Source organism: Vibrio sp. 10N.239.312.C11, assembly GCF_041466065.1.
Lineage (GTDB): Bacteria > Pseudomonadota > Gammaproteobacteria > Enterobacterales > Vibrionaceae > Vibrio > Vibrio tasmaniensis_A.
In genome coordinates this window covers 1-52,100 of sequence record NZ_JBFSRZ010000034.1, presented here as the reverse complement: position 1 = coordinate 52,100, position 52,100 = coordinate 1, and the positions used below count along the sequence as shown (strand labels likewise).

The window sequence follows — 52,100 nt, the reverse complement described above, 5'->3', positions numbered from 1 at the left end:
GGGGATTATCTGCTAACTGCAAGATCGTTCAAGTCTTCTTAAACGATCGGCATTAAACAGAAATGTTAGGGCTTTTTCGTGTCTAGTGTTTTGGTTTGCGACCAACGAGTCCCGGTGCCTGCAACCCCAGCCGTTCCGCCATTTATTAGAAAGCCTAGTCTTATGACTAGGCTTTCGTCGTTTCAGGGCTGTGAGTTTTTGTCTTCGACTACGATAATATCGCCACTGATTGAGAAGACTCGCTAGGAATAGTGAAGCTTTTTTCACTTAAATATCTAAAGTCAGTAGATAACTCTCAAGCTACCCCAAAAATATCACTCTCGACATACACCTACTCCCTAATGACGACTAGTATAAAAACAGTGATCGTTTATTTGGAATTGTTATGAGGTTATTTTGTACATTGGCTCTTATCTTTTGTTCGTTTGTTGTATCAGCAACCTCGTGGGAAAAAGAGAAAAGCCCAACAAGAAATTCAACCTCATCCATAGGTAGTTACGCTAATGGTTGTCTTGACGGGGCACAAGCCTTGCCAATTAATGGGCAAGGTTATCAGGTGATCCGCCCTCAGAGAGAGCGCTATTATGGCCATGCCGAGGCTATTCAGTTTATTGAAAGGTTAGGTGTCATTACAAGCGAACAACTCAACACTAACTTATTAGTTGGCGATATTTCGCTACCTAGAGGGGGACGCTTCTCATCTGGTCATTCAAGCCACCAGACTGGCTTGGATATTGATATATGGTTAAGGCTCACCGATGAGAGACTTTCCGAAAATGAACTCGCTGTTCCTAAGCCAATAAGCGTTGTCGATCTCACTAACTACAAATTGCGTGAATCGAATTGGACCGATGATCATTTTCAAGTGATTCGCTATGCAGCCAAAGATGAAAAAGTGGTGCGTATTTTTGTTCACCCAGTTATTAAGCACACCCTTTGTGAACAAGAAAACTCTGATGCCAATGGGAGAGCTTGGTTAGGTAAAATTAGGCCTTGGTGGGGACATCATTCTCATTTTCATGTTCGTTTAAAATGCCCTAAAGGCAGCTCAAACTGTATAGCTCAAGCAAGCCCTCCTAAAGGTGATGGTTGTGGAGATGAACTTGCAAGTTGGGCTCCAGAGACCATTCCCGTTCCTCCACCTAAAAAAGTCGTTAAAAGTAAGAAAAAAAAGAGAGTTAAAGTGATGCCAAGTCAATGTTTGGCCTTGATATCAAATAAGTAATCCTCTTCATCGAGGATTTTTGCAGTGGTAATGCCACTGGTTTTCTCGACTCTAAAACTGGAGAAATATCACACTTTTGTCTAGAGTTTATAAACATGAGATTAAGAACATCGTTTGATATCAATAAAATCAATAATGATATCAGCAAGGGCGACGATGACGAATTTGACAAGGTTTGGTCAGGGATTGAGTGTTTTTTGGGGTGAAAGATGCGGCTTATACGCAGTATGCGAAATCAGAGTCTGATGCCCGTCGATAGATAATTCAAGGATAAGACTATGACTATGATTTGCGCAAAGGAATTTTCCGAATGGTTAAGACATAGGTTCAACGCTGAAAGCTCGGGTATTTCTATTTCAAGAGCTGATATCAATCAGCTAACTGGCAGACAACGTTTAGACCCTAGCTTCGTAAATGATGTTCATTATGAATTAATGCAGTATGGAATGGCATTTGTGACTGATACCAGTAGAGAAAACTTCTATCTTGTTCCGATAGCTCAGTCAATAAACTGGCGAGAACGACTCGAATATCAATTTGAGAAAGAGATGTTCTGCAACATATATCCCATTGAAAAATCGGGTTAAAAAAAAGGTTCAACTTGATGATTAAGTTGAACCTTTTATCTTTTAGGTCAAGCCTTGAATGATGACAAACTTTTCTAATAATTCGTCGTCAGTTTCAATATGGTTCGGGTCAGTAATGATACATTTTGTGATCGGACATACTGACTGACATGTTGGCTTCTCATAGTGACCTTTACACTCAGTACATAAATCAGGATCAATTTCGAAGATACTGTCACCCATAGTGATTGCGCCATTTGGGCATTCTGGGTCACACATATCGCAGTTTATGCACTTGTCAGTTATTAGTAGAGCCATTTATCTTTCCAAAGTAACCGTTATTTACCTGAAGCGTTACGTGTATCTTGGCCTGCGCTCAAGTTACGCATTAACAAACCAAATTCTAGATCAAGATCAGCAGGTACAGGAATAAATACGAAGTGACCGTTACCTTTTGCGTCGTCTACCGCTTCAGATTTACGGTTTTCCATAACTTCTAGTTTGAAAACAATGTTACCTTTCGGTGTCATCATTTCTAGGCTGTCACCAACTAGGAATTTGTTTTTCACTTCTACTTCAGCTAGGTCGCCACGGCGTTTACCTGTGAATTCACCAACAAACTGTTGAGTATCAGAGATAGAATAACCGTATTCGTAGTTTTGGTATGAATCGTGAGTGTGACGACGTAGGAAGCCTTCAGTGTAGCCTCGGTGAGCTAGGCTCTCTAGCGTACCCATTAGACTCTCATCAAATGGCTTACCTGCAACAGCATCGTCGATAGCTTTACGGTAAACCTGTGCTGTACGTGCACAGTAGTAGAAAGACTTAGTACGACCTTCGATTTTCAGAGAGTGAACGCCCATCTTAGTTAAACGCTCAACGTGTTGGATTGCGCGAAGATCTTTTGAGTTCATGATGTAAGTACCATGCTCATCTTCAAACGCTGCCATTTTCTCTTCTGGCTTGTGTGACTCAGAAAGCAACACGACTTCGTCTGTTGGCTTGCCAAGGCCTAGAGTGTTGTCTGGGCGTTCGTCTTGAACTTCAATACCTTGAGTTTCTACTTCTTGAATAGCAACACCTGTTGGGTTTGCTTCAACGATCTGACCATTTTCGTCTTCTTTCGCAGCTTCGGTCTTGTATTCCCAACGACAAGCGTTAGTACAAGTACCTTGGTTTGGATCGCGTTTGTTCATGTAGCCAGAAAGTAGGCAACGACCAGAGTAAGCCATGCATAGAGCACCGTGAACAAAGATTTCTAGCTCTGTTTCTGGGCAGTGTTCGCGAATCTCTTCGATTTCTTCAAGAGATAGCTCACGAGATAGGATCACACGCTCAACGCCTTGAGTTGACCAGAACTTAACGGTCGCCCAGTTTACTGCGTTTGCTTGAACTGAAAGGTGGATCGGCATTTCAGGGAATGATTCACGTACCATCATGATAAGACCTGGATCTGACATGATAAGTGCGTCTGGGCCCATCTCAACAACTGGCTTAAGGTCGCGGATAAATGTTTTTAATTTAGAGTTGTGTGGCTGAATGTTACATACAACATATAACTTTTTGCCTTGAGCATGAGCTTCATCGATACCGATTTGTAGGTTTTCGTGATTGAACTCGTTGTTACGAACACGAAGGCTGTAACGTGGCTGGCCTGCGTATACTGCATCTGCGCCATAGGCGAATGCGTAACGCATGTTTTTAAGGCTTCCTGCCGGTGATAATAGTTCAGGTACAAATGGTTTTTGTGTAGTCATTGCTTCGTTCTCTAATCTGATCTCAAGTCAGGTTGATACCACCAAGTGATATCAAAGGGGCGCAAATTTTACGCTAAAATGAGTTTGGTTGATAGCCCTAAAGATAACAATGGTATTGCGAAGAGTGTTGTTAGGTGTTGATAAGCGGGGTGGAGAAGAAAACAAGCTCAGATATCGTCGACACCTGAGCTCTAAATCGGAACAATTAAGCGTTAGGTTGAGTTAACCCGCCTAATGATTCAAATAGGTTTGGAAGGAAAACACTGAACTCCCCACATAGCAGTGAGAAATCTGCATCAAAGCGCGCTGCTTGATCTTCACGAGGAATATCGTCGTTCTCATCTTTTAGTTCATCACTGAATTTCAGGCGCTTGATGCTGCCATCTTCAGCAAGAATGAACTCAATGCGATCTTGCCAGTTGATCAAAAGCTTAGTCACAACTTTGTTGGCTTCAATGTGGTTCTTAATCTCATCAGCTTCTAGTTCTTGTTTCTTAACTCGAACAATACCGCCGTCTTCTTGGATTGATTTAAGCTCAGCTTCATCAAGCATGGTGATGCCTTTAGGCGTATCACCTGACTTAACCCATTCCGTTAACGTTGTTTCAATCGCTTGCTCTGGAATAGCTGGCACTACTGGCAAGCTACCCATTGTTTTACGTAGTAATGCTAGTACGTCTTCTGCTTTTTTGTAGCTGCTAGCATCAACAACAATAAAGCCTTCTTTCGGCATGATCAGCGCGTAAGTGAAGTTACTGCGGCTGAAAGCACGAGGAAGAAGATCGATGATGATGTCTTCTTTTAGGCTGTCTTTCTCTTTCTTTTTCAGAGGAGTACCAGACTCTGCTTCAAGCGTTTCTACTTTTGCATTCAATGAATCTTTGATCACAGAAGCTGGAAGCATTTTCTCTTCTTTCTTTGCACAGATGAGAATGCGGTTTTCTGATACGTGCGTCATCATATCGCCGTGTCTACCCATCGCGTTTACCCAACCAAATTTCTGTTTGTCTTGGCTACCACAAGGGGTAAAACGGAACTCTTCAAGTTGTTTCTCTAGCTGATCTGCGTTGAAGTCTATATCACGATTAAAGCGATAGACGAGGCAATTCTTAAACCACATAAATATTTCTCATACCTTTATCTGAAGACGCTCATCATAGGAGATTTCGATCCATTTGTCTTATACCTGCAATAGAAATTAAAAGTGAAATGTTTGAGACAGTTATATGAAAATTTGTTTTCAAAGGTCACAAAAGTGTCATAATTAAACCAGATAATGCAATGCGTTGATTAAATACTAAGGCTATTCAATTATGTCGAGAAGGATTCTGGTCGTTGAAGATGAAGCACCTATTCGTGAGATGCTGTGTTTTGTACTTGAACAAAAAGGCTACCAAGCAGTAGAGGCTGAAGATTACGATACAGCGGTAAACAAGCTATGTGAACCTTTCCCAGATCTAGTATTACTAGATTGGATGCTACCTGGTGGTAGCGGGATAAACTTTATCAAGCACATGAAGCGTGAAGAGTTAACTCGCAACATCCCAGTGGTGATGCTGACGGCTCGTGGCGAAGAAGAAGATAAGGTGCGTGGTTTAGAAGTGGGCGCTGATGATTACATCACCAAGCCATTTTCACCAAAAGAGCTCGTTGCTCGCCTGAAAGCGGTTATCCGCCGTGTAACGCCTACTGCACTAGAAGATGTGATTGATGTACAAGGCCTTAAGCTAGACCCTGTATCTCACCGCGTTACCGCAAGTGAAGGTCCAGTTGATATGGGCCCAACCGAATTCAAAATGCTGCATTTTTTTATGACTCACCAAGAGCGAGTATACAGTCGAGAGCAACTGCTCAATAACGTTTGGGGTACCAACGTTTACGTTGAAGATCGTACGGTTGATGTTCATATTCGACGTTTACGCAAAGCACTTGAATCTGCTGGTCATGACAAATTAATTCAAACGGTTCGCGGCGCAGGCTACCGTTTTTCTACAAAGGCTTAACGTGGCTTCACTGCCCAGTTTATGGAGTCCTGAATGGTTGAGAAGTTAACCTGGAAAAAGCTGGCTTGGGAGCTGGCTTTTTTTTACGCACCTTGGATTATAGTCGGATGGATATTCGGTTATTTACCTTGGTTATTGCTGGCTGCAACAGTATTACAGTTAGCATGGCATCTACACTATCAAATGCGTTTGTCTGCTTGGTTGTGGGATGAAAAGCGGTTAACACCCCCTTCAGGTTCTGGAAACTGGGAGTCTCTGTTTAATGGTATCTATCGTATGCAGCAGAGACAGCGTCGTAAGCGCAAAGAATTGACCAACCTTATCCGCCGTTTCAGAAACGGTGCTGAATCCCTTCCCGATGCCGTTGTGGTGTTTCGCGGTGAAGGCAATATTGTTTGGTGCAACAAGCTTGCTCAGTATTTACTGGGTTTTCGCTGGCCAGACGATTCAGGCCAACCCATCTCTAACTTGATCCGCACGCCGGACTTCATCAAGTACCTTAATAAACAAGATTTCTCAGAGCCGTTAGAGATGCCTTCGCCACTTAATGTGGAGCGCATGCTTGAGCTTCGTATCGTACCGTATACCGAGGGCGAACACCTCATGGTAGTACGTGATGTTACTCAGCTAAAACAGCTAGAAGGCATGCGTCGTAACTTTTTCGCTAACGTTTCTCACGAGCTACGCACTCCAATGACCGTACTTCAGGGCTATCTTGAAATGACGGAAGATCCAGACATGGTCGTTGGACCTATGTGGCCTAAGGCTCATGGTGTGATGACTGAGCAGTTAAATCGTATGAACAGTTTGGTCAATCAGCTTCTTACTCTTTCTAAGATAGAAGCGGCGCCAATGCATGAATTGGATGAAGTGGTGAATGTTCCGGCGATGTTGGAAGTTCTTGAAAAAGAAGCCGCTAGTCTCAGTGGAGAGCGAGAACACAAGCTGAAATTTGATATCGATAAGAGTTTACGCGTATTAGCGGATGAAGATCAGCTGAGAAGTGCAATATCGAATCTGGTTTACAATGCAGTGAAATACACGCCGCCTGGTGCGACCGTAAAGGTTCGTTGGTACCAAACCAGTCAAGGCGCGTGTTTGGATGTGTCAGACACTGGAGACGGTATCGAACCACAACACTTGCATCGACTTACGGAGCGTTTCTATCGTGTTGATAAAGCACGCTCACGCGATACTGGGGGCAGTGGCTTAGGGTTAGCGATTGTTAAACATGCGCTTAGTCACCATGATTCACATTTAGAAATTCAAAGTGAAGTGGGTGTTGGTAGCCGATTCCATTTCACGCTGCCTAGCCGATTGACAGTGTCATGAGTTCTTTAATACGCAGGATGCGTTTCCCCATCAGTTCATTATTAGCATTAGCTTTGGTTACCCCTGTTCATGCCGAGCAAAGTGTCGATTCTCTTCCTGATTATTCTAAGGTTCCGGGTATTTCTGGCAGCTTGTTGTCTGTCGGTTCCGATACCTTAGCGGGAATGACAACGTTATGGGTTGAAGAGTTTAAGTCTTACTACCCGAACGTGAATGCTCAAGTTCAGGCTTCTGGTTCATCCACTGCACCTCCTGCATTAACGGAAGGTACTGCTCACCTTGGGCCTATGAGTCGTCCAATGCGCCTACGAGAAGTGGAAGCGTTCGAAAGGGAGAATGGCTATAAGCCGACGGCGCTTCGAGTTGCTATCGATGCGATTGGTCTTTTTGTGCATCGTGATAACTCTATCGAGGGACTTAATTTTCGCGAAATTGACAGCATATTTTCAGAGACATTGCGCTGTGGCGCGACTAAGCCGCTAAACAATTGGCAAGATTTAGGTATCAGCCAGCCGTGGGCAAAACATAGATTCCAACTGTTCGGTCGTAATTCCGTTTCGGGAACCTACGGCTACTTCAAACAAAACGCATTATGTAGTGGCGACTTCAAGAACCGAGTCAATGAACAGCCAGGATCTGCGTCGGTTGTACAGTCGGTCGCTTCATCAATCAGCGGGATAGGGTACTCAGGTATTGGTTATCGAGTGGCTGGTGTTAAGTTAATTCCTATTGCTGAGCATGGTTCTGATTACGTAGAGCCTACTCGAGCGAATATTTTAAGCGGAGATTACCCTCTATCGCGCTTTCTCTATGTATATGTGAATAAACACCCAGATAAACCGCTTTCTCCTGTAGAGAGAGAGTTCCTCACTTTTGTATTCTCGAAGCAAGGGCAAGAACTGGTAGAGAAAGATGGCTATTTAGCGATACCGCCTGAGTTCGCAGAGCAAGAGTTGGCAAAAGTCGGGCTCTGATTGAGGCTAACACAAACTTAGAAAACAAACGTATGAACAGCTTGCTAAGTCGCAGGCTGTTTTTATTTTGACTGTTCGTTATTCTATCTTTAACGACCATCCAGCATTTTGCCAACGTTGTTGTTCTTCTTTGAGTTCATATTCAAGCAGTTGGTTTTGGGCCAACCAATCGCTGTTAGATCCTTTCAATCCCCAGTTATCCTCTTGTTCAATCGTTAGAGTCGTGTCTGGGACTAGTGCTTGATTTCTCTGACGATTGAGTAAGATAGCGAGTCTTAATATGCGAATTAGTAGCGTTATTTGTTGTGGAGAAAATAGAGACAGTTCCGGCAAGTCTTGCCGCTTAATCGCTTTTCTTTGGTGGCGAACCAATGTCGAGATAAGACGTTGTTGCTCAGTATTGAAACCGGGCATTGTCGTGTGCTTAAGCAGATAAGCCGAATGGCGGTGATAGCCGTGGAATGCGATGCTTTGCCCTACCTCATGAAGTAGTGCAGCCCAACCAACTAGATCATACAGCTCATTAGTGACCATAGTCGTTACTTGAGGCTGCACTTGTTTCAGTAATGCAAGGGCGAGTTCTTTGACTCTCTGGCCATGAGCTACGTCAACATGGTATCGAGAGACGAGCGTTTCGGCAGTTCTTGTTCGAACATCAATATCTTTAAACCTATCCTCCATGTCATAAAGAACGCCTTCTCTCAGGGCGCCATCAGAAAAATGTAACTCCTTTATGTCTAGCGTATCCATGGCTGCTGAAAGAATGATGACGCCAGCAGCAAACACCGGCTTTCTCTCATCACTTAAACCTGAAAGGTCTAAGGTTTTGGATGATGAAAACTCACATAAGTGATTTTTCAAATAGGACAGACGTTGCGGCGTAATGAGACCATCGGTAAAGCCTAAACCAATGAGTACCTCTTTTATTGACTTAGTCGTCCCTGATGAGCCAAAGGCGATTTCCCAAGGCGCCTTTGTATATTCTTCAATCAATGGCATCAATAGACGAGTAGCCGCGGTATAAGCATCTGAGAAGTGTTGTGAGGTTAGCTCTCCGTCAGCAAAGAAGTGTTGAGTGAAGCTGACGCATCCCATAGGTAAACTGCGCATAATTAGGGGCGTAAAGCCTTGCCCTGCGACGAGTTCCGTACTCCCTCCACCGATATCAATAACCAATTTAGATTCAGAAGCGGTTTGAGTGTGTTCTACACCGTTATAGATTATTCGAGCTTCTTCTTGACCTGAAATGATCTCTATTGGAAAAGGAAACAGTGGTTTGGCTTGCTCTAAGAAGTCTTGAGCGTTTTTGGCTTTTCTTAGGGTATGAGTCGCAACAACTCTTACATCATCAAGTTCAAAATCCGCTAGTCGTTCTGCGAACACTTTGAGGCACTCCAAGCCTCGCTCGATAGCACTTTCGGATAAGAAGTTAAACTCATCCAACCCATCACCTAATCTCACTTTCTGTTTGTGTCTGCTGACTAATTGCAGGTGTTGTTCGAATACTCGGGCAACCACCATATGAAAACTGTTCGAACCCAAGTCGATAGCGGCAATACATCGAGAATGTTTGTTATCAATTAGCGGCATGATTTCTTCTCTTGTTTGTACTTCTTGCGAGCAAGTTTCTCCATACGTTTAATATAGTGGTAAGTGGAGAGTTGTGACGTCGGGTAATCGAGTGGGTTTGTTGGAGCTTGTATGTAAGGATTGCTCATCGATTGGTCTAGCACTCGAGCTTTGTTGCTGTCATCGAAATGAAACTCGGTGATATCGATAATGGTTTGCTTGATCTTTGGATCTAAAATTGGAGTGGCGACTTCGATGCGGTGATCGAAGTTTCGTGTCATCCAGTCGGCAGAGGAGATATAGACTTTTGGATTACCAGCGTTACCAAAGATCATCACTCTTGGGTGTTCGAGAAAACGATCGACCACACTAACAATCTCAATCTGCTCACTGATGTTGGAGACTCCCGGTACGAGAGAGCACATACCACGAATGACCATTCTCACTTTTACATTGGCTTGGCTGGCCTGATAGAGCTTCTCAATGATCTCTCGGTCGACCAAATTGTTGAGTTTTAGAGTGATGCTTGCAGGCTTGCTCTCTATCGCGTTTTGTATTTCATTATCTATCAACTGATACAGGCGTTTTCTTGTATTCTTTGGTGACACAATCAGTTGTTTGAACTGTGATTTTTGATAAGGGTTTTCAATATACTTAAAGACTTGTCTCACCTCTTGGGTCAAATCTTCATTCGCAGTGAGCAGAGAAAAATCGGTATACACGCGCGCTGTTACTTCATGAAAGTTACCGGTGCCAATATGAGCGTAATGCGCCGTATGCTTGCCTTCTTTCCGTTTAATGAGCAGAAGCTTAGAGTGAATTTTCAAACTTGGGATGCCATGGATGACTTTTATACCGGCTTCTTGAAGTTTCTTGGTCCACTGAATATTGGCTTGTTCATCAAAGCGGGCTTGTAGCTCAACGACGACAGTTACTTTCTTACCATTGTGTGCAGCATCGATGATCGAGCTAAGGAGCTTTGAGCCTTCTGCAACACGGTAAACGTTTATTTTTATGGAGGTTACCTTCGGGTCAAAGGAGGCTTGCCTCACGAGTTCAGTGATGTGATTAAAGGTGTGATAAGGGTAATGCAACAAGATGTCACGAGCTTTGATCGCTTCGAAATAGTTTGGGTAGTGGCTGAAATGCGCACACTTAATCGCGGGAAGTGGGCGATTAACTAAATCACGCCTATTAAGGCTTGGAAATTCGCAGAAATGCTTGAAGTTATGATAGCGACCACCCGCAATGACACTGTCATAGTCAGACAGCTTAAGTCTGACTTGCAAGAAATTGAGCATTTCAGCTGGCATTTCTGACTCATAGATAAGGCGTATCGGTAGTGCCGTTAAGCGCTGTTCTAAACCTAAAGACATCGATTCTAATAGGTTACTTTCATTGTTCTCTTGAAGATCATAATCGGCATCACGCGTCATTTTTATCGCAAAACAACGTAATGAGTCATACTCAAAGAATCCTTTAAGCAAGTCATCTAAACAAAATCGAACTATATTATCTAACAAGATCAAAGTTGTACGCTGTGAACCAGAAGTGTCTGGTAACTTAACAAACCGAGGGAGGGCTTCTGATGGGATTTCGAGTAAGACATATTGAGAAGATGTCTCTCGCTCAATGTCGATGGCTAAGTAACTTTGCTCGTCTTTGATAATATTGAGCAACTGGCTATCTTCGTTCAAGAGAAACGGAGTTAAATGTGGCAGCACTTTTTTCTTAAAGTACTTTTTGATCCACTCACTCTGTTCTTCGCTGATTTGTTGTTCGTTGACCAGAAAAATACGATTGCGTGCCAGTTCCAATAGTAAGTCGCTATACAGCTCATGGAATTGAGCGTCGAGCTTACTTGCTTGGCTCTGCATTTGAGTTAGCAGGGTTTTCTGCGAGTTGGCAGGTAATTGAGGATCTTGAAGTAAGATCTTTCGTTTCACATCAGCAAATCGGACTTTGTAAAACTCATCGAGGTTTTTCGAGTAAATACCTAAAAAACGAACTCTTTCGATTAAGGGGACTGATTTGTCGGCTGCTTCTTGGAGCACTCTTTCGTTGAAGGATAACCAGCTAAGTTCTTTTGTGACATAGTCTTTTTCCATCGAGATGATAATCCTTGAGTGCTGGCTATAGAGCTGGTTACTTTAATTTAGAATGACAAGATTCACAAAATCTATGATCTTACTTTAAGAAATATGGTCAACAAACTTGTTATTAGTTTCAGTTGTTTAACGTAACTTGTAATATAATTGTCATCTAACGTACATATTATGTCAGTAGCTAAAAAAAGGTAGATAAACAGATGGCTTCAGCCCAATTTTCATTGAAAGAGCGCGACAAAAAAAGATGGTTGAAAGATCGTCTCGTCCGTTTTTCGGTGACATGTGGCGCGGTCAGTGTTCTAGCTGCTCTGGTGCTGATCTTTGTTTACTTAGCGATGGTCATTTTACCGGTATTTTCTGATACTGGTTTAGATACTGACCAAGCCGTGAAGACCGTAGCCATAGAAAAGCCTATCGCCTTATCCGTGGATGAATACGGTCAGCATGCGTTTACTATCGAAAAATCCGGCTTGGTGCAGTTTTGGGATTTAGAGTCTCAAAATACACATTCTTACTTTGAGCGTAATGTTTTAGCTAACCCCATCGCTTTTTCTCGAAATACCCCATCTGAAAACTGGTTTGCCTTTGCTGATAGCGCAAGCAACCTTACTTTTTTCTACCCTGAGTATAGTGCGCCTGTGCTGCAAAAGGGCAGTGAAGCCGAACCTAAAATTGAGCAAATCGATCTCCCGGAACCGTTTTTAAATGATGAATCATCAAACGGAACAACAATCGAAAAATTTGCGTTCTCTAAGAATGGACGTGGTATCACGGTTGCCGCTCAGCTAAGCGATCAACGAGTTTTGGTTAAGTGGTACCAGAGTGATCTTACTGGTCAGTATGTTTTTCAGAAGAGTCAATGGCTGTCGGATAAGTTGGGTTTACAGCAACAGTTGTTAGTCACGCCTGATGGCCAAACTTTATATCTTCGAGCACAATCGGATTTAGTTGTATTGAAGTTATCCGATAGCGGCTTCAATGTTCGTGAAGTGATTGATCTTAGCTTAAATGATGCGAAGCACTCGGTGAAAAGTATCGATTTACTGTCTGGAGCTTATTCACTGTTGGTTACGCATGAGGACGGACAGGTTTCTCAGTGGTTCGATGTACTCAAAGATGAAAAGCGTAGCCTGACCCATATTCGCGACTTCCAACTCGCCGAAGAGGTTCAGTTTATTCTGCCAGATACTTATAGAAAGGGTTTTTATAGTTTCTATCAGAATGGCACATTACAAAGCCACTATACGACCAGTGAAAAGCTGTCGCTGTTTGAGCGCGCATTTGATAAGTCACCACAATTAGCGGCTATGTCTGCTAACGAACTGCATTTGGCGACGCTGATTGATGGCACCATCAGCGTGGCTAAAGTTGATAACGAATATCCGCAAATATCATTCTCATCGCTTTGGCAAAAAGTCTGGTACGAAAGCTATCCTGAGCCACAATACGTTTGGCAATCAACGTCGGCGAACGATGACTTTGAAGAAAAATTCAGTTTAGTCCCTATCACATTCGGTACTATCAAAGCCGCTTTGTTTGCGATGATGTTTGCCGTGCCGGTTGCTGTGCTCGGAGCCATTTACACCGCATACTTCATGTCTCCACGAATGCGAAGAGTCGTGAAGCCGTCGATAGAACTGATGGAAGCTCTTCCGACCGTTATCATCGGATTCTTGGCTGGGCTTTGGTTTGCTCCCATTGTTGAAACGCATTTAACGGCCGTCTTCTCGTTAATGGTGCTATTACCACTGAGCACGCTACTGACTGGGCTTGTTTGGTTCTGTTTGCCAAAAATGGTGACGAGCCGTTTTACTAATGGTTGGCATGCTCTGATATTGATCCCGGTATTGGTGATTACTGTGATGGCAGTCTTTGCTGGTGAAAATGGTATGGAAGCCTTGTTGTTTGGTGGTGATATTCGTACCTTCTTGGCTAACTATGGCATCGACTTTGACCAACGGAATGCGCTGGTGGTTGGCTTCGCTATGGGCTTTGCTGTCATCCCGACAATTTTCACGATTGCAGAAGACGCTATTTTCTCTGTGCCAAAACATTTATCCGATGGCTCACTGGCGCTGGGCGCAACAGCGTGGCAGACCCTTATTTATGTGGTGTTATTGACGGCTAGCCCAGGTATCTTTTCTGCAATCATGATGGGGCTAGGACGAGCGGTTGGCGAGACTATGATTGTCTTGATGGCGACAGGTAACACCCCTATTCTTGACTGGAATATTTTGGAAGGGATGAGGACATTATCGGCAACAATTGCTGTCGAGTTACCAGAGTCCGAGGTGGGTGGTTCTCACTTCCGATTGTTGTTCTTAGCAGCACTCTTACTGTTTATTTTTACGTTCGCGGTGAACTCTGTCGCAGAGTGGGTTAGACAAAGACTGAGAGATAAATATCGTGCGCTGTAGTTTTAAAACTCTACCTCAATCTCTATCAATGGCTGTTCGCTGTTTGATTAGCGTATCTCACGAACTTGGCTCTTCCTTGGGTTCAGCACGTCAGAGCAAGGTCGTTCATAATGAATAAACTGAAGTCATTATTGTCTTGGATTAAATCAGGCTCTCCGTGGATATGGCTAACGGGTGGGGCGGTGAGCATCAGTATGCTTTCGGTTCTTGGCCTAATGCTGCTGATCGGCTGGAAGGGCTTAACCTATTTTTGGCCTGCTCCTTTGTACCAATGGCAAGTGGATTCCAAAGATGCATCGTTAGTTGTCGGCCTCGACGAAACGGTAGTAAAGCAAGATGTATTGATTGGCCAGTTATATGAACGAAAATACATCCCGATAGAGCAAGTCCCACAAGTACAAGACCTATTGTCGACTCAAAACCTGTCGACTGGGCTAATTCAGCGCTTAAGTATCAAAGTTGCCAACAGGGAGATTTATCCAGCGGACTTTGTTTCCATTTTGGATGTTAACTTACGTGAACCAACCACCCCACCTGACTGGGCTGTGATTGAGCGAAGTCGAGGTGGTTATTTCTTTGGTAAACCAGTGGGTTTTAAAACCACTTCTGGCACATTTGATTCGAACATAGACCAAAAGCTCGAGCAAGGCTTGGCGTTCGCTGATACGTTACGCAAAGAGACGTCGCGTGTTGTGAACCAAGAAATCCGCAATATCAGCTGGCAATTGGAAAACTTGCGTTTAGAAAAACGTAAGCTTGAACTCAATGAGTCAGTGAGCGATGAATACCTTAAAACCTATACTCAAACTAAATTGGAATTAAATCGCCAGTTGGCTGAAGCCGAAGTAAAGCTTGAGCATCTTAGAACACAGCTCAATGTCGAAAGCTTGTTGGTAGAAGATATGACAGGAGAGCAGGTTGAAATTTCGCTCAGTCATATTTTGGATTATTGGTACCCGAATAATATGTCTTATCTTGAAAAGGTTGGGCATTGGGGCAAACAAGTTTGGAAGTTCTTGTCGGAGAACCCACGAGACTCAAACTCTGAAGGCGGTGTGTTTCCTGCGATTTTTGGCACGGTACTGTTGGTTATTCTTATGTCGATTGTAGTAATGCCTCTTGGTGTGGTTGCTGCGATATATCTTCATGAATACGCAAAAAACAACGCACTAACACGTTTAATTCGTATCGCCGTAATTAACTTAGCGGGTGTACCGTCGATTGTGTATGGTGTCTTCGGCTTAGGATTCTTTGTGTATACCATCGGTGGTTCAATCGATTCTTTGTTTTACGCAGAACGGTTACCCGCTCCGACATTTGGTACGCCGGGTCTATTATGGTCCGCATTGACCTTGGCGGTATTAACATTACCCGTTGTTATTGTAACAACGGAAGAGGGCTTAACGCGTATCCCTAGCTCCGTGAGGCACGGTTCATTGGCGCTTGGCGCTACTCAATTTGAGACGCTTTGGCGCATTGTTTTACCAATGGCAAGCCCTGCGATTATCACGGGGTTGATATTGGCAATCGCGAGAGCTGCGGGGGAGGTGGCTCCATTAATGCTGGTGGGTGTTGTGAAGCTAGCATCAAGCTTACCTGTAGATGGTCAGTTCCCATATCTACACTTAGAGAGAAAGTTCATGCACTTAGGCTTCCATATCTACGATGTTGGTTTTCAAACATCTAATATCGAAGCGGCGCGCCCTTTAGTGTATGCGACTTCATTTTTATTGGTTACGGTTATCGTTGGACTGAATTTAACAGCCATTAATATCCGTAATAACTTGCGTGAAAAATACCGAACCTTAGGACAAGATTAAATGTTCTCGATTAATGAAACCTTGGGTTACCAAGCACCACTTGATGTTCACAACCTGAAGGATGAGCAAATTGCTATCTCGATTGAAGGGCTGAATCTTTATTATAAAGAGAGCCAAGCACTTGATGATATTTCAATGCAAATCCCAAAGGGACAGGTGACCGCGTTTATTGGCCCATCAGGGTGTGGTAAGTCGACTCTACTGCGCTGCATTAATCGCATGAACGATCTTGTTGAAGGTTGTAAGGTTTCCGGAAAAGTGAAGCTTCATGGCAAGAACGTCTATCACCCTAAGGTGGATGTCGCGACCTTACGACGCCGAGTCGGCATGGTGTTTCAACGTCCGAACCCTTTTCCTAAATCTATCTATGAGAATGTGGTTTATGGATTGAGGCTGCAAGGCGTGAGCAACAGCCGAGATCTTGATGATGCAGTTGAGCGCTCTCTGCGCGCCGCGGCGTTGTGGGATGAAGTCAAAGATCGTTTGCATGAGAACGCCTTTGGGTTATCGGGTGGTCAACAGCAGCGTTTAGTCATCGCTCGTGCGGTTGCCATCGAACCTGAAGTGCTGTTATTGGATGAGCCAACATCGGCACTCGATCCGATTTCGACATTGACGATTGAAGAGTTGATCAACGAACTTAAAACCCAATATACCGTTGTTATTGTTACTCATAACATGCAGCAGGCAGCTCGCGTGAGTGACCACACCGCTTTTATCCATATGGGTAAGTTGATCGAGTACTCAGATACTGATTCTATATTTACTTCGCCATTGAAAAATCAAACGGAAGACTACATTACAGGTAGATACGGCTAACGTTTAAGTTCGCGCTATCTAGAGCTAAGTCACTCTGAAATAAACGACTTTATTCATTTCTTTTAAGGAGCTGACATGCATTTTGGTCGCCACATCTCAGGACAGTTTAATGTCGAATTAGAATCTATCCGTACACACGTATTAACTATGGGTGGATTGGTAGAGCAGCAGTTGTCTTTTGCGATGCAAGCGCTTCATAAAGACGATGTTGAATTGGCCAAAAAAGTGATTCGTGATGACCATAAAGTGAATGCGATGGAAGTGTCGATTGATGAGGCGTGTACTCGTATTATTGCGAAGCGTCAGCCGACTGCCAAAGATCTGCGTTTGATTATGGCGATCATCAAAACCATTACTGATCTAGAACGTATTGGCGATGTAGCCTCTAAAATCGCACAGGGTGCGATTGAGATCCCTTCGACCAAAGAACAAAAGTTTCACGTCTCGTTAGAGCCATTGTGTCGTCAGGCAATTACTATGCTGCATCAAGTATTAGATGCGTTTGCTCGTATGGATGTAGATGCGGCGGCAGAAGTACATAAACTTGATGATAAGCTGGATGCGGAATATGAAGCTGTGATTCGTCAGTTGATGACGTACATGATGGAGGATCCTAAGAACATCCCCAATATCCTGCAAGTGATGTGGTCAGCTCGTGCGATTGAGCGAGTGGGAGATCGTTGCCAAAATATCTGTGAATACATTATTTACTTTGTGAAGGGTAAAGATGTACGCCACCTTGGTGATCAAAGCCTAGATGACGCACTGAAGTAGGTATTAACTTTAGAACCGAATAATTGCACCAAGGTTAAGGTTGATTGTTGTGTCGTAAGGCACAAAGGTCTTATTGTGATCAAAAATATTCATATCAACACCAGCACGTAGCCCAAGTATTGGTGTTGCTTGGTAAACGTAGGCTCCACCAAGACTTAATCCATGTGCTGTCTTCTCTTCAATTTCGCCGTTGCGCGTCTTTGTTCCGTCATAACTCGCTACACCAATCTCCGCCTGAAAGCCGTGGTTCTGGTTGCTTCCAAACATATTTTGAATACCAACGCGGTATGCATCGACAGTCTCATCGTATCGATCGCTGTCATACCATAGGTGAGAATAGCTCAGGTAAACCGCACCTAGATTCGCCACATCAGTAATGCCTGCTTGTATTCCAAAGCCATGATAAGAACCAATCTTTAGTTCAGGAGATAAGTGAAGACCATTTGAAAGTGCAGAGGTTGAGAATAAAGCTGAAGCTAAAAGCAGTGTTTTAAATTTCATGGTACCACCGAGGTAATTTTGCGCTCTCCTTAGCATTAGGTCGATCCATGCGTGAACCCAGTGAAATCACTGGCTAACGGTGATCATTATATGGGCTTTGAAAGAGCAGGCTAATTCGCATTGGTTATCTCTGTGATAATGCTTGCTTATCAGCAGGGGTGATCATTACACGTGATCTTTGGGTCTTACGTAGCCTTACAAAACGAGCTTGATAGAAGTGTCTAAACATAAGCTGATGTTCTGTAATGTATTTGTTTAAGGCACATGAGAAAAATAACGATAGTATCGATATAGCTCATTGATGCTCGCTATATTCTTACTTATCTTTAATTTATTCTTCTACTGAATTTTTCCCTTACATTTATTTTTAGGTAGATATCAGTATGAAGAAGTTTCTTTTCGTTGTGACTCCTCTTTTCGCGTTAACTGCGTGCGGCAGCGTTGCCATCATGGACAAATCAGATGCGGTTAATCAGCAGCCAGAACTCATGGTTAAAACCGATGGTGATTTTTGGGGGTTAGGACAAGAAGGGACGTTTGATATTGCAGGTATGTACCAAGGTAAATACAGCCGAAATTCATCAGGTTCAACATGGTTTGAGACTGTTTCATTTAAAGAGGGTGAGCTGGCTGCTGAAATCACGAGAGTCGATAATGGCCAAGTGTGGAACTTAGTCTGTTCTGGCGGTGGCACTTCAGTTAACTACATGGGTGTTGATTTTGGTGGCAATAAACCTTACCGCTGTTCTGTATCTCAAAGCAATGAGAATATAGGAGAGTTCGTTTTAGAGCCTCAATCTGGGATGATCAGTGTTAGCTTAGAAAAGAAAGAAGCTGGCTACATCCGAGTTGGGGCGAATAAATATGACGTAGAAACTGTCCATTCAAGTAAAGACCTTTTAATGTCGGTAGAAAAACCATTAGGGTATAGCTTTAAAAAAGCTTCTAAAGAATTAGCGGCTGCACAGACAAATGGAATGATAACGCTACAGATGTTACCTGAACTTAATGACGCTGAAAAAGACACATTAGTTATCGGTACTATTGCCAGCGCACTGAGCTGGCGTCCGGAAGAGTAAAATACAATATATAACTTTTAATCGAACTTACTTTTGTACTTGTTCTGATAAAACTTGCTCTATGAGTTTTGAAAGCCAATTTGTTAAAGGTGAGTTTCGATTTTTAATGTGTATATAACTATAGACCGGAGTTTTCAGCGTTTTTCCGTCGACTGAGACATCTATCCCGCGTAATGTCGGATAGTTTTCTACTGGGAAAAGGTTGGAATGGGGCATGTACATATCAGTATGTTGAATGACATCGATTAGAGCCATGACCAATTCGCTGCGAAAACCGATACGATGCTCGATGGAAAGGTCGGTTAGAATCTGAGACGCTAAGCTAAAATTGTCATTCCAACCTGGTGTTACTAAAGATGCGATTTCGTACCCTGCCATGTCATTTGGAGTCACGGTGTCTTGCTTTAAAGGGTGATCTTTCCTAACAAATATACGTCCTGTTAATTCAATGAGCTGCCTTGTATAGACTTCTTTACTTGTCTTTTCTCCTAAGTAGCTTACTCCAATCAAAACCTCATCTTTTTGTATATCTGAGACAGACGAGTTTGACCATGGAACAAGCTTTAGTTTAGCGTTTGGTGCTTGCGCTTTTATATCTTTAAAAAGTGAGCCAGACAGACAAGAAAGCACCACTGGAGATAGGGCTATTTTCAACGTGTAATCGATCTCTTTCGGATCAAAAGTGTTTGATGTATTAACCGCGATAGATAGACCGTCCATGAATGGTTTTATTTGATTGGTGAGCTGCTCTGAAAATGCCGTAGGTTGTAAGCCTCCATGAACCTTTACGAAAAGGTCATCGTTGAAGTGGTGTCTTAGCTTTTGTAGGGCTTGGCTAACCGCTGGCTGAGAAACGAATAAACGTTCCGCAGCCTTTCTGGTGTTTTTTTCTTGATAAACAATAAGAAATGTTCGTAACAGGTTTAAATCAAGAGAGCTGAATAAGTCTTTAGCCATATCTGTCCATGAAAATTTTCTGTGCTATTAACTCTAATATACGCCAGTCCGCTAGATTCGTCAGCGTGGTTCTCTGGATTTGTGTTAGTGACGATTCCCCTAAGCGGTGAGGGCAGCTCTCACATTGGATATCTTATTCGCATCAGTTACTGGTATCTGATAATCATCAACATCATTACTGCCCATTTGAGCGCTTGAATTGCTTTCCATTAGGCTGGGTCTTGTTGATTTTCCTGAAAGGTGAAGTGCAGGTACTTGGGTGGAGCTTTGAATTATTTTGGCATTCGTTGCGTTGACGCCTGCACCAGCCATGATATCGATTCTGCCATCGGCTTGTTTGACCATATCTGCGAGCACATTGATGCCTTGCTCTGCATTAATAGCAAGCCCTGACGTCAGGATTCTTTCACATCCAAGCTCAATAATCTGCTCTAACGCTACTTTATAATCCTGAAGCTGGTCGATTGCACGGTGGAAGGTGATTGCTAGTTTGAGTTGGTGAGCCTTGCTTGAGAGAATTTGCATTGCAGACATATCAATCTCACCATCAGGTGTTAGTACACCCAGAACGACGCCATTCAACCCTGCTCTCGCACAAGCTTCAATATCTTCCAGCATACAGAGTATATCGTCATAATCGAATATGAAGTCACCTTGTCTCGGTCGTATCATGGCATAAACTGGTACGGACGAAATTTTTGCCGCTTGCTTCATCATTCCGAAGCTTGGAGTTAACCCGCCAAGTGCTAATGAAGAGCAAAGCTCAATTCGATTCGCGCCACCAGATAGTGCGTTATATAGAGATTCTAAGTTATCGATACAGACTTCAATTTCGGTGTTCATCGTATTTATCCGTTCAAAAAGATACGGACGAAATCATAACAACCTAGATACGGATATGAATAGGTGGTAGCAGAGGAAAATAGGGGTAAAGTTTGTTCTTGTAACTGCCTCTATTAAATGTTGCAGAGGCGGTTTAGGTAGGTAATTGTCGTAGGAGAGAGATGAAAAAAGCCCGAAGCATTAACTTCGAGCTTTTAATAGGACTTTACTTCTTAACTGATTGGCGGTGCGCTTTGCGCTATTAGCTTATGCTTTATTTCTCTTTATAGAGAGTCTTCCAACCATTAACCCGCGTTGAGTTCGGGCTTAAGAGGTAATTACTTGCTTAGGTCGTCAGCGTGCTCAGATAGGAATGCAGCAACACCTTGTGGAGATGCGTCCATACCTGATTTACCTTCTTCCCATTGTGCAGGACATACTTCACCGTTCTTCTCGTGGAAGTTTAGTGCGTCTACCATGCGTAGCATTTCGTCGATGTTACGACCTAGTGGAAGATCGTTAACTACTTGGTGACGTACAAGGCCGTCTGCGTCGATTAGGAAAGAACCACGGAAAGCAACGCCTGCTTCTGGGTGCTCAACATCGTATGCTTTGCAGATTTCGTGCTTAACGTCAGCAATTAGAGGGTATTTAACTTGACCGATACCGCCGTCAGCGATAGCAGTGTTACGCCATGCGTTGTGAGAGAATTGAGAATCGATAGAAACACCGATTACTTCAACGCCTTTAGCTTGGAAATCTTCTAGACGGTTGTCGAAAGCGATTAGCTCTGAAGGACAAACGAAAGTGAAGTCTAGTGGGTAGAAGAAAACTACCGCTTTCTTACCTTTAGTGAATTCTGCGAAGTTGAAGTTATCAACGATCTCACCGTTACCTAGAACAGCTGCTGCAGTAAAGTCAGGGGCTTGACGACCTACTAGTACCATTTGGAATCTCCTAAAAAATTAGTTGGCCCAACACATCTTTGTTTGGGCTCCGTTTCTACGGGACAAACTATAGTACAATCGGTACTATAGAAAAAAGCGAATTAAATAGATTAAGTTAATCGAAAAAAGCGATAAGCTTATTCTTTGTCCGTTCCTTAGGTCAAATGACCTTCACTTAAGTTATCCTACTCATATTCCAAAGTAATTTCATGAATAAATGGCCAAGTCTTAAGCAACTTCACTATCTTGTTACTCTTCACGAAACTCGCCACTTTAGCGACGCTGCGGATCGCTGCTTCGTGAGTCAATCGACACTAAGTAAAGGCATTCAAAACCTGGAAGAACTCATTGGTTGTCCTCTCTATGAGAAGAAAGATAAAAAGAGCCCATTGGTTTTCACTCAAGCGGGTGAGCTGGTGGTTAAGCATGGTCGAGAGTTATTGGCGAAAGGGCAAGACTTGGTTGAGCTCGGAAATCTATGTAATGGAGACGCGATGCAAGGGCAGTTGCGAGTAGGGTGTATTCCAACTATTGCTCCATTCCTATTGTGCGATTTGGTACAAGAAGCGAACCAACGTTTTCCACAGTTGAACTTGTTGTTACGGGAAGACACGACCACTAACCTATTGGCTGCGTTGCGTCATGGTGAGTTGGATGTACTGATTCTGGCTTTGCCTGTCGATATCGACAACATGGAGAGCAAAGTTGTTGGGCAAGACCCTTTCAGAATGGTAATCAGCCGCAATCAAGCCGATGGTATTCGTGTTCCGATTAAATATGATGACCTGCCAGACGAATCTGTATTCTTGTTGGAGAACGAGCACTGCTTAACCGAGCACGCGGTATCAGCTTGTAAGCTAACCGACAAAGAGAAGATAAACCCGTTCACCGCCACAAGCCTACATACGTTGGTACAAATGGTGGCAAATGGTTTAGGAACCACCTTTATTCCACAAATGGCGATCGATCATGGTTTGTTGCAAAATCAGAATTTAGTGGTGATTGACCCTCCCGGTCAACAAGCTTATCGCGATATAGGCCTTGTATGGCGACCAAGCTCGTCACGTCTTGAAACCTTTCATCAGTTAGCTGATGTAGTCTCAGAATTGCTTTAAAAAACTAGAAAGTAAAATTCAAAAGAAAAAGAGCAGCTATTTGGCTGCTCTTTTTGTTTGTTTATTTGAGAAGAAAAACAAACAAATAGTGGCGTTAGAAGCTTATTTATCTATTTTACTATAACGTTAGATTTTGAAAAAACTCAGCAAGTCTTTTTGCTTAACAGCTAATGAAGAGAGTTCTTCACTTGCCTGTTTGCTCTGCTCAATTCCTGAAACATTTTGATGAACAATATCAAAGGTCAGAGAAACATTTTGTGAAATATCTTGTGTTACGCCAGATTGTTCTTCAGACGCTGTGGCTACTTGTGTGTTCATATCAGATATTAGTTGTACTGAGTCAGTGATAGAAGCGAATGCAGCACGAAGCTGTTCGCTATACTGTCTAGATTCTTCTGCTAACGAAAGATTGGATTGCATAAATTGGTTCGCATCTTTCGCTTGAGCCTGAAGGCGAGATATTATTTCTTGAATATCGACCGTTGATTGTTGTGTTTTAGCGGCAAGAGAACGAACTTCATCTGCAACTACCGCAAAGCCTCGGCCTTGCTCTCCCGCTCGAGCGGCTTCAATGGCTGCATTTAACGCAAGTAAGTTAGTTTGCTCAGAAATTGAATTGATCACTTCAATCACACTACCGATCTCTACCGAGTACTCTTGCAATTGATTAACGATGTTTGATGTTTCTTCGATCGAGTCTTCAACTTTTCGTGATATATCATCTGATGCATCGAGTGAAACACTGCCATCTTTGACATTTGTCGTTGCCCCAGTTGCAGCGCTCTCTGCGCTAGCTGCATTCTGGCTAACCTCACTCGCGGTACTAGAAAGTTCATTGATAGCAGTTGCGATTTGCTCCATTTGACTCAGTTCTTGCTGAGCATTTCCTTCTGTTTGGCTCATCACTGCGGTTAGCTCAACGGAGGCTGCTGAAACATTATCTGAAATTTGGTGGAAACCATCGATGATTCGACGTAGTTCCTGGCGCATTTCTAAAATGTTTGCGTATATACCGGTTTCTTTACCCGTAATTGGAATCTGCTTTGAAAGATCACCAGCGGCGACTTCGGCAACAATTGCTTGGATGTCACTTGGCTCTCCTCCAACGACTTTCCATACACTGCGGTAAATCGAAACGGCAATGCTAAGAGAAGCAGCGACAACGATAATTGAAAGAACGCCGAGTACAAATTGCGCGTTAGAGAATCGCTCGACCATATTAGGCCCGACAGAGTCTTGCTCTGACTTTGTTGATAGCTTTATCTCTTCAATTGTTTTTGCTGCATTAACACCAGCAAGATCAAGAGTCCCTGAAATGATGCCATTTCGCGTGTTTATAGTGTCAACGATCTTTGAAAATGTGTTGCGGTAAATTTTGAAGGCACTAGTGAAATCGTTTAAGTAGTTGATTTGTTCCATCGACATGAGTTGAGATTCGATTGTTTCTGCAAGTAGTGCGGCAGAGGCAAACTCTTTTTCAGCACGCTGAGCATCTTCTGTTTTATTGCTCGTCAGAAATTTAGAAGCGTACAATCTTGATAGCAATACATGCTGCTGAAGCTGTCCTGAACTGACAGCAACTTCTAAATCTTCTTCAGCTGAAGCCTGGGTCATTAGGTTAGTCACTGCCTCACGCATATTGACCCCTGATGGGTCTAAGGCCTCTTGAACTAGGTTGTTTCGAGTATTAACAAGTTGAACAACCTTGTTAAAGCCTTGGCTATATTGATCAAGCTGCTTCTTTATCGTTAGGAATTCATTTTTGTGTAGATCGTCAAGATGAGAGTCTAATATTTCATCTATCAATTGATTTGATGCGGTGATACGTCTATTCAGTTCAGAAGCATGTGACGGAATAGGGTTTTTAATATATTTAAGTGCAGATAAACGAGCTTCCAGTATATTGGCTTGGATTCGACCTGTTGAGACACTTGTTATTGCAAGAGAGCGGTAGGTGTTAAACCCATCACTCGATTGATAAAAACGTAATGAAGCAACGACTGAAATAACCAAAATTAGCGCGAGAATCACGCCAAAACCTAAGGACAGCAATTTCTTTAAACTCATAAATATCATTCCTAGTAAGGCAGCTTGTTTTTATTCTTAACAAATTCTTACATGATTCTAACGATAAATATATCAATAAATAGTATGTATCCACTATATTTTTATGTCTAAGAGTGATGGATAAATAGGTTGTTGATATTATTGGGTTTTGTAACTTGCCTCTCGGCTTTTCATAAAAATAGATGAGATTTTAGACGTGTCAGAATTTAGATATGTTAAGAGCCTCAGGTTCAAAGGCTCTAAGGATTATCGTGAGTAATACAAACGGACTAACTTTCGACCTCTTCCGGTTCCGCTTCTTCTTGTAGCTCTAGCAGGTTAATGGCTATCGTAACGAAATCGCTGTCTGTAATGATGCCCACGAGTTCGTGGTTCTCTACGACAGGTAAACAGCCCACTTTGTGTTTCTGCATATAAACAGCAGACTCTTTTAGTCCTGCGCGCGGCTCTACAGACATAACACTCTTGTGCATGATGTCATTGAGTGGTGTTGCAAGAGTATAGGATTGAGCTTGTGGGATGTTTTGTAGGCTAGATTCTTGAGCGGCAAGAACGTCTCGCTGTGTGACGACGCCAAGTAGTTGTCTGTCGGCATCAACAACCGGAATATGGCGGATATCAAGCGCTTCCATCATGTGCTTTGCATCGGCCAGTGAGTGTGAGCGCAATAGGGTATGAGGGTTGCGAGTCATCATATCTTCAACCTTGATCATACAGACCTCCTTCTTTTTTATTTGTTGCTATTACTATAGTTTTTTATCCAAAAAATAACTGAGATCTAACGCATTTTTGGGTGAGTTTCATGCAACTAATTTTGGCTTTTTTATGAGGGGGAGTGGTCGTATTATTTTACGACTCTTTACAATAATCCAATGCTGTAAACCTTGCTATTGCGGCTCGTGTGCCTATACTAGCCCACTGCGAAATTTTTAGTCATGTTTACGATGTGTTTCTGGTAACGATTTACTTACCGAAACGATTGTTCGGCAACTTCGACTTAATATTCGTCAACGGCATTAATATCATCAACTAAGACAAGACTCGACACATGCAAGTTTCAGATTTTCACTTTGACCTACCAGATGAACTCATTGCTCGCTACCCTCAAGAGGAGCGCACAGCAAGCCGCCTACTTAAATTAGATGGCAACAATGGCAACCTAGCTGATGGTTCGTTTAAAGACGTTTTAGACTTGGTTGAGCCAGGCGATCTTGTTGTTTTTAATAACACTCGCGTGATTCCTGCTCGTGTATTCGGTCGCAAGGCATCAGGCGGTAAGCTTGAAGTGTTGGTTGAACGTATGCTGGATGAGAAAAGCATTCTTGCGCATGTTCGTTGTTCTAAATCACCGAAACCGGGTACCAAATTGTTCCTTGGTGAGAACGATGAGTATGAAGCTGAAATGGTGGCACGTCATGATGCGTTATTTGAAATCCATTTCACATCCGATCAAAGCGTTTTAGAGATTCTTAACAGTGTTGGTCACATGCCACTGCCTCCTTACATCGATCGTCCAGATGAAGACGCCGATAAAGAGCGCTACCAAACTGTCTATAATGAAAAGCCGGGTGCGGTTGCTGCGCCAACAGCAGGCCTTCACTTTGATGATAAGCTAATGGCTGACATGAAAGAAAAAGGTGTTGAGTTTGCTTACGTGACACTTCACGTTGGTGCTGGTACGTTCCAGCCAGTAAAAGTCGATAATATCAATGACCACCACATGCATGCTGAGTACGTTGAAGTACCGCAAGAAGTGGTGGATGCCGTAGCTGCTGCAAAAGCACGTGGCGGGCGTATTATTGCCGTTGGTACAACCTCTGTGCGTTCACTAGAAAGTGCGGCTCAAGATGCATTGAAAAATGGCACTGAGTTAGTTCCTTTCTTTGGTGACACAGAAATCTTCATCTTCCCTGGTTATGAATATCAGCTGGTGGATTGCTTGATTACCAACTTCCACTTACCAGAATCAACGCTGATTATGTTGGTGAGTGCATTTGCTGGCTACGACAATGTGATGGGCGCATACGATCACGCAGTGAAGAGCGAATACCGTTTCTTCAGCTACGGTGATGCGATGTTCATCAATAAGAAAACGAGCTAATTTTAGCTGGTTATAAACGATATAAGCAGAATTTACGGGTGCTAGCAGTAAGCTAGGAGTCGGGCAGGGTGTCTGTCTAATCTCTCGCAAGGAATACGCGACCGCTCCTCATAGAACCCACTAGACTGAACTTTTGTTTGGCCTAAGGTTCTGAATTAACAGTCAGATTGTTTCTCTGGCATATTGGAGGCTTCGTGAAATTAAAATACGAACTTAAAAAAACTAATAGCGGCGCACGTCGTGGTCAACTTCAGTTTGAACGCGGTACCGTTGAAACCCCAGCATTCATGCCTGTAGGTACTTACGGTACGGTTAAAGGCATGACACCTGAAGAAGTAAAAGACACAGGTGCTGAAATCCTATTAGGTAATACATTCCACCTATGGCTACGTCCTGGTCAAGAAATCATGAAACTGCACGGTGATTTGCACGATTTCATGAACTGGAAAGGTCCTATCTTGACTGATTCAGGTGGCTTCCAAGTATTCAGCCTAGGTGCAACGCGTAAAATCACTGAAGAGGGTGTTCATTTCCGTAACCCTGTAAACGGTGACAAGATTTTCATGGACGCTGAGAAGTCGATGGAAATCCAAAAGGATCTAGGTTCAGACATTGTAATGATCTTTGACGAATGTACGCCTTATCCTGCAACTCACAAAGAAGCTAAAGACTCAATGGAGATGTCTCTTCGTTGGGCTCAGCGTTCACGCGATCACTTTGATAAGCAAGAAAACCCGAACTCACTATTCGGTATCGTTCAAGGTGGCGTATACGAAGACCTTCGTGATGTATCCGTTAAAGGCCTAACAGAAATTGGCTTTGACGGTTACGCAGTAGGTGGTCTAGCAGTAGGTGAACCAAAAGAAGATATGCACCGCATTCTTGAGCACACATGTCCTCAACTGCCTGAAGATAAGCCTCGTTACCTAATGGGTGTAGGCAAACCTGAAGACTTGGTTGAAGGTGTTCGTCGCGGTATCGATATGTTTGACTGTGTTATGCCAACGCGAAATGCACGTAATGGCCACCTGTTTGTAACGGAAGGTGTGATCAAGATCCGTAATGCGAAGCATAAAACCGATACAACACCACTAGATTCAGATTGTGACTGTTACACTTGTAAGAACTACAGCAAGTCGTACTTACACCATTTGGATCGTTGTAACGAAATCCTAGGTGCTCGACTGAACACGATTCACAACCTGCGTTTCTACCAACGAGTAATGTCAGACATTCGTCAGTCTATCGATGAAGACCGCTTTGAAGAGTTCGTTGCAGAGTTCTACGCAAGAATGGGGCGTGAAGTGCCACCACTAGGTAAAGAATCTTAGTATTTCTTTTTTGCGAGCCCTATCTCTCTTCCGAGTGATGGGGCTTGAAAATAAAGGGATACGACCCAATTAGACAAACAATTACGAAAATATAATAGAGGATGTTTTAAATGTTTATTTCTCAAGCTCACGCAGCAGCAGAAGGTGCACCAGCAGGCGGCGGTTTCGAAATGCTTATCATGCTAGGTATGTTCGCTGTGATCTTCTACTTCATGATCTACCGTCCACAAGCTAAGCGTGTTAAAGAGCACAAGAGCCTTATGTCTTCTATGGGCAAAGGTGATGAAGTTCTTACAAGCGGCGGCCTAATCGGCAAGATCACTAAGATTGCTGAAGACAGCGACTACGTTGCTATCGAACTGAACGCAAACAACGAAGTCGTTATCAAGAAAGACTTCGTTACAGCAGTGCTACCAAAAGGTACTCTGAAATCACTATAAACAGCTAGAGGATCCTCGCTGTGCTAAACCGTTATCCGTTATGGAAGTATTTGATGGTGATGTTTGCCATCGCTATCGCTGCGTTGTACGCACTTCCAAATATATACGGTGAAGATCCGGCAGTTCAAGTTACAGGGGCGCGTGGCGCCTCTGTAGATCTGTCTACGCTGGATGCTGTCACCAATGCTCTTGAAGCAGAAAACCTTTCTACTAAATCCGTTGCTCTCGAAAACGGTTCCATTCTTGTTCGATTTAACGATACAGATACGCAAATCAGTGCCCGTGATATCATCACAGAAGCACTCGGTGATGACGTTATCGTAGCTTTAAACCTAGCGGCTTCAACTCCTGATTGGCTTGAATCTATTGGTGCTGCACCAATGAAACTGGGTCTTGATCTACGTGGTGGTGTTCACTTCTTAATGGAAGTGGATATGGACGCTGCGATGCAAAAACTGGTTGGCCAACAAGAAGAAGCGTTCCGCAGTGAACTTCGTGAAGAGAAAATCCGCTACCGTGCTATTCGCCCATCGGGTAAAGATGCGGTTGAAGTGATTCTGCGTAACGAAGAGCAGCTTGCTGAAGCGAAATCGCTTCTGCAATCTAAGCACCAAGATATGACGTTCGTAGATTCAGAATCTAACGGTCGTTTCTCTTTGATTGCTAACTTCACTGAAACTCGTCTTCAAGAAATCCGCAATTATGCGGTAGAGCAAAACATTACTATTCTACGTAACCGTGTTAACGAACTTGGTGTTGCTGAGCCTTTGGTTCAACGTCAAGGTGCTAGCCGTATCGTAGTGGAATTGCCAGGTGTTCAAGACACGGCTCGTGCTAAAGAAATTTTAGGCGCAACCGCGACTCTTGAATTCCGTGAAGTGGACAGCAGTGCCGATTTGGCCGCTGCAGCTTCTGGCCGTGCTCCTGCTGGTAGTGAAATCAAGCAAGACCGTGATGGTCGTCCTGTAGTACTTAAGAAACGCGTTATCTTAGGCGGTTCTAGCATTACAGATGCAAGCTCAAGTGTTGATGAATATGGTCGCCCACAAGTTAACATCTCGCTAGACAGCGAAGGTGGTAGCAAGATGTCTACATTCTCTCGTCAAAATATCGGTAAGCTAATGGCAACCGTATTTGCAGAGTATAAAGATAGCGGTCGTAAAACACCTGAAGGCCGAGTGATCCTAAGTAAGCACGAAGAAGTGATTAACCAAGCGACGATTCAATCTGCGCTTGGCCGTAACTTCCGTATTACAGGTATCGACTCAACGGCTGAAGCTCATAACTTGGCACTTCTACTACGTGCAGGTGCATTGATTGCGCCTATCTCGATTGTAGAAGAACGTACGATTGGTCCATCTATGGGTCAACAAAACATCGATATGGGTATCATGGCGATGGTTTGGGGTATGGCTGCAGTAATGCTGTTTACACTGCTTTACTACCGTACTTTCGGTTTGATTGCGAACGTCGCTCTGATGGCTAACTTGGTGTTGATTATTGGTGTGATGTCGATGATTCCTGGCGCGACAATGACGCTACCAGGCATTGCCGGTATCGTATTGACGGTCGGTATGGCAGTCGATGCCAACGTTCTTATCTTTGAGCGTATACGTGAAGAACTTCGAGATGGACGTAGTCCACAACAAGCGATTCACCAAGGTTATGCAAACGCATTTAGTACAATCGCCGATGCCAACATCACCACACTACTAACAGCAATCATTCTATTTGCTGTCGGTACAGGTGCGATTAAAGGCTTTGCGGTAACGTTATCAATCGGTATCTTGACTTCAATGTTTACAGCTATTATCGGAACACGTTGTATCGTGAACCTGATGTATGGCGGCAAACGCGTTAAGAAACTGTCGATCTAAGGCTAGGAATTAATATGTTTCAGATTCTAAAAGCAGACAAAATGATCGACTTCATGCGTTGGTCAAAGGTTGCCTTTTTATTCTCAATCTTGATGATTGGTACGGCTATCTTCACCCTAACAACGAAATCGTTGAATTGGGGTCTAGATTTTACCGGCGGTACTCTGATTGAAGTGGGCTTTGAGGAGCCAGCAAACCTACCTGACATTCGAAGCGCATTAGAAGCTGAAGGCTTTGGTGATGCTACGGTTCAGAACTTTGGTTCTGCGCGTGAGGTAATGGTTCGTCTACGTCCACGTGATGGTGTTGCGGGCGAAACGCTTGGTAACCAAATCCTGTCTGCAATTAAAGATGGTACTGGTGAGCAAGTTGAGATGCGTCGTATCGAGTTCGTTGGTCCTAACGTAGGTGACGAATTAACAGAAGCTGGTGGCCTTGCTATCCTTGTTTCTCTTATCTGTATCTTGATCTACGTATCAGTGCGATTTGAATGGCGATTAGCTGCAGGTGCTGTATTAGCCCTAGCGCACGACGTTATCATCACACTAGGTGTGTTCTCTCTAATGCAAATTGAGGTCGACCTTACCATCGTAGCAGCCTTGCTAACGGTAGTCGGTTACTCCCTTAACGATACCATCGTGGTATTTGACCGTATTCGTGAGAACTTCCGTAAGATGCGTAAAGGCGAGGCACCTGAAGTGCTGAACAGCTCAATCACACAAACATTGAGCCGTACATTGATCACTTCTGGTACAACGTTATTCGTAGTTATCGCACTGTTCGTTCAGGGCGGCGCTATGATTCACGGCTTTGCGACTGCACTTCTACTGGGTATTACCGTTGGTACTTACTCTTCTATCTACGTTGCATCTGCACTAGCTATGAAGTTGGGTATTACGCGTGAACACCTAATGCCACCACAAGTGGATAAAGAAGGTGAAGAGTTTGACGAAATGCCTTAGGCCACGGCTTAACAACTTTCGCTAAACCAAAAAAACCGCTGGGCAACTAGCGGTTTTTTTATGTCTGTATATTGTGGGTTAGCTTTTGGAACCGACTGAACATTGTCGTATTTACCAATACCAATACCAAGTGCCAAAGTCACTATCTAGTGACGATCTAAATACAGCCGACAGAGCAGTGATTTGTGTTCACTGTAACTAACCGACATTTTGGTCGTATCTCGTATCGCGGATACAAAAAAGCCTCGCAATAGCGAGGCTTTGAAAATCTTCTGCTCTTAACTAGAGAGCATTAACGCAAGGTCTGAATTACTTCAGCATACCTTCGTTAGAGTTCTCACGAACGTGCTTAAGAATAGACTTAACACCACGTGCGCTTGAAGCAACAACATTACCAGAGGTCATGTAATCAGTGCCGCCAGCAAAGTCAGTCATGATAGCACCAGCTTCACGAGCGATTAGATCGCCAGCTGCTAGATCCCATGGCTTAAGGCCTAGTTCTAGGTAACCGTCAACACGGCCAGCCGCTAGGTAACATAGGTCAAGAGCTGGAGAACCAGTACGACGGAAATCAGCACAATCAACGAATAGACCAGAGATGATCTTCATGAAAGATTCAGAGTGTTGTTTTTGCTTGAATGGGAAACCAGTCGCTAGAACAGTACCTTGAAGGTCTTTTAGTTGAGTAACACGCATACGAGCGTTGTTAAGTTGAGCGCCAGCGCCACGTTGAGCTGTGAATAGCTCGTTTAGCATTGGGTCATAAACACAAGCAACTTCTGTACGACCGTTCATGCGAACAGCGATAGATACTGAGAAGTGAGGGAAACCTTTTACAAAGTTGTTGGTGCCATCTAGTGGGTCAACGATCCATTGTACGTCAGAATCTTTACCTTCAGTTAGGCCTGACTCTTCAGAAATAATGCTGTGCTCTGGGTAAGATGATTTGATTGTCTCAATGATCATGTACTCAGCTTCTTGAGCAATGTTAGTAACGTAATCATTGTTACCTTTTAGAGACGATTCGATCTTATCAGTTGTTTCTAGAGATTTAGCAATATGGTTGCCAGCTTTACGCGCAGCGCGTATCGCAATGTTTAGCATTGGATGCATATGGTTTTTCCCACAAGATGTTAAAGAACAGTTTAAAGCGGCGGCGAGTATACCAAAGTTTCCCCAAAAGGGAAGTGGTTATTTTTTGAACTCTTGATTTCACATTCCGAGAAGGGTCTGACCATTTTACTTAGCTATGTGTTAATATCTCGCGATTATTTTTAAAGTGGTGTCATATAGCATGTTAGACAATGTAAAAGTCGTTCTGGTTGGTACGTCTCATTCGGGAAATATCGGATCAGCAGCTCGCGCAATGAAAGTGATGGGTTTGAGTCAGTTAGTTCTTGTAGACCCTCAATGTGAAGTTGACGAGCAGACCTTAGCACTGGCTGCGGGTGCAGGTGACATCGCGGAAAACGCGACCATCGTTTCTACACTGGATGAAGCAGTAAAAGACTGTGGTTTGGTGGTTGGTTCGAGTGCTCGCTCTCGTACGCTTGAATGGCCAATGCTTGAGCCGCGTGAATGTGGACAAAAATTTGCAGTTGAAGGTCAAAAGCACCCTGTAGCGTTAGTGTTCGGCCGTGAGCGTACAGGCTTAACCAATGATGAACTTCAGAAGTGTCATTTCCATGTATGTATTCCTGCAAACCCCGAATACAGCTCACTAAACCTAGCAATGGCAGTACAGACTCTTAGCTATGAAGTGCGTGTAGCACACCTTGATATGGTGGCGAGCCAGTACCAGCCGCAGCAACAAGATGAGTACCCTCGTCACGAAGAACTAGAAATGTTCTATGAGCACCTTGAAAAAGTGATCATTGATACCCAATTTATCTCTATGGCTAAGCCGGGTCAGGTGATGAATAAGCTACGTCGTTTGTTCAGTCGAGCTCGTCCAGAGCTGCAAGAGATCAACACTCTACGCGGCATTTTGACTTCAATTGAGAAGAGCAAAAACGACAAATAAAGCCCATGCAAACCTTAAGGGTGAATACCTGACTAAAATAGTCAACTAAATACTTGACCAATTTAGTCGGGTATGGGAAAATTCCAACCACATAAACAATGTGGATACGGTGTGATATGAAACTTACATCTAAAGGAAGATATGCGGTAACAGCTATGCTAGATGTAGCACTGCATTCGCAAAAAAGCCCAGTTCCTCTGGCTGATATTTCAGAGCGACAAGGCATCTCGTTATCTTACTTAGAACAACTTTTTTCTAAGTTACGTAAAGCTGGCTTGGTTGCTAGTGTTCGTGGTCCTGGCGGTGGTTACCGTTTAGGTGCTGAAGCGGGCGACATCGCTGTCGGAACTGTAATTGCTGCAGTTGACGAATCAGTCGATGCAACTAAGTGTCACGGTCGAGCAGATTGCCAAGGCGGTACTCGTTGTTTAACTCACACTTTATGGCGTGATTTAAGCTCCCGAATCAGCAGCTTCTTAAACGACATTACGCTCGGTGAGCTAATGAAAGATAACGAAGTTTTAGAGATTTCTGATCGTCAAGATATCGATCTTGCGGTTAATAATGGTTTTGCACATAAAAATACGAGCACTACAACGATTAGTGCAGCACCTCACGGTGTTAATGCCCGCTCTTAGCGGTCAGTTTTTACATTGGAGTAGAAAATGAAACTGCCTATTTACTTTGACTATTCAGCTACATGCCCAGTCGATCCACGTGTTGCTGAAAAAATGGTTCAGTGCATGACGATGGACGGTAACTTCGGTAACCCTGCATCTCGTTCACACCGTTACGGCTGGCAGGCAGAAGAATCAGTAGATAATGCTCGTGAGCAAATTGCCGATCTACTAAATGCAGACCCACGTGAGATTGTTTTCACGTCAGGTGCTACAGAGTCAGATAACCTTGCTATCAAAGGTGCTGCGCACTTTTACGAGAAGAAAGGTAAGCACGTAATCACGTGCAAAACAGAACACAAAGCGGTTCTTGATCCATGTCGCCAATTAGAGCGTGAAGGTTTTGAGGTGACATACCTTGAGCCAGAAGCAAACGGCATCATTGATCTAGACAAGCTACAAGCTGCAATGCGTGAAGATACTGTTCTAGTTTCTATCATGCACGTAAACAACGAGATTGGTGTAATCCAAGATATCGGTGCAATCGGCGAATTATGTCGTGCACGCAAGATCATCTTCCACGTTGATGCGGCGCAGTCTGCGGGTAAAATCCCACTAGACGTAAAAGAGATGAAAGTTGATCTTATCTCTATGTCTGCACACAAAGCATACGGCCCTAAAGGCATCGGTGCTTTGTACGTTCGTCGTAAGCCACGTATTCGCCTTGAAGCGCAAATGCACGGTGGCGGTCATGAACGTGGTTTCCGTTCTGGTACGCTTGCTACTCACCAAATCGTGGGTATGGGCGAAGCGTTTGCTATCGCTAAGCAAGACATGCAGAAAGATTACGATCACGCACTAGCACTTCGTGAGCGCCTATTGAAAGGTGTTCAAGATCTAGAAGCAGTAACCGTAAACGGCGACTTAGACCAACGTGTACCACACAACCTAAACGTGAGCTTTGCTTTTGTTGAAGGTGAATCTCTGCTTATGTCTCTAAAAGACCTAGCAGTATCATCAGGTTCTGCATGTACATCAGCAAGCCTAGAGCCTTCATACGTTTTACGTGCTCTTGGTCTGAACGATGAACTGGCACACAGCTCAGTACGTTTCTCATTCGGCCGTTTTACAACGGAAGAAGAAATCGACTACGCGATTGCACAAATTCGTGTAGCGGTAAATAAATTACGCGACATGTCTCCTCTATGGGATATGTATAAAGAAGGGATTGATTTGAACACTGTTGAGTGGGCTCATCACTAATCTCACGGAAATAGAGGATTCGAGGTAACTATCATGGCATATAGCGAAAAAGTAATTGATCACTACGAAAACCCACGTAATGTAGGTTCGTTTGATAAAGAAGACCCAAGTGTAGGTAGCGGCATGGTTGGCGCACCGGCTTGTGGTGACGTAATGAAACTGCAAATCAAAGTATCTGCAGAAGGTATTATTGAAGACGCAAAATTCAAGACTTACGGTTGTGGTAGCGCAATCGCTTCTAGCTCACTAGTAACTGAGTGGGTTAAAGGTAAAAGTATTGATGAAGCAGCTGCTATTAAAAACTCTGAAATCGCAGAAGAGCTTGAGTTGCCACCAGTGAAAGTTCACTGTTCAATTCTTGCTGAAGATGCAATCAAAGCAGCTGTTGCGGATTACAAAAAGAAGCACTAATCGCTTCAATAACGCAATTACGTCGATAAAAAAGTAATATTTGGGAGCATCCTTTGTGCTCCCCCTGAGTTCTCAATTTATATAAAACACAAGGTTGTAGTATGGCCATCACCATGACAGATACGGCAGTAAGCCGAGTTCAAGCTTTCCTAGATAACCGTGGTAAAGGTCTCGGGTTACGCTTAGCAGTAAAAACTACTGGCTGTTCGGGTATGGCGTATGTACTGGAATTCGTTGACGAGCTTAACGAAGAAGACGAAGTGTTTGAGCATTCAGGTGTTAAGGTCATCATTGATCCAAAGAGCCTAGTATACCTAGATGGTACTGAGCTTGATTATGTAAAAGAAGGCCTAAACGAAGGTTTTGAATTCAACAACCCGAACGCGAAAGGCGAATGTGGTTGTGGTGAGAGCTTCAATGTTTAAACGCTTGAATCGTTAAGCGTTGTAAGCGAAGAATAAAATTAGGCTCTGAACAAAGAGCCTAAACTTAGGACCACCTTTACATGAATCATTTCGAATTATTTGGGCTACCACTTCAGTTTCAACTGGATGGTAGCCTTCTTTCTTCTCAGTTTAGAGATCTGCAACGCCAATTCCATCCTGATAAATTTGCGATAGCTTCTGAGCGTGACCGCTTATTAGCCGTGCAAAAAGCGGCACAGATCAACGATGCGTACCAGGTATTGAAGAATCCAATCAGCCGAGCAGAATACCTGCTAGTTCAACACGGTGAAGACATTCGTGGCGAACAACAAACCATGCAAGATCCGATGTTCCTGATGGAGCAAATGGAACTGCGTGAAGAGCTAGAAGATATCGCAGACAGTTCTGATCCCGAAGATGCGCTATTTGCATTTGAAGGCAAGGTTAGCAAAATGTATAAACAACAATTAAGCGCTATCCAACAAGAACTCGAAAGCGAAGCTTGGCTAGAAGCTGCAGACCGAGTAAGAAAGCTTAAGTTTATTGCAAAATTAAAGAATGAAATCGAATTAGTTGAAGATCGTTTGATCGGCTAGTTTGTATAACAAGGACACATCCATGGCACTACTTCAGATTGCAGAACCAGGGCAAAGCGCCGCTCCTCACAAGCACAAGCTTGCTGTGGGTATTGATTTAGGTACAACAAACTCGTTGGTTGCTGCAGTACGCAGTGGCGAGGCAAGTACACTCGTTGATCAACAAGGTCGAAGCATTTTACCTTCAGTTGTTCACTATACGTCAGAGTCGTACACCACTGGCGATGAAGCTCGTGCTAACGCGCAGACTGACCCTAAAAATACCATTATCTCAGTTAAGCGATTAATCGGTCGTTCACTGTCAGATATTCAACAGCGATACCCGTCTCTGCCATATCAGTTTGAAGAAAGTGATAATGGTTTACCTGTGATCCGTACAGAACAAGGCAACAAGAACCCAATCCAGGTTTCTGCTGATATTCTACGAGCGCTTGGTCAACGTGCTGAGTCTACGCTAGGCGGTGAGTTATCTGGCGCCGTAATTACGGTTCCTGCGTATTTTGATGATGCACAGCGTGCTGGTACGAAAGACGCGGCTCAACTTGCTGGTCTTCACGTGTTACGTCTTCTTAATGAACCGACTGCGGCAGCGATTGCTTACGGTCTGGATTCAGGTAAAGAAGGGGTGATTGCGGTTTATGATCTTGGCGGTGGCACGTTTGATATCTCTATCTTACGCCTGTCTAAAGGTGTTTTTGAAGTATTAGCAACGGGTGGCGACTCTGCATTAGGCGGAGACGACTTTGACCACTTGATCGCAGAGCACTTCCAAGAGCAAATGGGCTTATCAGAGCTAACCGCAGAACAGAATCGTATTCTTCTAGATGCAGCAACAGAAGCGAAGATTGGCTTATCTGAAGCTGAAAGCGTTAATGTTGAAGTGTTGGGTTGGGCTGGTTCATTAACTCGTGAAGAGTTTGAAGAGATCATCAAGCCACTGGTTAAGAAAACACTGCTTTCGTGCCGTCGTGCATTGAAAGATGCTGAAGTTGACGCGGATGATGTTCTAGAAGTCGTGATGGTCGGCGGTTCAACTCGTACATTGCTTGTCCGTGAAATGGTGGGTGACTTTTTTGGTCGTACGCCATTAACCAGCATAAACCCAGATGAAGTGGTTGCGATTGGTGCTTCTATCCAAGCGGACATCTTAGTCGGCAACAAACCTGACTCTGAAATGCTGCTGCTTGATGTTATCCCGCTTTCCCTCGGTATCGAAACTATGGGTGGCTTGGTCGAAAAGATCATTCCACGCAATACCACGATCCCTGTTGCTCGCGCACAAGAATTTACCACGTTCAAAGACGGTCAAACTGCAATGACAGTGCACACCGTGCAAGGCGAACGTGAGATGGTGGATGACTGTCGTTCATTGGCTCGTTTTGCTCTAAAAGGTATTCCACCAATGGCGGCTGGTGCGGCGCATATTCGTGTGACTTACCAAGTAGACGCTGATGGCCTGCTATCGGTTACTGCTATGGAGAAGAGCACAGGTGTTCAAGCTGAAATTCAGGTTAAACCGTCTTACGGCTTAAGCGATAATGAAGTGGCGAGCATGCTGAAAGATTCGATGACGTTTGCTAAAGAAGACATGCAAGCGCGTGCTCTTGCTGAACAACGTGTAGAAGCAGATCGTGTTATCGAAGGCCTTATTGCAGCAATGCAAGCTGATGGCGATGAGCTGCTTGATGAGCAAGAAAAGCAGCACCTTCTACAAGCTATTGAAGCACTGATTGAAGTGCGCAATGGCGAAAGCGCTGATGCCATCGAACTAGAAATTAAGAATACCGACAAAGCGAGCCAAGACTTTGCTTCTCGTCGTATGGATAAATCAATTCGAGCTGCACTGTCAGGTCAGTCAGTCGATAATATTTAATAGTTAGAGAATAGATAAACATGCCAAAGATTATTGTTTTACCTCACGAAGATCTATGTCCAGAAGGCGCTGTTTTAGAAGCAAAAACTGGTGAGACGGTTCTTGATGTTGCATTGAAGGCCGGTATTGGTATTGAACACGCATGTGAGAAGTCGTGTGCATGTACTACATGTCACGTCGTGATTCGTGAAGGTTTCGACTCATTAGAAGAAAGTGATGACCTAGAAGACGATATGCTTGATAAAGCATGGGGTCTGGAAATGGAATCTCGTCTTGGTTGCCAAGCTAAAGTAGCTGATACTGACCTAGTGGTTGAGATTCCAAAGTACACACTGAACTTAGCTTCTGAAGAGCACTAAGAACTCAGCTCGACTAAACGTGTTAGTAAAACTGGCATAGAATATAAGTCACTAAGATGACAAATCGTCGCTGATAAAGATAAGGAAATGTTATGAGTTTGAAATGGATTGATTCGCGAGATATTGCGATTGAACTATGTGATTTATACCCAGATACCGATCCTAAAACAGTACGCTTTACGGACTTGCATCAATGGGTGCTAGATCTTGAAGATTTTGATGATGAGCCGAATCACTCGAATGAGAAAATTCTAGAGGCCATTATATTGTGCTGGATGGATGAGATGGATTAATCCTCTTGTCTAATCACTTGGTCGCGGGTTGGTTCAGTCCAATGTAAAACGCAGCCAAGTTAACAATTCTTACTAAAAAAAGCGGACCTTATGGTCCGTTTTTTTATCAAAATGACATTTTCCTCCTACATAATGCTAACATCAGTGCGCTAATAAAAAACAATCAGAATCACATACTCAAAGTGGTTCATGACAAGGAGAAATCATGTCTACACAGATGTCAGTATTTTTAAGTCAAGAAGCTGCCCAGCCTCAGTGGGGAGCAAGAGCTATTTTATCGTTCTCAGAAGCGGGAGCGACAATTCACATTGGTGAAGGCCACGATCTAGGCGCGGTTCAACGTGCGGGTCGTACGCTTGACGGACAAGGTATCGCATTGGTTGCACTTAGCGGTAAAGGCTGGGATCTAGAAAGTGTTTGGGCTTTTTACCAAGGCTACCGTGGACCAAAGAAAAAGAATGCATTGGAGTGGGATACTCTAGCTGAAGCTGATCAGGTTGAATTGGAAGCACGTATCCGCGCGACAGATTGGACGCGTGACATCATAAACAAAACGGCTGAAGAAGTTGCCCCTCGTCAATTAGCGACAATGGCAGCTGAATACATCAAGTCAGTGGCACCAGCAGGCACTGTTAAAGCGAAAATCGTTAAAGACAAAGATCTCCTAACTGAAGGTTGGGAAGGCATCTATGCGGTAGGCCGCGGCTCTGAACGTACTTCTGCAATGCTTCAACTGGACTTCAACCCAACCGGCGATGAAAACGCACCCGTGTTTGCTTGTCTTGTGGGTAAAGGTATCACTTTCGACTCAGGCGGTTACAGCATTAAGCCAGGTCAATTCATGACAGCAATGAAGGCTGACATGGGTGGCGCAGCGACTATTACCGGTGGTTTAGGTCTAGCGATTGAACGTGGCCTGAACAAGCGCATTAAGCTTATCTTATGTTGTGCTGAGAATATGATCTCTGGTCGTGCATTGAAGCTTGGCGACATCATTACTTACAAAAATGGTAAGACTGTCGAGATCATGAATACCGATGCGGAAGGTCGTTTAGTTTTAGCTGATGGCCTGATGTTCGCAAGCGCTCAGAATCCAGAGTTGATCATCGACTGTGCAACGCTAACCGGCGCGGCTAAAAATGCATTAGGTAACGACTACCACGCATTATTGAGCTTTGATGATGAGTTGTCTCATCAAGCACTAACGGCTGCGAACCAAGAGAAAGAAGGTCTATGGCCATTGCCGCTTGCTGATTTCCACCGTGGTATGTTGCCTTCAAACTTTGCTGATCTTTCAAACATTAGCTCTGGTGATTACACTCCGGGTGCAAGTACAGCTGCCGCGTTCCTTTCTTACTTTGTAGATGACTACAAAAAAGGTTGGATTCACATGGATTGCGCGGGTACTTACCGCAAGTCATCAAGTGATAAGTGGGCTGCAGGCGCGACCGGTATGGGTGTTCGTACACTGGCTCGTCTTCTTATCGACCAAGCAAAATAATAATAAGAGTGAGCGGTATTTCGATACCGCTTATTCATAAACTCAGATCGAATGATCTTAGTAATTTCAGTATTTAATAACAAAAAAATGAAGTGAAGGAATCCCTATGGCTCTAGAAAGAACGTTCTCAATTGTTAAGCCGGATGCAGTTAAGCGTAACCTTGTCGGTGAAATCTACCACCGCATTGAAAAAGCTGGCCTACAGATTATTGCCGCTAAAATGGTTTCTCTTACAGAAGCGCAAGCAAGTGGCTTCTATGCAGAACATGAAGGTAAAGAGTTCTTTGGACCACTAAAAGAGTTCATGACTTCTGGTCCTATCATGGTTCAAGTACTTGAAGGCGAAAATGCGATCGCTCGTTACCGTGAACTAATGGGTAAAACTAACCCAGAAGAAGCTGCATGCGGCACTATCCGTGCTGACTACGCAATCAGCATGCGTTACAACTCAGTACACGGCAGTGATAGCCCTGAATCTGCGGCTCGCGAAATCGAATTCTTCTTCCCAGAATCTGAAATTTGCCCGCGTCCAGCTGAATAAGCAGACAACAGCAAGTCTCAATAAAGGCTTCACTTCGGTGAAGCCTTTTTCGTTTCTGGTGAGCTCTAGTTTTTTTTCGGTAGTGACGAGGGAAGCTGTTGGGAGTCTCAGTGTGCTGTCGGAGATTCCAGTACCTCGTTCCTCGGTTCTGGAATGACGAACAAGTCGCGTTAGTTGTAAGGCTGCGAAGATAACGAGCAGCGTTAGTAGGAGGTCGGAGAGGGCGCGAGTATTAGGTGGTTAAAGCCCGTCATTCCCGAAAGCGACGGAGGAGCGTAATCGGGAATCTCTCTTTGAATTGGCCAAACTTAAGCAGGTAAATTTGACTGTGTAAATTTTAATCACCTAAGTTTGAATGTCTTAGTAAACACAAGGTTTTACAGTGCTTGTTGAAGTTGCGTAAAGGCTGTACAATTCGCGCCCTTAATTATTGTTCCGTCATTGAGAGGCATCATGACCACAGCTAAAGTCAATCTACTCGATTTTGATCGTAAAGGTCTTCGTAAATTTTTCACAGAAGAACTGAATGAGAAAGCGTTTCGAGCAGAGCAAGTGATGAAGTGGATTTATCACTTCGGTGTCGATGACTTCGAACAAATGAACAACATCAACAAAAAGTTACGTGAGAAACTGCTGCATCGCTGTGAGATTGTTGCACCTATCGTTTCTGAAGCTCAGCACTCTGCGGATGGCACCATTAAATGGGCGATGAGCGTTGGTGACCAAGACGTTGAGACTGTATACATCCCAGATGGTGATCGTGCGACGCTATGTGTATCTTCGCAAGTAGGTTGTGCGCTTGAATGTAAATTCTGCTCTACGGCTCAACAAGGCTTCAACCGTAACCTGAAAGTTTCAGAGATCGTTGGTCAAATCTGGCGTGCAGCACGTGAAATCGGTTTAGAGAAAGAAACGGGTCGTCGTCCAATTACTAACGTCGTAATGATGGGTATGGGTGAACCTCTATTGAACATGAAGAACCTAATTCCATCATTGGAGCTGATGCTTGATGATCTGGGTTTCTCACTGTCTAAGCGTCGTGTAACAGTATCAACATCTGGTGTTGTTTCTGGTCTTGATCAGATGACAGATAACATCGATGTAGCTCTGGCGATTTCTCTACACGCACCAAACGATGCACTACGTAGCCAAATCATGCCAATCAACGACCGTTGGGATATCCAAGACTTCCTAGCATCGGTTCGTCGCTACATTGCTTCTTCAAATGCTAACCGCGGCAAAGTAACGGTTGAGTACGTTCTATTGGATCATGTGAATGATGATATGGACCACGCTCGTGAACTTGCTGAGCTAATGAAAGATACGCCTTGTAAGATCAACTTGATTCCATTTAACCCTTATCCGGGGTCGCCTTATAAGAAGCCAAGCAACTCTCGTATTGATCGCTTCCAAAAAACGCTGATGGAATACAACTACACAGTTACGGTTCGTAAAACTCGTGGTGATGATATTGATGCCGCATGTGGTCAGCTGGTTGGTGATGTTATTGATAGAACCAAGCGTACTAAAATGCTGAAAGCCGCCTCTGAAGCTAACTTGATCGCAGGTGATGTGATTCAAGTAAAAGCGGTTTAAATACCATTTAGATCTAAACAAGCCAGAAGGATTCCTTCTGGCTTGTTGCTTTTCTGGAAGGTGAATTTCCAATAATTGGATTTTTTCCCCATGCTTTCTTACATTTTTCGTCAAATTTTGGACAAAACCATGAGCTGACGGTAAATTTTGTTTAAAGTGTTTTTGCCTTGCAATGGCATTAGCTTATGATTAACTCATCTTAAATTAATTTAAGTGCTCGCTTGTTACCCGATAATCGTCAATGTGTCTATTTAGGTTGGCTACTTGATAAACTAGCTTCCTGAGAAGGTCATCCATAGTCAATGGGTGATGTTCGTCTTTAAGGGTTGATGATTTAGATAACAGGAAAAATTCCACATAAAGTGGGTTGTTAGATTGAGCTTAAACGACAATAAAAATGCTCTCATCAACCTGCGATAATACTTTAGAAGTTCACTCTCTATGAACACAGAACACGAAACACAAACAAAAGAAACTGTCGCTCCAGAAATCGAAGCGGGAACGCTGCTTAAAAATAAACGAGAATCTCTTGGTTTAACACAAAAGCAGATTTCTGATCGTTTAAAGCTGCGCGTTACGCTGATCCAACAAATTGAAGAAAACCAATTCGAGTCAGATCAAGTTGCCACCTTTATGCGTGGCTACATTCGTTCATACGCGAAATACGTCAATCTTGACGAAAAGGTCGTATTGAGCGCACTCCATCATGCTGGTGACGCTCAACATCAAGAACAAGAAATGTTGAGCTTTTCTCGTAAGACCAAAACCGAGAAGCACAACAGCCGTATTATGATCCTTACTTGGAGCATTTTTGCGGTAATTGCGGGTATCTCCTCACTGTGGTGGTGGCAGAACCAACAACAAGACACCCTATCTCAATCTTTAGCTAATACTGAAAGCTCAGAAGAGCTAGCTGTAGAAGAATCACTTGCCCCTGAATTCACCTCTTTAGAAGTGATAGAAGCTGAACAAAATGAAGAGGGTACTTCTGTTGTTGAAGGTACTGATGACCTTGCTGCGATAAGCGATGCGGAAGATTCTGTTACATCAACTGACGAAACTACTGCACAGCAAGCAACAGAGACAGAACCAACTGCTGAAGTTGCTGCTAATGCTGTTAATGCAGAAGCTGTTGAAGCAAGCACTGCGCCTGAAGCTGTGATTAACGAGTTAGTGATGCAGTTCTCTGCTGATTGCTGGATCCAAGTGAAAGATGCTTCGGGCAAAACCTTGTCGACTGGCATCAAAAAAGCAGGCCAGTCGTTAAATCTATCAGGAACTGCGCCATATAAAGTGATTCTAGGTGCGCCAGAGGGCGTATCGATGACATTTGCAAGTGAACCTGTCGACCTTTCTGGGTATACTTCAGGCAAAGTAGCTAGAATAACCTTACCTTAGAGTTAATATGCAACACGAATCTCCTATTATTCGTCGCAAATCAACCCGTATTTATGTGGGTGATGTGCCGATCGGTGATGGTGCACCAATTGCTGTGCAATCCATGACCAACACAAGAACAACAGATGTAGCCGCGACCGTTGCTCAAATTAGAGCTCTGGAAAAAGTTGGCGCTGATATCGTTCGCGTATCTGTACCGACTATGGATGCCGCTGAAGCCTTTAAGCTAATCAAGCAGCAGGTCTCTGTTCCTTTGGTTGCTGATATTCACTTCGACTACCGTATCGCACTTAAAGTGGCTGAATACGGCGTTGACTGTCTGCGTATCAACCCAGGTAACATCGGTAACGAAAGCCGCATTCGCTCTGTTGTGGATTGTGCTCGTGATATGAATATCCCGATTCGTATTGGTGTTAACGGCGGTTCTCTTGAAAAAGAGATCCAAGAGAAATACACAGAGCCTACAGCAGAAGCGCTTGTTGAATCTGCAATGCGTCACGTAGACATCCTAGACCGTTTGAACTTTGATCAATTTAAAGTCAGCGTTAAGGCGTCTGATGTATTCCTAGCCGTCGGTTCTTACCGTTTGCTTGCTAAGCAGATTGATCAACCTCTTCACCTTGGCATTACCGAAGCGGGTGGTGCGCGTGCAGGTTCTGTGAAGTCAGCGGTAGGTTTAGGCATGCTTCTCTCTGAAGGTATCGGCGATACGCTGCGTATTTCGCTCGCGGCTGATCCTGTTGAAGAGATCAAAGTTGGCTTTGATATTCTTAAATCTTTGCGCATTCGCTCGCGTGGCATCAACTTCATTGCGTGCCCGAGCTGTTCTCGTCAAGAGTTCGATGTTATTAACACCGTTAATGCCCTTGAAGAGCGCCTAGAAGACGTGATTACTCCAATGGATGTATCTATCATCGGTTGTGTGGTTAACGGCCCTGGTGAAGCTGAAGTGTCTCACTTAGGTCTAGCTGGTAGTGCACGTAAGAGTGCTTTTTACGAAGACGGTAAGCGTCAGAAAGAGCGCTTCGATAACGATGACCTTGTCGACAAACTTGAAGCTAAGATTCGTGCAAAAGCATCAGTGCTTGATAAAGCAAATCGCATTGATGTAGAAAACTTAGAAGATTAATACAACGCGATGGGGTGTGATTGTCTATTCGCACTGATACCTGGTCGTGAGAAATTACGGAATAAATACTGTGGCTAAAAATATCCAAGCAATTCGAGGCATGAACGACTGCCTTCCAACTCAATCACCACTGTGGCAGAAAGTAGAAAGCGCAGTTAAAAGTGTGGTGAGCGCATACGGTTACAACGAAGTACGTATGCCTATCGTTGAAGAAACAAACCTATTTAGCCGTGCGGTTGGTGAAGAGACAGACGTTGTTTCTAAAGAGATGTACACCTTTGATGACCGCAATGGTGACAGTCTAACGCTGCGTCCAGAAGGAACAGCAGGTTGTGTACGTTCATGTATTCAAAACAGCCTTATTAACCGTGATGAACAGCGCCTATGGTACATGGGCCCAATGTTCCGTCACGAGCGTCCTCAAAAAGGTCGTTACCGTCAATTCCACCAATGTGGTGTTGAAGTGTTTGGCCTAGACGGCCCAGATGTTGACGCTGAACTTATTATGATGACAGCACGTCTATGGCGTGAACTAGGTATCGATAAGCACGTTCGTCTTGAATTGAACTCAATCGGTTCTCAAGAAGATCGCGTAAGCTACCGTACTGCGTTAGTGGCTTTCCTTGAGCAACACATTGATGTGCTAGATGAAGACTGCAAACGTCGCATGCACACTAACCCTCTACGTGTTCTGGATACTAAGAACCCGGATGTTCAAGCTATCTTAGGTGACGCACCTCGACTATCTGAATATCTAGGTGAAGAATCGAAGCAACATTTTGCTGGTTTGTGTGAACTTCTTGACGCTGTTGGTATCGAATACCAAGTTAACGAGCGTCTAGTACGCGGCCTAGATTACTACAACCGCACCGTATTTGAGTGGATCACAGACAGCCTTGGTGCCCAAGGTACAGTATGTGGTGGTGGCCGTTACGATGGTCTTGTTGAACAACTCGGCGGCAAAGCAACCAATGCTGTTGGCTTCGCTATGGGTCTAGAGCGTCTAGTCCTTATGATGGAAACGCTAGAACTTACAGAAGTTCGTCGTAGTGTTGACGTATACATGGTTGCTGCTGGCGAAGGTACAATGATCGCGGGCATGCAGTTAGCGAATCAATTACGCGATAACGTTGAAGGCGTACGTGTGATGAACCACTTCGGTGGTGGTAACTTCAAGAAGCAATTCAAACGTGCTGACAAAGTAGGTGCTGTTGTGGCGTTGGTACTTGGTGAGAACGAAGTTGCTGACAATACAGTTGTGCTAAAAGATTTGGTTGGCGGCGAGCAACAAACCGTGTCTCAAACGGAAGTTGCAGAAAAAGTTGCTGCGTTAATCTAAGCCATTGAGCAAACGCTCATCATGATTATCAACGTCAGCACTATGCTGGCGTTTAAAGAATTAAAGAGGACAGGAAGTGGAACTTTACGATAGCGAAGAGCAACAAGTTGAAGCCATTAAAGATTGGTGGAAAGAGAATGGCAAAGCCGTAATCTTTGGTGCGGTTATTGGTTTAGGTGGCCTATTTGGTTGGCGCTATTACCAAGATTCAGTCGTTGAAGCGCGTGAAGCCGCTTCAGAAAGCTACACCTCTGCAATCTCAGCTCTAGATGCTAAAGGCGTTGATGCTCAATCTGATATTCAAGCTTTCATCGACGCAAACAAAGACGCTGAATATTCAGTACTTGCTGCTATGCAATTAGCAAAAGCGCAAGTTCAAGCGGGTGACCTTGCTGCTGCACTAGAACAACTTGAGTGGGCAAAATCGGCAACTAAGGACGCGGCATTAGCGCCACTACTGACTTACCGTGTTGCTCGTCTCAAAGCTGAGCAAGGTGAATTTGACGCAGCATTGACTGATCTTGAAGCGATGACTGACGAATCTTGGACTGGCCGTGTTGCTGAACTGCGTGGTGATATCTCACTTCGTAAAGGCGACACAGATGCAGCTTACAGTGCTTACTCTGAAGCTCAACAAGCTGCTGATGCGAGCCAAACGCTTCAAATCAAACTTGACGACCTAGCTAAATAAGGCGCTTTGAATGAAGAAGATGTTTCCAAAAGCGGCGTTGTGTGCGATTGCTCTTGGCCTGCTAGCGGGCTGTGCAAGTGAAGAAGACACCGTAATCATGGCACCAGTACCAACGGTAAACAGCGAGTTTACTCCTAGCCAGGAATGGTCTACGTCGGTTGGTGATGGTGTTGGTCACTACTTTTCAAAACTAACGCCAGAATTGGCTTACGACAAAGTATTTGTTGCAAGCCGTGAAGGTATGGTTAAAGCGCTTGACCCTGAAACAGGTAAAGAGCTTTGGAAAGTCGATCTTGAGAAAGAAGTACTGGCTCGTTTATCGGGTGGCTTAACGGCAGCTTACGGTAAGGTATTTGTTGGTTCTGAAAATGGCGAAGTGATCGCGCTGGATGAATCAACCGGTGAAGAGCTGTGGCGTGTATCAGTGAATGGTGAGGTGCTTGCATCCCCTGCAACTGAAAGCAACATGGTTATTGTTCATACCAGTCGTGGCATGTTGACCGCGTTAGATCAAGAAAGCGGTGAGCAAAAATGGACCATCAGTACCGAAGTACCAAGCCTAACACTTCGTGGCGATAGCTCGCCTGTTACTGTTTCAGGTGGTGTATTCTGGGGTACGGCAAATGGTCGTTTAGCCGCAGCTATCGTTGATCGTGGTCAGCTTATTTGGCAACAGCCAGTAGGCACGCCAAAAGGTGCAACGGAAATCGATCGTTTAGTTGATGTGGATGCATCACCGGTTGTTCTTGGTGGCACCCTGTATACCGTAGGTATCAATGGTCAGCTGATTGCTATCGATCTTCGTTCTGGTAAGCCAGTTTGGAAACGTAACTACTCGTCAGCGATTGATTTAGCGAGTGATGGTAGCCGTTTGTTCGTTGTGACTGACAAAGACCATGTGGTTGCGGTTGATGCGCGTAGTGGTACTGAACTGTGGAGCACTCCATTGTTAGAAAACCGCTTACTGACAGCACCTGCTATTATTAATGGTTATGTAGTTGTTGGTGATACTGAAGGTTATCTGCACTGGTTAGATCGTTCATCGGGTGAGTTTGTTGCTCAACAGTTGGTCGATGATAGCGGCTTTGCGGTTGCGCCAATTGAAATGCCTGAAGGCTACTTAGTGACGACTCGCAATGGCGATGTAAAGAAACTAACGATTAGCCAATAAAAGCGTGATATAATTCACAGTCGGCTCCTGGTTGGTAACAGCTAGGAGCCGTTTTGTTGTTATAAATTAATAAACCGTGTGGTTATAGGTAAGAGTTTAAACTTGCGATCAAGTGCTTACCTATAACTACATTTAGAGAAGAAATTGTAGAGGTTGTTATGGTACCTGTTGTTGCTCTAGTAGGGCGTCCGAACGTAGGTAAATCTACGTTATTTAACCGATTGACTCGAACTCGTGATGCATTGGTTGCGGATTTCCCTGGCTTAACGCGTGACCGTAAATACGGCCATGCTCATTTTAGCGAGCATGACTTTATTGTTATCGACACTGGTGGTATCGACGGTACCGAAGAAGGTGTTGAAACTAAAATGGCTGAACAGTCGCTAGCGGCGATTGATGAAGCTGATGTCGTTCTATTTATGGTAGATGGCCGTGCGGGTCTAACACCTTCAGACGTAGCTATTGCTAAGCACCTTCGTCAACTAGAAAAGCCTTCAATGCTAGTAGTAAACAAGGTTGATGGTATCGACCCTGATGCTGCAAGTGCTGATTTCTGGCAACTAGGCGTAGAAGACATGTACCAAATCGCTGCAGCGCACGGTCGTGGTGTAACAGCGTTGATTGATCTTGCTCTAAACCCATTCGCTGAAGCGTTAAAAGCTGAGAATGGTGAAGTAAGCGATTTAACTGAATTTGAAGACGAAGAAGAAGAGCAAGTTGATTTCACTGAAGAAGAAGCGGAAGAAGAATTCAAGCGCCTTCAAGATCAACCGATTAAGCTAGCGATCATTGGTCGTCCTAACGTAGGTAAATCAACACTAACTAACCGTATTCTTGGTGAAGAACGTGTTGTTGTTTACGATATGCCAGGTACAACTCGTGACTCTATCTACATTCCGATGCAGCGTGATGAGCGTGAATACGTTCTGATTGATACTGCGGGTGTTCGTCGCCGTAAAAATATCAACGAAACAGTTGAGAAGTTCTCAGTGGTTAAAACACTGAAAGCGATTGAAGATGCTAACGTTGTATTACTGCTTATCGATGCTCGCGAGAACATCTCAGATCAAGATCTAAGCTTGTTAGGCTTTGCGTTGAATGCTGGTCGTTCAATTGTTATTGCCGTAAACAAGTGGGATGGCCTAGATAACGACGTTAAAGATCGTGTTAAGAAAGAACTAGATCGTCGTTTAGGTTTCGTTGATTTCGCACGTATTCACTTTATCTCTGCACTTCACGGTACTGGTGTTGGTCACTTGTTCGAGTCTGTTCAAGAAGCTTATAAGTCAGCAACGACTCGTGTTGGTACTTCTGTACTTACTCGTATCATGAAGATGGCGACTGATGATCACCAACCACCTATGGTTCGTGGTCGTCGTGTTAAATTGAAATACGCGCACGCTGGTGGCTACAACCCACCGATTATCGTTATCCACGGTAACCAAGTACGTAACTTGCCAGATTCATACAAACGATTCTTGATGAACTACTACCGTCGTTCACTAGAAATTATGGGTACACCTATTCGCATTCAATTCCAGAACAGCGAGAACCCATTTGAAGCTAAGACTAACAAGCTGACAATTTCTCAAGAACGTAAACGTAAACGTATGATGAGCATGGTTAAAGGTCGTAAGTAAACCTTTCCAATAGATTTGATACCCGAGCCTGTCTCGGGTATTTTTTTAAGTAAAATTCACGTTATCTGATAATCGCGTCTTTGATTCCGTTATCAGCTAGCGACTTAGACTAGATTCCAAAAGAAGAATGATATGACCACTAGCGATTTGATTACACCAGCGTCAGCAATCACACCAACCATCACTCAATTTTGTCATCAAACTTGGCTGCTCAATGCAAAAGCGGTGTACGTTGAAAGTGACGACAGCAAAACTCACTTGATCACTGACGTGACACCTTTCCACCCTGTGAGTCATATTTGGCCCGATCACCCAGCAGACCGAGGTTTTGTCAGCGTAGGTGGTGAACAGTATATTGTTGAAGATTGCCTTGTCGGTGCAATAGAGCAATCTACTGGAAATCTTTATATTGCAGCAGATATCCCTGTTAAGCGTGATACGGAAGGGTGGGCGTTTGTGGTTGTCCACCAGCTACCTGTATCAGCTTCCATGATTAAGGTTAACGACGAAGTCGTGTTGTCGGTTGATAAAGAGCACCAAGCCAGTTTGAGCCGCGGTCATAGTGCCGGACATGTTGCTTTCTTAGCGTTGAATAAAGTATTGGCTGAGAGTTACTGGCGTAAAGATGCGGACAGAAAAGATCCACTCGGCAGCTATGACTTCAATAGCTACGCACAGGTGACTAGCTTTGTGACTCCAGAGTTGTGTACCGATAAGTATCGTTTAGGTAAAACCTTGAAGAAACGCGGTCTGAACGTTGCTGACATGCTAACGAACCTTGATGGCATTGAGGCCAATATCAACCAGATGATTGCAGGCTGGCTTGCTGAATCGACTCTTGTAACGATGAGACTAGAAGGTGAGGCGTTAACAGACTCTCGCTACTGGGAATGGCAGCTAGATGACGAGACTTTAGTGTCTATTCCGTGTGGTGGTACTCACATCGACAATACTTCAGAACTTAAGGCATTGTCGGTTAAGTTAACCCAATTAGATGACCAACATATCGAAATGCAGACGTGTGTATCTCGATGATCTCAATTAAAGATCGAAAATAGATTATTCTGCATTGTTGGTTTTATTTTCTTATTTTTGGTTATATATTCCATTTTAAATTGAAATGCAGTATATGTAACTTATGCTTTCGGTGTGTGGTGATATAAATATTCTTTTTGGGGTAGATCGCTGATCAAAGTAGATAAAGCAAAAGATCAACCTATGATCTTCGGTGGTGTGTTGTGGTAATTTAGTGTGTTAATATTGACCAGTATACAGGCTTGCATAAGAACAGGCTGTTCCCACCATATAATTGAAAGCTTTAGTGAATGAAACAACAATTTTTATTAGAAGGTCACCGAGCAGTAAACAGTTTGCTTCGAAAGCTTGCCCTTGGATTGAATCGCAAAGAATTAAATCGCAAGATCATTCAACTCACCGAGCAGATTTTTGGTCAAAGGATGGCCTCTATCCTATTGCTAAACCCCGAATCGAATACATTACATTTAGAATATGCTCCAAACTTGCCTGATTTTTATAACCAGCAGATAGAAGGGGTGGGTGTTGGTGCCGGAATTGGTTCCTGTGGCGAAGCGGCGGCACTTAAGAAAGCTGTCATGTGATCTGCTCCAGTCAGACTGGACACTTAGCTAAGCGACATTTCGCTTTTCAAAG

47 protein-coding genes and 1 pseudogene are annotated in these 52,100 nt (G+C 43.9%); 36 read left to right on the top strand and 12 right to left on the bottom strand.

Annotated features, from left to right (window positions below; all coding sequences use genetic code 11):
* Positions 1–385 precede the first annotated feature (385 nt).
* Together mepA and AB6D07_RS14970 are read left to right on the top strand one after the other, a co-directional pair.
* Entirely contained in the window at positions 386–1,225 is an 840-nt protein-coding gene (gene mepA / locus AB6D07_RS14975) for a penicillin-insensitive murein endopeptidase (protein ID WP_017103116.1), read from the top strand.
* A 278-nt stretch (positions 1,226–1,503) separates the two neighbouring features.
* The gene (locus tag AB6D07_RS14970; protein WP_009848260.1) at positions 1,504–1,812 is read left to right on the top strand and encodes a hypothetical protein; all 309 of its coding nucleotides are present in this window, start codon (positions 1,504–1,506) and stop codon (positions 1,810–1,812) included.
* A 42-nt stretch (positions 1,813–1,854) separates the two neighbouring features.
* On the opposite strand, the gene AB6D07_RS14965 is transcribed toward AB6D07_RS14970, so the two are convergent.
* The 3 genes from AB6D07_RS14965 to rdgC form a co-directional block, all read right to left on the bottom strand.
* Positions 1,855–2,109, bottom strand: coding sequence for a YfhL family 4Fe-4S dicluster ferredoxin (locus AB6D07_RS14965; RefSeq protein WP_004735061.1), 255 nt, complete (start codon positions 2,107–2,109; stop codon positions 1,855–1,857).
* A 20-nt stretch (positions 2,110–2,129) separates the two neighbouring features.
* Positions 2,130–3,548 carry a tRNA 5-hydroxyuridine modification protein YegQ gene (yegQ, locus tag AB6D07_RS14960; RefSeq protein WP_017098091.1) on the bottom strand — a complete coding sequence of 473 codons (1,419 nt, stop codon included), beginning with the start codon at positions 3,546–3,548 and terminating at the stop codon, positions 2,130–2,132.
* A gap of 205 nt (positions 3,549–3,753) precedes the next feature.
* Positions 3,754–4,668 (bottom strand): recombination-associated protein RdgC, encoded by a 915-nt coding sequence (gene rdgC, locus AB6D07_RS14955; protein WP_009848262.1) that lies wholly within the window; start codon positions 4,666–4,668, stop codon positions 3,754–3,756.
* Between the two features lie 193 nt (positions 4,669–4,861).
* Between rdgC and phoB the strand changes: the two genes are divergently transcribed.
* The 3 genes from phoB to AB6D07_RS14940 are packed head-to-tail and all read left to right on the top strand — an operon-like array spanning position 4,862 to position 7,857.
* Positions 4,862–5,551, top strand: coding sequence for a phosphate regulon transcriptional regulator PhoB (phoB, locus tag AB6D07_RS14950; RefSeq protein ID WP_004735064.1), 690 nt, complete (start codon positions 4,862–4,864; stop codon positions 5,549–5,551).
* 33 nt (positions 5,552–5,584) lie between these two features.
* Positions 5,585–6,883 carry a phosphate regulon sensor histidine kinase PhoR gene (phoR, locus tag AB6D07_RS14945; RefSeq protein WP_009848263.1) on the top strand — a complete coding sequence of 433 codons (1,299 nt, stop codon included), beginning with the start codon at positions 5,585–5,587 and terminating at the stop codon, positions 6,881–6,883.
* A 17-nt stretch (positions 6,884–6,900) separates the two neighbouring features.
* Positions 6,901–7,857 (top strand): phosphate ABC transporter substrate-binding protein PstS family protein, encoded by a 957-nt coding sequence (locus AB6D07_RS14940; RefSeq protein ID WP_029222944.1) that lies wholly within the window; start codon positions 6,901–6,903, stop codon positions 7,855–7,857.
* 78 nt (positions 7,858–7,935) lie between these two features.
* On the opposite strand, the gene ppx is transcribed toward AB6D07_RS14940, so the two are convergent.
* Positions 7,936–9,447 carry an exopolyphosphatase gene (gene ppx / locus AB6D07_RS14935; protein ID WP_017103114.1) on the bottom strand — a complete coding sequence of 504 codons (1,512 nt, stop codon included), beginning with the start codon at positions 9,445–9,447 and terminating at the stop codon, positions 7,936–7,938.
* Positions 9,438–11,534, bottom strand: a complete 2,097-nt coding sequence (gene ppk1, locus AB6D07_RS14930; RefSeq protein ID WP_009848266.1) for a polyphosphate kinase 1 — start codon at positions 11,532–11,534, stop codon at positions 9,438–9,440. The genes ppx and ppk1 overlap by 10 nt, the downstream gene beginning before the upstream one ends.
* Before the next feature lie 200 nt (positions 11,535–11,734).
* Between ppk1 and AB6D07_RS14925 the strand changes: the two genes are divergently transcribed.
* The 4 genes from AB6D07_RS14925 (at position 11,735) to phoU (ending at position 17,364) form a co-directional block, all read left to right on the top strand.
* Positions 11,735–13,951 carry an ABC transporter permease subunit gene (locus AB6D07_RS14925; RefSeq protein WP_009848267.1) on the top strand — a complete coding sequence of 739 codons (2,217 nt, stop codon included), beginning with the start codon at positions 11,735–11,737 and terminating at the stop codon, positions 13,949–13,951.
* A 110-nt stretch (positions 13,952–14,061) separates the two neighbouring features.
* A complete protein-coding gene (gene pstA, locus AB6D07_RS14920) occupies positions 14,062–15,771 on the top strand; it encodes a phosphate ABC transporter permease PstA (RefSeq protein ID WP_009848268.1) in 1,710 nt (569 codons plus the stop codon).
* Positions 15,772–16,590 (top strand): phosphate ABC transporter ATP-binding protein PstB, encoded by an 819-nt coding sequence (pstB, locus tag AB6D07_RS14915; protein WP_004735071.1) that lies wholly within the window; start codon positions 15,772–15,774, stop codon positions 16,588–16,590.
* 75 nt (positions 16,591–16,665) lie between these two features.
* Complete coding sequence (phoU, locus tag AB6D07_RS14910) at positions 16,666–17,364, top strand: phosphate signaling complex protein PhoU (RefSeq protein ID WP_009848270.1); 699 nt, start codon at positions 16,666–16,668, stop codon at positions 17,362–17,364.
* Positions 17,365–17,373: 9 nt separating this feature from the next.
* On the opposite strand, the gene AB6D07_RS14905 is transcribed toward phoU, so the two are convergent.
* Positions 17,374–17,865 carry a hypothetical protein gene (locus tag AB6D07_RS14905; protein WP_029222943.1) on the bottom strand — a complete coding sequence of 164 codons (492 nt, stop codon included), beginning with the start codon at positions 17,863–17,865 and terminating at the stop codon, positions 17,374–17,376.
* Between the two features lie 383 nt (positions 17,866–18,248).
* On the opposite strand from AB6D07_RS14905, the gene AB6D07_RS14900 reads away from it, so the two are divergent.
* Positions 18,249–18,944, top strand: coding sequence for a hypothetical protein (locus AB6D07_RS14900; protein ID WP_017103112.1), 696 nt, complete (start codon positions 18,249–18,251; stop codon positions 18,942–18,944).
* A 27-nt stretch (positions 18,945–18,971) separates the two neighbouring features.
* Here AB6D07_RS14900 and AB6D07_RS14895 read toward each other — a convergent pair whose 3' ends face one another.
* The 3 genes from AB6D07_RS14895 to AB6D07_RS14885 form a co-directional block, all read right to left on the bottom strand.
* Positions 18,972–19,901 (bottom strand): LysR family transcriptional regulator, encoded by a 930-nt coding sequence (locus tag AB6D07_RS14895; protein ID WP_017103111.1) that lies wholly within the window; start codon positions 19,899–19,901, stop codon positions 18,972–18,974.
* A 99-nt stretch (positions 19,902–20,000) separates the two neighbouring features.
* Positions 20,001–20,744, bottom strand: a complete 744-nt coding sequence (locus AB6D07_RS14890; RefSeq protein WP_017103110.1) for a copper homeostasis protein CutC — start codon at positions 20,742–20,744, stop codon at positions 20,001–20,003.
* Between the two features lie 317 nt (positions 20,745–21,061).
* Entirely contained in the window at positions 21,062–21,670 is a 609-nt protein-coding gene (locus AB6D07_RS14885) for a peroxiredoxin C (RefSeq protein ID WP_009848275.1), read from the bottom strand.
* Between the two features lie 209 nt (positions 21,671–21,879).
* Between AB6D07_RS14885 and AB6D07_RS14880 the strand changes: the two genes are divergently transcribed.
* Positions 21,880–22,785, top strand: coding sequence for a hydrogen peroxide-inducible genes activator (locus tag AB6D07_RS14880; RefSeq protein WP_009848276.1), 906 nt, complete (start codon positions 21,880–21,882; stop codon positions 22,783–22,785).
* Positions 22,786–22,911: 126 nt separating this feature from the next.
* Here AB6D07_RS14880 and AB6D07_RS14875 read toward each other — a convergent pair whose 3' ends face one another.
* Together AB6D07_RS14875 and AB6D07_RS14870 are read right to left on the bottom strand one after the other, a co-directional pair.
* Positions 22,912–24,852: a methyl-accepting chemotaxis protein gene (locus AB6D07_RS14875; RefSeq protein ID WP_017103109.1), complete on the bottom strand. Its 1,941-nt coding sequence runs from the start codon at positions 24,850–24,852 to the stop codon at positions 22,912–22,914.
* Positions 24,853–25,121: 269 nt separating this feature from the next.
* A complete protein-coding gene (locus tag AB6D07_RS14870; RefSeq protein ID WP_009848278.1) occupies positions 25,122–25,565 on the bottom strand; it encodes a CBS domain-containing protein in 444 nt (147 codons plus the stop codon).
* A gap of 335 nt (positions 25,566–25,900) precedes the next feature.
* Here AB6D07_RS14870 and queA point away from each other — a divergent pair, with 335 nt between their 5' ends.
* From queA to secF, 5 genes are all read left to right on the top strand, one after another.
* Positions 25,901–26,953, top strand: a complete 1,053-nt coding sequence (queA, locus tag AB6D07_RS14865; protein WP_017099581.1) for a tRNA preQ1(34) S-adenosylmethionine ribosyltransferase-isomerase QueA — start codon at positions 25,901–25,903, stop codon at positions 26,951–26,953.
* A gap of 194 nt (positions 26,954–27,147) precedes the next feature.
* Positions 27,148–28,284 carry a tRNA guanosine(34) transglycosylase Tgt gene (gene tgt / locus AB6D07_RS14860; protein WP_009848280.1) on the top strand — a complete coding sequence of 379 codons (1,137 nt, stop codon included), beginning with the start codon at positions 27,148–27,150 and terminating at the stop codon, positions 28,282–28,284.
* 110 nt (positions 28,285–28,394) lie between these two features.
* On the top strand, positions 28,395–28,724 hold the full coding sequence (gene yajC / locus AB6D07_RS14855) for a preprotein translocase subunit YajC (protein ID WP_009848281.1): 330 nt from the start codon (positions 28,395–28,397) through the stop codon (positions 28,722–28,724).
* 20 nt (positions 28,725–28,744) lie between these two features.
* A complete protein-coding gene (gene secD, locus AB6D07_RS14850) occupies positions 28,745–30,601 on the top strand; it encodes a protein translocase subunit SecD (RefSeq protein WP_009848282.1) in 1,857 nt (618 codons plus the stop codon).
* 14 nt (positions 30,602–30,615) lie between these two features.
* Positions 30,616–31,563: a protein translocase subunit SecF gene (gene secF / locus AB6D07_RS14845; protein WP_012603308.1), complete on the top strand. Its 948-nt coding sequence runs from the start codon at positions 30,616–30,618 to the stop codon at positions 31,561–31,563.
* A gap of 309 nt (positions 31,564–31,872) precedes the next feature.
* Here secF and suhB read toward each other — a convergent pair whose 3' ends face one another.
* Positions 31,873–32,676 (bottom strand): inositol-1-monophosphatase, encoded by an 804-nt coding sequence (suhB, locus tag AB6D07_RS14840; protein WP_009848284.1) that lies wholly within the window; start codon positions 32,674–32,676, stop codon positions 31,873–31,875.
* Positions 32,677–32,857: 181 nt separating this feature from the next.
* Between suhB and trmJ the strand changes: the two genes are divergently transcribed.
* The 20 genes and pseudogenes from trmJ to AB6D07_RS14740 all read left to right on the top strand — a co-directional run.
* A complete protein-coding gene (gene trmJ / locus AB6D07_RS14835; RefSeq protein ID WP_017099583.1) occupies positions 32,858–33,586 on the top strand; it encodes a tRNA (cytosine(32)/uridine(32)-2'-O)-methyltransferase TrmJ in 729 nt (242 codons plus the stop codon).
* 116 nt (positions 33,587–33,702) lie between these two features.
* Positions 33,703–34,224 (top strand): Fe-S cluster assembly transcriptional regulator IscR, encoded by a 522-nt coding sequence (gene iscR, locus AB6D07_RS14830; protein ID WP_017099584.1) that lies wholly within the window; start codon positions 33,703–33,705, stop codon positions 34,222–34,224.
* A gap of 27 nt (positions 34,225–34,251) precedes the next feature.
* Positions 34,252–35,466 (top strand): IscS subfamily cysteine desulfurase, encoded by a 1,215-nt coding sequence (locus AB6D07_RS14825; RefSeq protein ID WP_009848287.1) that lies wholly within the window; start codon positions 34,252–34,254, stop codon positions 35,464–35,466.
* A gap of 33 nt (positions 35,467–35,499) precedes the next feature.
* Positions 35,500–35,877, top strand: a complete 378-nt coding sequence (iscU, locus tag AB6D07_RS14820; protein WP_004735094.1) for a Fe-S cluster assembly scaffold IscU — start codon at positions 35,500–35,502, stop codon at positions 35,875–35,877.
* A gap of 101 nt (positions 35,878–35,978) precedes the next feature.
* Complete coding sequence (gene iscA / locus AB6D07_RS14815; RefSeq protein ID WP_372091794.1) at positions 35,979–36,302, top strand: iron-sulfur cluster assembly protein IscA; 324 nt, start codon at positions 35,979–35,981, stop codon at positions 36,300–36,302.
* An 80-nt stretch (positions 36,303–36,382) separates the two neighbouring features.
* Positions 36,383–36,898, top strand: coding sequence for a co-chaperone HscB (gene hscB, locus AB6D07_RS14810; protein WP_009848288.1), 516 nt, complete (start codon positions 36,383–36,385; stop codon positions 36,896–36,898).
* Between the two features lie 22 nt (positions 36,899–36,920).
* Positions 36,921–38,771 carry a Fe-S protein assembly chaperone HscA gene (gene hscA, locus AB6D07_RS14805; protein WP_017103108.1) on the top strand — a complete coding sequence of 617 codons (1,851 nt, stop codon included), beginning with the start codon at positions 36,921–36,923 and terminating at the stop codon, positions 38,769–38,771.
* A 20-nt stretch (positions 38,772–38,791) separates the two neighbouring features.
* A complete protein-coding gene (gene fdx / locus AB6D07_RS14800) occupies positions 38,792–39,130 on the top strand; it encodes an ISC system 2Fe-2S type ferredoxin (RefSeq protein ID WP_004735098.1) in 339 nt (112 codons plus the stop codon).
* Positions 39,131–39,222: 92 nt separating this feature from the next.
* Positions 39,223–39,423, top strand: a complete 201-nt coding sequence (iscX, locus tag AB6D07_RS14795) for a Fe-S cluster assembly protein IscX (protein WP_004735099.1) — start codon at positions 39,223–39,225, stop codon at positions 39,421–39,423.
* A 205-nt stretch (positions 39,424–39,628) separates the two neighbouring features.
* Positions 39,629–40,924 carry an aminopeptidase PepB gene (gene pepB, locus AB6D07_RS14790; RefSeq protein ID WP_017099586.1) on the top strand — a complete coding sequence of 432 codons (1,296 nt, stop codon included), beginning with the start codon at positions 39,629–39,631 and terminating at the stop codon, positions 40,922–40,924.
* Positions 40,925–41,030: 106 nt separating this feature from the next.
* Positions 41,031–41,465, top strand: a complete 435-nt coding sequence (gene ndk, locus AB6D07_RS14785) for a nucleoside-diphosphate kinase (RefSeq protein WP_004735101.1) — start codon at positions 41,031–41,033, stop codon at positions 41,463–41,465.
* Positions 41,466–41,918: 453 nt separating this feature from the next.
* Positions 41,919–43,061, top strand: a complete 1,143-nt coding sequence (locus tag AB6D07_RS14780; RefSeq protein WP_009848292.1) for a bifunctional tRNA (adenosine(37)-C2)-methyltransferase TrmG/ribosomal RNA large subunit methyltransferase RlmN — start codon at positions 41,919–41,921, stop codon at positions 43,059–43,061.
* Positions 43,062–43,502: 441 nt separating this feature from the next.
* Entirely contained in the window at positions 43,503–44,459 is a 957-nt protein-coding gene (gene rodZ, locus AB6D07_RS14775) for a cytoskeleton protein RodZ (protein ID WP_017099587.1), read from the top strand.
* 7 nt (positions 44,460–44,466) lie between these two features.
* Entirely contained in the window at positions 44,467–45,588 is a 1,122-nt protein-coding gene (ispG, locus tag AB6D07_RS14770) for a flavodoxin-dependent (E)-4-hydroxy-3-methylbut-2-enyl-diphosphate synthase (protein WP_009848294.1), read from the top strand.
* Between the two features lie 70 nt (positions 45,589–45,658).
* The gene (gene hisS, locus AB6D07_RS14765; RefSeq protein ID WP_009848295.1) at positions 45,659–46,927 is read left to right on the top strand and encodes a histidine--tRNA ligase; all 1,269 of its coding nucleotides are present in this window, start codon (positions 45,659–45,661) and stop codon (positions 46,925–46,927) included.
* A gap of 76 nt (positions 46,928–47,003) precedes the next feature.
* Positions 47,004–47,618 carry a YfgM family protein gene (locus AB6D07_RS14760; protein WP_017103107.1) on the top strand — a complete coding sequence of 205 codons (615 nt, stop codon included), beginning with the start codon at positions 47,004–47,006 and terminating at the stop codon, positions 47,616–47,618.
* A gap of 10 nt (positions 47,619–47,628) precedes the next feature.
* Entirely contained in the window at positions 47,629–48,789 is a 1,161-nt protein-coding gene (gene bamB / locus AB6D07_RS14755) for an outer membrane protein assembly factor BamB (protein ID WP_009848297.1), read from the top strand.
* Positions 48,790–48,947: 158 nt separating this feature from the next.
* Positions 48,948–50,429, top strand: coding sequence for a ribosome biogenesis GTPase Der (gene der / locus AB6D07_RS14750; RefSeq protein ID WP_010440555.1), 1,482 nt, complete (start codon positions 48,948–48,950; stop codon positions 50,427–50,429).
* Positions 50,430–50,561: 132 nt separating this feature from the next.
* Positions 50,562–51,464 carry a metal-dependent hydrolase gene (locus AB6D07_RS14745; RefSeq protein WP_017103106.1) on the top strand — a complete coding sequence of 301 codons (903 nt, stop codon included), beginning with the start codon at positions 50,562–50,564 and terminating at the stop codon, positions 51,462–51,464.
* Between the two features lie 290 nt (positions 51,465–51,754).
* Positions 51,755–52,045, top strand: a pseudogene (locus tag AB6D07_RS14740) (diguanylate cyclase); the annotation flags it as partial.
* Positions 52,046–52,100 lie beyond the last annotated feature (55 nt).

Excerpts from the sequence above, each read along its gene's own strand:
- mepA (WP_017103116.1), top strand. The coding sequence starts at position 386 with ATGAGGTTATTTTGTACATTGGCTCTTATCTTTTGTTCGTTTGTTGTA.
- AB6D07_RS14970 (WP_009848260.1), top strand. The coding sequence starts at position 1,504 with ATGACTATGATTTGCGCAAAGGAATTTTCCGAATGGTTAAGACATAGG.
- AB6D07_RS14965 (WP_004735061.1), bottom strand. The coding sequence starts at position 2,109 with ATGGCTCTACTAATAACTGACAAGTGCATAAACTGCGATATGTGTGAC.
- yegQ (WP_017098091.1), bottom strand. The coding sequence starts at position 3,548 with ATGACTACACAAAAACCATTTGTACCTGAACTATTATCACCGGCAGGA.
- rdgC (WP_009848262.1), bottom strand. The coding sequence starts at position 4,668 with ATGTGGTTTAAGAATTGCCTCGTCTATCGCTTTAATCGTGATATAGAC.
- phoB (WP_004735064.1), top strand. The coding sequence starts at position 4,862 with ATGTCGAGAAGGATTCTGGTCGTTGAAGATGAAGCACCTATTCGTGAG.
- phoR (WP_009848263.1), top strand. The coding sequence starts at position 5,585 with ATGGTTGAGAAGTTAACCTGGAAAAAGCTGGCTTGGGAGCTGGCTTTT.
- AB6D07_RS14940 (WP_029222944.1), top strand. The coding sequence starts at position 6,901 with ATGCGTTTCCCCATCAGTTCATTATTAGCATTAGCTTTGGTTACCCCT.
- ppx (WP_017103114.1), bottom strand. The coding sequence starts at position 9,447 with ATGCCGCTAATTGATAACAAACATTCTCGATGTATTGCCGCTATCGAC.
- ppk1 (WP_009848266.1), bottom strand. The coding sequence starts at position 11,534 with ATGGAAAAAGACTATGTCACAAAAGAACTTAGCTGGTTATCCTTCAAC.
- AB6D07_RS14925 (WP_009848267.1), top strand. The coding sequence starts at position 11,735 with ATGGCTTCAGCCCAATTTTCATTGAAAGAGCGCGACAAAAAAAGATGG.
- pstA (WP_009848268.1), top strand. The coding sequence starts at position 14,062 with ATGAATAAACTGAAGTCATTATTGTCTTGGATTAAATCAGGCTCTCCG.
- pstB (WP_004735071.1), top strand. The coding sequence starts at position 15,772 with ATGTTCTCGATTAATGAAACCTTGGGTTACCAAGCACCACTTGATGTT.
- phoU (WP_009848270.1), top strand. The coding sequence starts at position 16,666 with ATGCATTTTGGTCGCCACATCTCAGGACAGTTTAATGTCGAATTAGAA.
- AB6D07_RS14905 (WP_029222943.1), bottom strand. The coding sequence starts at position 17,865 with ATGAAATTTAAAACACTGCTTTTAGCTTCAGCTTTATTCTCAACCTCT.
- AB6D07_RS14900 (WP_017103112.1), top strand. The coding sequence starts at position 18,249 with ATGAAGAAGTTTCTTTTCGTTGTGACTCCTCTTTTCGCGTTAACTGCG.
- AB6D07_RS14895 (WP_017103111.1), bottom strand. The coding sequence starts at position 19,901 with ATGGCTAAAGACTTATTCAGCTCTCTTGATTTAAACCTGTTACGAACA.
- AB6D07_RS14890 (WP_017103110.1), bottom strand. The coding sequence starts at position 20,744 with ATGAACACCGAAATTGAAGTCTGTATCGATAACTTAGAATCTCTATAT.
- AB6D07_RS14885 (WP_009848275.1), bottom strand. The coding sequence starts at position 21,670 with ATGGTACTAGTAGGTCGTCAAGCCCCTGACTTTACTGCAGCAGCTGTT.
- AB6D07_RS14880 (WP_009848276.1), top strand. The coding sequence starts at position 21,880 with ATGAATAAATGGCCAAGTCTTAAGCAACTTCACTATCTTGTTACTCTT.
- AB6D07_RS14875 (WP_017103109.1), bottom strand. The coding sequence starts at position 24,852 with ATGAGTTTAAAGAAATTGCTGTCCTTAGGTTTTGGCGTGATTCTCGCG.
- AB6D07_RS14870 (WP_009848278.1), bottom strand. The coding sequence starts at position 25,565 with ATGATCAAGGTTGAAGATATGATGACTCGCAACCCTCATACCCTATTG.
- queA (WP_017099581.1), top strand. The coding sequence starts at position 25,901 with ATGCAAGTTTCAGATTTTCACTTTGACCTACCAGATGAACTCATTGCT.
- yajC (WP_009848281.1), top strand. The coding sequence starts at position 28,395 with ATGTTTATTTCTCAAGCTCACGCAGCAGCAGAAGGTGCACCAGCAGGC.
- secF (WP_012603308.1), top strand. The coding sequence starts at position 30,616 with ATGTTTCAGATTCTAAAAGCAGACAAAATGATCGACTTCATGCGTTGG.
- suhB (WP_009848284.1), bottom strand. The coding sequence starts at position 32,676 with ATGCATCCAATGCTAAACATTGCGATACGCGCTGCGCGTAAAGCTGGC.
- trmJ (WP_017099583.1), top strand. The coding sequence starts at position 32,858 with ATGTTAGACAATGTAAAAGTCGTTCTGGTTGGTACGTCTCATTCGGGA.
- iscR (WP_017099584.1), top strand. The coding sequence starts at position 33,703 with ATGAAACTTACATCTAAAGGAAGATATGCGGTAACAGCTATGCTAGAT.
- AB6D07_RS14825 (WP_009848287.1), top strand. The coding sequence starts at position 34,252 with ATGAAACTGCCTATTTACTTTGACTATTCAGCTACATGCCCAGTCGAT.
- iscU (WP_004735094.1), top strand. The coding sequence starts at position 35,500 with ATGGCATATAGCGAAAAAGTAATTGATCACTACGAAAACCCACGTAAT.
- iscA (WP_372091794.1), top strand. The coding sequence starts at position 35,979 with ATGGCCATCACCATGACAGATACGGCAGTAAGCCGAGTTCAAGCTTTC.
- hscB (WP_009848288.1), top strand. The coding sequence starts at position 36,383 with ATGAATCATTTCGAATTATTTGGGCTACCACTTCAGTTTCAACTGGAT.
- hscA (WP_017103108.1), top strand. The coding sequence starts at position 36,921 with ATGGCACTACTTCAGATTGCAGAACCAGGGCAAAGCGCCGCTCCTCAC.
- fdx (WP_004735098.1), top strand. The coding sequence starts at position 38,792 with ATGCCAAAGATTATTGTTTTACCTCACGAAGATCTATGTCCAGAAGGC.
- iscX (WP_004735099.1), top strand. The coding sequence starts at position 39,223 with ATGAGTTTGAAATGGATTGATTCGCGAGATATTGCGATTGAACTATGT.
- pepB (WP_017099586.1), top strand. The coding sequence starts at position 39,629 with ATGTCTACACAGATGTCAGTATTTTTAAGTCAAGAAGCTGCCCAGCCT.
- ndk (WP_004735101.1), top strand. The coding sequence starts at position 41,031 with ATGGCTCTAGAAAGAACGTTCTCAATTGTTAAGCCGGATGCAGTTAAG.
- AB6D07_RS14780 (WP_009848292.1), top strand. The coding sequence starts at position 41,919 with ATGACCACAGCTAAAGTCAATCTACTCGATTTTGATCGTAAAGGTCTT.
- rodZ (WP_017099587.1), top strand. The coding sequence starts at position 43,503 with ATGAACACAGAACACGAAACACAAACAAAAGAAACTGTCGCTCCAGAA.
- ispG (WP_009848294.1), top strand. The coding sequence starts at position 44,467 with ATGCAACACGAATCTCCTATTATTCGTCGCAAATCAACCCGTATTTAT.
- bamB (WP_009848297.1), top strand. The coding sequence starts at position 47,629 with ATGAAGAAGATGTTTCCAAAAGCGGCGTTGTGTGCGATTGCTCTTGGC.
- der (WP_010440555.1), top strand. The coding sequence starts at position 48,948 with ATGGTACCTGTTGTTGCTCTAGTAGGGCGTCCGAACGTAGGTAAATCT.
- AB6D07_RS14745 (WP_017103106.1), top strand. The coding sequence starts at position 50,562 with ATGACCACTAGCGATTTGATTACACCAGCGTCAGCAATCACACCAACC.